Annotated in this window: 50 protein-coding genes, 1 tRNA gene and 1 riboswitch (1 of these 52 cut by a window edge); of the genes, 29 read left to right on the plus strand and 22 right to left on the minus strand. The window is 64.6% G+C overall.

Going from position 1 to position 57,457, the window contains the following annotated elements; all coding sequences use genetic code 11:
• The first annotated feature begins 11 nt into the window (after positions 1-11).
• Positions 12-1,973 (plus strand): propionate catabolism operon regulatory protein PrpR, encoded by a 1,962-nt coding sequence (gene prpR, locus AC07OH_RS11780; protein WP_495300766.1) that lies wholly within the window; start codon positions 12-14, stop codon positions 1,971-1,973.
• A 323-nt stretch (positions 1,974-2,296) separates the two neighbouring features.
• On the opposite strand, the gene AC07OH_RS11785 is transcribed toward prpR, so the two are convergent.
• Together AC07OH_RS11785 and AC07OH_RS11790 are read right to left on the minus strand one after the other, a co-directional pair.
• Positions 2,297-6,796 carry a hypothetical protein gene (locus AC07OH_RS11785; RefSeq protein WP_495300767.1) on the minus strand — a complete coding sequence of 1,500 codons (4,500 nt, stop codon included), beginning with the start codon at positions 6,794-6,796 and terminating at the stop codon, positions 2,297-2,299.
• Positions 6,797-7,004: 208 nt separating this feature from the next.
• Entirely contained in the window at positions 7,005-13,058 is a 6,054-nt protein-coding gene (locus AC07OH_RS11790; protein ID WP_495300768.1) for an ATP-binding protein, read from the minus strand.
• A 346-nt stretch (positions 13,059-13,404) separates the two neighbouring features.
• On the opposite strand from AC07OH_RS11790, the gene AC07OH_RS11795 reads away from it, so the two are divergent.
• From AC07OH_RS11795 to AC07OH_RS11805, 3 genes are all read left to right on the plus strand, one after another.
• Positions 13,405-13,818: a hypothetical protein gene (locus AC07OH_RS11795; RefSeq protein WP_495300769.1), complete on the plus strand. Its 414-nt coding sequence runs from the start codon at positions 13,405-13,407 to the stop codon at positions 13,816-13,818.
• Between the two features lie 42 nt (positions 13,819-13,860).
• Positions 13,861-14,850, plus strand: coding sequence for a DUF932 domain-containing protein (locus tag AC07OH_RS11800; protein WP_495300770.1), 990 nt, complete (start codon positions 13,861-13,863; stop codon positions 14,848-14,850).
• A 106-nt stretch (positions 14,851-14,956) separates the two neighbouring features.
• Positions 14,957-15,673, plus strand: coding sequence for a YqaJ viral recombinase family nuclease (locus AC07OH_RS11805; RefSeq protein ID WP_495300771.1), 717 nt, complete (start codon positions 14,957-14,959; stop codon positions 15,671-15,673).
• A 17-nt stretch (positions 15,674-15,690) separates the two neighbouring features.
• Here the strand turns inward: AC07OH_RS11805 and AC07OH_RS11810 are convergent, their stop codons facing one another.
• Entirely contained in the window at positions 15,691-15,924 is a 234-nt protein-coding gene (locus tag AC07OH_RS11810) for a hypothetical protein (protein ID WP_495300772.1), read from the minus strand.
• Between the two features lie 256 nt (positions 15,925-16,180).
• On the opposite strand from AC07OH_RS11810, the gene AC07OH_RS11815 reads away from it, so the two are divergent.
• The 5 genes from AC07OH_RS11815 (at position 16,181) to AC07OH_RS11835 (ending at position 18,346) form a co-directional block, all read left to right on the plus strand.
• Complete coding sequence (locus tag AC07OH_RS11815) at positions 16,181-16,711, plus strand: hypothetical protein (RefSeq protein WP_495300773.1); 531 nt, start codon at positions 16,181-16,183, stop codon at positions 16,709-16,711.
• Entirely contained in the window at positions 16,708-16,938 is a 231-nt protein-coding gene (locus AC07OH_RS11820) for a hypothetical protein (protein ID WP_495300774.1), read from the plus strand. Before AC07OH_RS11815 ends, AC07OH_RS11820 begins: the two co-directional genes overlap by 4 nt.
• A gap of 140 nt (positions 16,939-17,078) precedes the next feature.
• Positions 17,079-17,837, plus strand: a complete 759-nt coding sequence (locus tag AC07OH_RS11825; RefSeq protein WP_495300775.1) for a DUF7227 family protein — start codon at positions 17,079-17,081, stop codon at positions 17,835-17,837.
• Positions 17,834-18,058 (plus strand): hypothetical protein, encoded by a 225-nt coding sequence (locus AC07OH_RS11830; protein ID WP_495300776.1) that lies wholly within the window; start codon positions 17,834-17,836, stop codon positions 18,056-18,058. The genes AC07OH_RS11825 and AC07OH_RS11830 overlap by 4 nt, the downstream gene beginning before the upstream one ends.
• Before the next feature lie 150 nt (positions 18,059-18,208).
• Complete coding sequence (locus AC07OH_RS11835) at positions 18,209-18,346, plus strand: hypothetical protein (RefSeq protein WP_172438239.1); 138 nt, start codon at positions 18,209-18,211, stop codon at positions 18,344-18,346.
• Between the two features lie 215 nt (positions 18,347-18,561).
• Here the strand turns inward: AC07OH_RS11835 and AC07OH_RS11840 are convergent, their stop codons facing one another.
• Positions 18,562-18,906 carry a helix-turn-helix domain-containing protein gene (locus AC07OH_RS11840; RefSeq protein ID WP_095946890.1) on the minus strand — a complete coding sequence of 115 codons (345 nt, stop codon included), beginning with the start codon at positions 18,904-18,906 and terminating at the stop codon, positions 18,562-18,564.
• Positions 18,907-19,153: 247 nt separating this feature from the next.
• On the opposite strand from AC07OH_RS11840, the gene AC07OH_RS11845 reads away from it, so the two are divergent.
• The 3 genes from AC07OH_RS11845 to AC07OH_RS11855 all read left to right on the plus strand — a co-directional run bounded on the left by AC07OH_RS11845 (position 19,154) and on the right by AC07OH_RS11855 (position 21,066).
• On the plus strand, positions 19,154-19,525 hold the full coding sequence (locus AC07OH_RS11845; protein WP_172438238.1) for a hypothetical protein: 372 nt from the start codon (positions 19,154-19,156) through the stop codon (positions 19,523-19,525).
• Positions 19,526-19,550: 25 nt separating this feature from the next.
• Complete coding sequence (locus AC07OH_RS11850) at positions 19,551-19,961, plus strand: hypothetical protein (protein ID WP_495300777.1); 411 nt, start codon at positions 19,551-19,553, stop codon at positions 19,959-19,961.
• 109 nt (positions 19,962-20,070) lie between these two features.
• A complete protein-coding gene (locus tag AC07OH_RS11855) occupies positions 20,071-21,066 on the plus strand; it encodes a hypothetical protein (protein ID WP_495300778.1) in 996 nt (331 codons plus the stop codon).
• Between the two features lie 202 nt (positions 21,067-21,268).
• Here AC07OH_RS11855 and AC07OH_RS11860 read toward each other — a convergent pair whose 3' ends face one another.
• From AC07OH_RS11860 to AC07OH_RS11930, 15 genes are all read right to left on the minus strand, one after another.
• Positions 21,269-22,483, minus strand: coding sequence for a hypothetical protein (locus tag AC07OH_RS11860; protein ID WP_495300779.1), 1,215 nt, complete (start codon positions 22,481-22,483; stop codon positions 21,269-21,271).
• Positions 22,484-22,497: 14 nt separating this feature from the next.
• Positions 22,498-23,664, minus strand: a complete 1,167-nt coding sequence (locus AC07OH_RS11865) for a hypothetical protein (RefSeq protein WP_495300780.1) — start codon at positions 23,662-23,664, stop codon at positions 22,498-22,500.
• Between the two features lie 321 nt (positions 23,665-23,985).
• Entirely contained in the window at positions 23,986-24,357 is a 372-nt protein-coding gene (locus AC07OH_RS11870) for a helix-turn-helix transcriptional regulator (protein ID WP_495300781.1), read from the minus strand.
• Between the two features lie 812 nt (positions 24,358-25,169).
• A complete protein-coding gene (locus tag AC07OH_RS11875; protein WP_495300782.1) occupies positions 25,170-26,672 on the minus strand; it encodes a tyrosine-type recombinase/integrase in 1,503 nt (500 codons plus the stop codon).
• A 191-nt stretch (positions 26,673-26,863) separates the two neighbouring features.
• A tRNA-Pro gene (locus tag AC07OH_RS11880) sits at positions 26,864-26,940 on the minus strand.
• 26 nt (positions 26,941-26,966) lie between these two features.
• Positions 26,967-27,425 (minus strand): MerR family transcriptional regulator, encoded by a 459-nt coding sequence (locus tag AC07OH_RS11885; RefSeq protein WP_390342847.1) that lies wholly within the window; start codon positions 27,423-27,425, stop codon positions 26,967-26,969.
• Between the two features lie 64 nt (positions 27,426-27,489).
• Positions 27,490-27,864, minus strand: a complete 375-nt coding sequence (locus AC07OH_RS11890; RefSeq protein ID WP_062473498.1) for an integration host factor subunit alpha — start codon at positions 27,862-27,864, stop codon at positions 27,490-27,492.
• Positions 27,865-27,866: 2 nt separating this feature from the next.
• The gene (gene pheT / locus AC07OH_RS11895) at positions 27,867-30,308 is read right to left on the minus strand and encodes a phenylalanine--tRNA ligase subunit beta (protein WP_495300783.1); all 2,442 of its coding nucleotides are present in this window, start codon (positions 30,306-30,308) and stop codon (positions 27,867-27,869) included.
• Between the two features lie 45 nt (positions 30,309-30,353).
• Complete coding sequence (gene pheS / locus AC07OH_RS11900) at positions 30,354-31,430, minus strand: phenylalanine--tRNA ligase subunit alpha (protein WP_056579739.1); 1,077 nt, start codon at positions 31,428-31,430, stop codon at positions 30,354-30,356.
• A 112-nt stretch (positions 31,431-31,542) separates the two neighbouring features.
• Positions 31,543-31,902 carry a 50S ribosomal protein L20 gene (rplT, locus tag AC07OH_RS11905; RefSeq protein WP_007832499.1) on the minus strand — a complete coding sequence of 120 codons (360 nt, stop codon included), beginning with the start codon at positions 31,900-31,902 and terminating at the stop codon, positions 31,543-31,545.
• Positions 31,903-31,926: 24 nt separating this feature from the next.
• Entirely contained in the window at positions 31,927-32,130 is a 204-nt protein-coding gene (gene rpmI, locus AC07OH_RS11910) for a 50S ribosomal protein L35 (protein ID WP_007832497.1), read from the minus strand.
• Between the two features lie 153 nt (positions 32,131-32,283).
• Positions 32,284-32,907 carry a translation initiation factor IF-3 gene (infC, locus tag AC07OH_RS11915; RefSeq protein ID WP_082818065.1) on the minus strand — a complete coding sequence of 208 codons (624 nt, stop codon included), beginning with the start codon at positions 32,905-32,907 and terminating at the stop codon, positions 32,284-32,286.
• A gap of 101 nt (positions 32,908-33,008) precedes the next feature.
• A complete protein-coding gene (thrS, locus tag AC07OH_RS11920; protein ID WP_495300784.1) occupies positions 33,009-34,916 on the minus strand; it encodes a threonine--tRNA ligase in 1,908 nt (635 codons plus the stop codon).
• A gap of 328 nt (positions 34,917-35,244) precedes the next feature.
• A complete protein-coding gene (gene aceA / locus AC07OH_RS11925; RefSeq protein ID WP_099790869.1) occupies positions 35,245-36,576 on the minus strand; it encodes an isocitrate lyase in 1,332 nt (443 codons plus the stop codon).
• A gap of 205 nt (positions 36,577-36,781) precedes the next feature.
• Positions 36,782-37,204, minus strand: coding sequence for a gamma-glutamylcyclotransferase family protein (locus AC07OH_RS11930; RefSeq protein ID WP_495300785.1), 423 nt, complete (start codon positions 37,202-37,204; stop codon positions 36,782-36,784).
• Positions 37,205-37,239: 35 nt separating this feature from the next.
• Between AC07OH_RS11930 and AC07OH_RS11935 the strand changes: the two genes are divergently transcribed.
• Together AC07OH_RS11935 and AC07OH_RS11940 are read left to right on the plus strand one after the other, a co-directional pair.
• On the plus strand, positions 37,240-38,169 hold the full coding sequence (locus tag AC07OH_RS11935) for a DMT family transporter (protein WP_495300786.1): 930 nt from the start codon (positions 37,240-37,242) through the stop codon (positions 38,167-38,169).
• Positions 38,170-38,324: 155 nt separating this feature from the next.
• The gene (locus tag AC07OH_RS11940) at positions 38,325-38,774 is read left to right on the plus strand and encodes an SWIB/MDM2 domain-containing protein (protein WP_153283126.1); all 450 of its coding nucleotides are present in this window, start codon (positions 38,325-38,327) and stop codon (positions 38,772-38,774) included.
• Between the two features lie 40 nt (positions 38,775-38,814).
• Here AC07OH_RS11940 and AC07OH_RS11945 read toward each other — a convergent pair whose 3' ends face one another.
• Positions 38,815-39,594 (minus strand): helix-turn-helix domain-containing protein, encoded by a 780-nt coding sequence (locus tag AC07OH_RS11945; protein ID WP_495300787.1) that lies wholly within the window; start codon positions 39,592-39,594, stop codon positions 38,815-38,817.
• Between the two features lie 94 nt (positions 39,595-39,688).
• Here AC07OH_RS11945 and AC07OH_RS11950 point away from each other — a divergent pair, with 94 nt between their 5' ends.
• On the plus strand, positions 39,689-39,982 hold the full coding sequence (locus tag AC07OH_RS11950; protein ID WP_495300788.1) for a hypothetical protein: 294 nt from the start codon (positions 39,689-39,691) through the stop codon (positions 39,980-39,982).
• Here AC07OH_RS11950 and AC07OH_RS11955 read toward each other — a convergent pair.
• Positions 39,948-41,672, minus strand: coding sequence for a thiamine pyrophosphate-binding protein (locus tag AC07OH_RS11955; protein WP_495300789.1), 1,725 nt, complete (start codon positions 41,670-41,672; stop codon positions 39,948-39,950). The genes AC07OH_RS11950 and AC07OH_RS11955 overlap by 35 nt on opposite strands.
• Before the next feature lie 95 nt (positions 41,673-41,767).
• On the opposite strand from AC07OH_RS11955, the gene AC07OH_RS11960 reads away from it, so the two are divergent.
• From AC07OH_RS11960 to arsC, 14 genes are all read left to right on the plus strand, one after another.
• Positions 41,768-42,424: a TetR/AcrR family transcriptional regulator gene (locus tag AC07OH_RS11960; protein WP_095946946.1), complete on the plus strand. Its 657-nt coding sequence runs from the start codon at positions 41,768-41,770 to the stop codon at positions 42,422-42,424.
• Positions 42,425-42,599: 175 nt separating this feature from the next.
• Complete coding sequence (locus tag AC07OH_RS11965; protein ID WP_495300790.1) at positions 42,600-43,592, plus strand: tripartite tricarboxylate transporter substrate binding protein; 993 nt, start codon at positions 42,600-42,602, stop codon at positions 43,590-43,592.
• 35 nt (positions 43,593-43,627) lie between these two features.
• Positions 43,628-44,401 (plus strand): ABC transporter permease, encoded by a 774-nt coding sequence (locus AC07OH_RS11970; protein WP_495270473.1) that lies wholly within the window; start codon positions 43,628-43,630, stop codon positions 44,399-44,401.
• A 40-nt stretch (positions 44,402-44,441) separates the two neighbouring features.
• On the plus strand, positions 44,442-45,446 hold the full coding sequence (locus AC07OH_RS11975; protein WP_495300791.1) for an ABC transporter substrate-binding protein: 1,005 nt from the start codon (positions 44,442-44,444) through the stop codon (positions 45,444-45,446).
• 44 nt (positions 45,447-45,490) lie between these two features.
• A complete protein-coding gene (locus AC07OH_RS11980; protein WP_495300792.1) occupies positions 45,491-46,270 on the plus strand; it encodes an ABC transporter ATP-binding protein in 780 nt (259 codons plus the stop codon).
• 7 nt (positions 46,271-46,277) lie between these two features.
• The gene (locus tag AC07OH_RS11985) at positions 46,278-47,711 is read left to right on the plus strand and encodes an enolase-like domain-containing protein (protein WP_495300793.1); all 1,434 of its coding nucleotides are present in this window, start codon (positions 46,278-46,280) and stop codon (positions 47,709-47,711) included.
• 31 nt (positions 47,712-47,742) lie between these two features.
• Entirely contained in the window at positions 47,743-48,918 is a 1,176-nt protein-coding gene (locus tag AC07OH_RS11990) for a Gfo/Idh/MocA family protein (RefSeq protein ID WP_369629435.1), read from the plus strand.
• A 13-nt stretch (positions 48,919-48,931) separates the two neighbouring features.
• A complete protein-coding gene (locus tag AC07OH_RS11995; RefSeq protein ID WP_495300794.1) occupies positions 48,932-50,119 on the plus strand; it encodes a dihydrodipicolinate synthase family protein in 1,188 nt (395 codons plus the stop codon).
• A gap of 8 nt (positions 50,120-50,127) precedes the next feature.
• Positions 50,128-51,006 carry a sugar phosphate isomerase/epimerase family protein gene (locus tag AC07OH_RS12000; protein WP_495300977.1) on the plus strand — a complete coding sequence of 293 codons (879 nt, stop codon included), beginning with the start codon at positions 50,128-50,130 and terminating at the stop codon, positions 51,004-51,006.
• A gap of 48 nt (positions 51,007-51,054) precedes the next feature.
• Complete coding sequence (locus tag AC07OH_RS12005) at positions 51,055-52,149, plus strand: DNA glycosylase AlkZ-like family protein (protein WP_495300795.1); 1,095 nt, start codon at positions 51,055-51,057, stop codon at positions 52,147-52,149.
• 314 nt (positions 52,150-52,463) lie between these two features.
• Positions 52,464-54,644 carry a TonB-dependent siderophore receptor gene (locus AC07OH_RS12010; RefSeq protein ID WP_495300796.1) on the plus strand — a complete coding sequence of 727 codons (2,181 nt, stop codon included), beginning with the start codon at positions 52,464-52,466 and terminating at the stop codon, positions 54,642-54,644.
• A gap of 97 nt (positions 54,645-54,741) precedes the next feature.
• Positions 54,742-54,900: riboswitch (FMN riboswitch) on the plus strand.
• Between the two features lie 113 nt (positions 54,901-55,013).
• On the plus strand, positions 55,014-55,526 hold the full coding sequence (locus tag AC07OH_RS12015) for a 6,7-dimethyl-8-ribityllumazine synthase (protein WP_489058692.1): 513 nt from the start codon (positions 55,014-55,016) through the stop codon (positions 55,524-55,526).
• 44 nt (positions 55,527-55,570) lie between these two features.
• The gene (locus AC07OH_RS12020) at positions 55,571-56,254 is read left to right on the plus strand and encodes a glutathione S-transferase family protein (RefSeq protein ID WP_495300797.1); all 684 of its coding nucleotides are present in this window, start codon (positions 55,571-55,573) and stop codon (positions 56,252-56,254) included.
• 24 nt (positions 56,255-56,278) lie between these two features.
• Positions 56,279-56,659 (plus strand): arsenate reductase (glutaredoxin), encoded by a 381-nt coding sequence (arsC, locus tag AC07OH_RS12025; protein ID WP_062473487.1) that lies wholly within the window; start codon positions 56,279-56,281, stop codon positions 56,657-56,659.
• On the opposite strand, the gene queG is transcribed toward arsC, so the two are convergent.
• Positions 56,656-57,457, minus strand: partial view of a tRNA epoxyqueuosine(34) reductase QueG gene (gene queG, locus AC07OH_RS12030; RefSeq protein WP_495300798.1) — the 3' portion only. Its footprint extends 281 nt past the window's final position; only the last 802 of its 1,083 coding nucleotides appear in the window; its start codon lies beyond the right edge, outside the window; the stop codon is at positions 56,656-56,658. The genes arsC and queG overlap by 4 nt on opposite strands.

Below are 57,457 nucleotides of genomic sequence, written 5' to 3' on the forward strand. Positions count from 1 at the left end.
TTCAATGCGACATGTCCAGCGACCGCCCGCCCGCCCATTTCTTTCCGGCCGCCGCACGCAGCGGCGAGCTGCCGCGCCTGTGCTTCCTGAGCTACCGACAGATCCGCGGGTTCGCGATGCCGGTGGTGGCCGAGTACACCGGCCGCGCCGAGATCGAGGTGGTCGACGGCACCTTCGGCGACGCGCTCGCCATCGCACGCGACCGCCTGGAGCGCGGCCTGGTCGATGCCTTCGTGAGCGCGGGCTCGAACGCGAGCATCCTGCGCGCCGGCCTGCAGGCGCCGGTCGCCACCATCCAGCTGAGCGGCTTCGACCTGCTGCAGGCGCTCATCAAGGCGCGGCGCATGTCCAGCCGCGTCGGCGTGGTCATGTACGGCCAGACCATCCCCGAACTCGACGAGGTGAAGGACCTGCTCAACATCGAGGTGATGCAGCACGCCTACCAGACGCCCGACGACGCGCGTCAGCGCTTCGAGCAGCTGCGGCGCGAGGGTTTCGAGGTGATCGTCGGCTCCAGCCTGGTCGTGGAACTCGCGGAGCAGGCCGGCCTGCACGGGCTGCTCGCCTACTCGCTGGGCAGTGTGCGCAAGGGCTTCGAGGACGCGCTCGAACTCGCGCGCGTTGCGCGGCTCGAAGCCGGCCGCTACGAGCAGCTCAACGGCGTGCTGCACAACCTGCAGGAGGCCGTGCTCGCGGTGAACCGCGACAACCGCGTGATCGCGGTCAACCCGCCGATGCAGCAGCTGCTCGGCCCGCCGCACGCGCGGCTCATCGGCCAGTCGCTGGAGGCGATCGAACCCGAGCTGTCGCTGCAACCCACACTCGACAGCGGACAGGTCGAGCGCGCCGTGGTGCAGCGCTTTGCGCAGCGCGACTGGGTGGTCAACCGCACACCGATCCGCGAGCATGGCGAGATCGTCGGCGCCGCCCTCACCCTGTACGACGCACGCACCATCCAGGAAGCCGACACCAGCCTGCGCATCCAGCAGGGCCGGCGCCAGAGCGCGGCGCGTCACCGCTTCGCCAACCTGATCGGCCAGAGCCCGGCTTTCGTGCGCGCCGTGCAGACCGCCCGGCGCTTTGCACGCACCGACCTCACGGTGCTGATCGCCGGCGAGAGCGGTGTCGGCAAGGAGCTGTTCGCGCAATCCATCCACAACGAGAGCGTGCGCGCGGGGCGGCCCTTCGTCGCGGTCAACTGCGCGGCCTTTCCGGAAGCGCTGCTGGAAAGCGAGCTGTTCGGCTACGAGGAAGGCGCCTTCACCGGCTCACGCCGCGGCGGCAAGCGCGGCCTCTTCGAGGCGGCGCACACGGGCACCCTCTTCCTCGACGAGATCGGCGACATGCCGCTGCAGCTGCAGACGCGCCTGCTGCGCGTGCTGCAGGAGCGCGAGATCACGCGGCTCGGCGCGACGGCCGCCATCCCGGTCGATGTGCGGGTGATTGCGGCCACGCACCAGCCACTGAACGACATGATTGCCGAGCGCCGCTTCCGGCAGGACCTGTTCTACCGCCTCAACACGCTGCGCTTGCCGCTGCCGCCCTTGCGCGAGCGGCGCGAAGACATCGCGTCGCTGGCCGAAGCGCAGGTCGACCGATGTCTGCAGCGCCTGGGCGCGCGCCTGGATCCTGTGCGCGCGCTGGCGCCGCTGCTGCCGCGTCTGCGCGCCTACGACTGGCCCGGCAACATCCGCGAGCTGGAAAATCTCGGTGAGCGCATCGCGGTGTTCCTCATGCAGTTCGACCGCATCGACGACGTGCACTACGACGAACTGCGGCACGACCTGCCGGAGCTCTTCGCCGATGCCGTCACCGAGACGGCCGACATCGCTGGATTGGGTGCTGCGCGCGTGGCCGAGGCACTGCAGGCGCACGGCGGCAACCGGCAGGCCGCAGCCCGGCAACTCGGCGTGAGTCGTTCAACACTCTGGCGCTGGATGCGCGAACGCGACGCCGGTGCGCCAGGCACCTGATGTCACGCAATATGAATCCCTGTTTCGCAGCGCTGCCTTTGGCAGCATCTGACTTCCGCTCTGGCCCCGATGCCGCCACACACAGTCATCGCAGATTTCTGCCTCGCAGCGTGAGCCGCCCTTCGTCCTCGCGTCCCGGACGACTGCTCTAAGACAGATCGCCGCCACTGGCACGTTGATCAAGCTCGTCAGGTCCTCAGGTCGAAACGCAGCGTCTGTTCATGTCAATCAAGGCCGGTGCACTACGGGCACCAAGCAGTCGCAGGATGTGTGCGGATCAGCGCCGAATCAACCGGTGGCCGCCCAGTACGGGTAGCGCGGCTTCAGCCCAAAGGCGCCTCTGAGGCCAGCAGCTCCTTCATTTGCTCAACACTCGCCTGCAGCTTGAAGTCCCGCCGAAGGCTCGCCTCCAGTACTCCATTCACGAATCGGTAGGCCATCACGTGCATCACTCTGCCTCCAAAGCCATGCCGTATCGAGTCGGAGCTGTAGACGTTCTTCTCTCCGGCGACAAGCCACACAGCTTCCAAGCCTGCCGTTTCCACTGTCCTCAAAAAAAGCTGCCGGTCGACGACTCCAGCACTGGCACCACGCTCCTTGAGCGACGGATCCATGAATCGAACGATGTCACTCGCATCCACGTACACCGGCCCGCGACCATCCCGAAGCCGGAGCCCCATCGCCGCGAGCAACCAGGACGAGGGCAGATCGAGGCTGAAGCTGTCCAGGATCGAATTGTCCTTTCCGGTCTCTTCCCGCAGCTCTACTCTCACGGTCATGCAAGGCACGTTGATCCTTGACCACGGTTCCCCTCGGAGCCTCGGCGGCCCGGCCCCTGCCTCTCGCCACCCATGCTCTCCGAGGAAGCTGTTGCATGACTTGTCTTCGCGCAAAGTGCTCTCGTCACCCCTGTCCCTAGCGATGAGCTCCTCGACCAGTCGTTGACCGCTTCCTTTCTTTGTCAGAAGGCATGTGATACGCGACCACGCATCAGGGTGGGCTCGGCGATCTCGCCGCGGGATGCTCCAGTGCCTGAACGCGCTGACCACCAGCCAATCCCGCTGATCCAATGGATCCACGACCGCGATGTTCTCAGGGCCGTTGACGAAGCCCGCGGACGGCGAATCCAACCACGCAAGCAGGGCCGCGACAGGAGCGGCCTTCAGGTTCGGCGTCGTGGGCGTCCACCAGGTTGCGGGCGTGTAGGCCCAGTTCGTCTCGTGGGTCTCCTTCACAAGCAGCGACGGATCGATGTCTCTCAGATTCGAGAGCTCGGCCAAGGTGCCCGAGTACGCTCCGATCAAGCCCTCGCCCTCATCCCGAGCCAAGTGATCGGAGATACGCGCGACCGCTTCTCCAAGCGCGATCCGCTGGTACTTCTTGCCGATCCGCTCGACGCGATGGTCCCCCATCCGATCGCGCGTGATTCGTCCACTGCGCTCGAAGGCCGAGAACAGCTCGCTGCTCCATCCGAGGTTATGGGCGCGCCAGCAGACCCAGCGCCGAACGATCGCGGGATCGAGGTCACGCGGTGAGATATCCGTGCTCCCCATCCGCACAGACTCATGCAAGTAGTGTTGCGCCTCGAGCTCGTACACAGATCTCTGCCGCTCGTCCAGCACGGCGGCGAACCCAGCCAACGCCTGCTCGAACGCAGAAAATGCTTGGTCGCGTTGAGTCCGCCGGCGGTCGTCGAACCAGTCCGTGCTCAACCCGATCTCGCCGTGCCTTGCGGCGGCCTCGTGGACGCTGACGTAGGCCCTGAGCTGATCAGCCGTCGCCTCGTCCTCGAAGCGCAGTTCCCAAGACTTGAAGAGCTGCTCAGTCGTCTGCCCCGCCAGCTTCCGTGGTAGGTCGGTCCAGTCATGGATCGCCCGCGGCACGGAATAGCAGCCAAAATCTCCTTGGCGATGAGTCGACGAAACGATGTCGTCGTCATACGAGTGCGGCTCGCCTTCCTTGTAGTGCGACAGCGCCTCGTCCAACACCGCCTCCAGCGGCCACGGTGTGTCGAACGGACCGCGGCACAGGGCGAGATCCACCCCATCAGGCAAGGTCGCAAAGCGGGCTGTGTACTCGAGAATGCCGCGCGCATAGTCTCGGGAAAGCAGGTTCAGTGGTGGTCGTCCCCCCTCGAAGTACTGACTCCAGACCTGCGTGGACAGCACCGCAAGGCCGGATCGGTCCGAGCCCTGAAGCGCGGCGCCATAGCACGCAGCAAGCAGACGCTCGACGACATACGGATCGTCCACTTCCTTGAACCGGGCGAGCAGTTCCGCGGCCACTGCAAGTCGACGAGACAGGATGTGCGCCAGCCCTTTGGTACCCAGATCTCGGACTGCCCGGTTGGATGTGCTCAGGAACCATGCAAGAGTTATCGATGCCAGCAGTAGTCGGTCTCCCTCGATTTCCTCAGGGCGAACCTGCCAGGACCAATCGATAAGCGACTCGATCGCCCCTCCCTCCGAGAGATCGTCCATCGCCAGGAAGACCGACCAGCCGGCATCCCTCTGAGGCATCGGCAGGGCTAGGAGCCGCTCGTGCAGTGCAAGCGCATTGAACTTGTTCTCAGGTTCCGTGGCGATGCCGATCAAGATCTCATACATCGAGATCACGTCGTCTTCTTCGAGCTTGCGTATCCAGGACATCGTGTGTTCAGAGAATCGGCCCTGCTGACGCCACAGCAGACTGTCGAGGAAGAACCGATCGAACCCGCGTTCATCCTCATCAACCTCTTCGACGACGTCCAGTATCTCTAGTCCGCAGCGCTCGGGCAGCTGGATCGCGATGGCCTCCACGACCCCGGAATGCCGCCACCAGTCATCGGCCGAGACGAACTTGCTGAGCGGTTCCTTCTTGAAGGAGGCCAGTGGATGCTCGGGATCAAGGTAGTCGTCAAGCAGGCTCTTGGCCAACAGGTGATCGTTCAAGCGCTCAAACGTGAACCTGACCGTCTCCTCAGGGGCATCGCCACGTGAATCGACAACGTCCAAAGTAAGCACACCTTCAGCCAGCAGGGCGCTGAAGAGGCTACGACTCTCCAGCCCTTGCGAGGGGAGATACCGGTCAAAGAGTTCCATCGCCTCGACCTTCGATACGGCCCCTGCACGCGGCCATTGTGCAGCCATCTGCGTGAACGCCTTGAGCGCAGACAGTGGGATGCTTCGAAGCCGTTCCAGCCCCAGCTTCATCTCGATCTTCGAGGCGATTGCAGAGAGGTAGAAGCCAAAGAGTGCGGAGATGCCCTGCACGCCCTTGGGGATGGCTTTCAGCCTCTCCCGATCCAGGTAGTCGCAGCAAGTTCTCAGGAACAAGGGGTTCTCGAACTCCCTTAGGAGGTTCGGGCTGCTGGTGCGCGAGATGCCGCGCACATCCAGATAAGCCTTTGCCGCGGCACCGGCGTGGCCCGCGAAGCCGTGATGAACGAGCCTGGGCAGTTGCGGTACGGGCAGATGCGCCTCGTAGGTTGAGCGCAGGGTCAAGATCAGCGATACCCGTGGGAAGGCTTCAAAGACCTTCAAGAATCCCGCGAGCCGGTCCCGCCAGAGCTGCAGGCCGTGCCGTTCATTCAATGCATCGATTGCCACTACTGCGCGGCTGTCGGCTGCTTCTGCCGCTGCGTCCAGGGCCCCCAGGAACTCGGCGACGCGACAGTCGCCCAAGTCCAGCTGCTGGAGGATCTGTGGCCAGGGTTCAGAGTCTCCCAGCGTCTGAGTCAGTACGAGCACGAACGGGCAGCCCGATGCAAGTTGCCGGATGCCGAAGTCAGCCAGCAAGTGGGACTTCCCTGCCCCAGCTTCTCCGACGATGAGCAGGCGGCGTTCATTGACAAGAGTCCACGGCATGCGCTCTACCGCGGCTTTGATCGTCTGAAGCGCGTCGTAGAGATCGTAGAGAACTCGCTCGACATGCCGCCGCTCCTGCTCGGGGAGCGACTCCGACGCCGTGAACGCTTGGGTCAGTCCATCGATTGCCTCACCTGCATACCGGCCCCACAGCCCGATCGGAACGTCCTCAATCTGGTCGCGGCGCTGCTCCAAGCCCGCAATGAGCGCGTCCGTTGGAACGCTCACCTTTGCCAGTGCATCCTTCATCGCGGCGTCTGCAGGCGCGCGTTGAACATCTCCGAGATTCTTGCTTAGCCGCTCGCCCCACGCACCGGCTTGGTCAATAAACCCCTTGTCCCGGGCTAGCGCCAGCAACGCCTGCAGGATCGGCAGATCAACGTGACTCTGCGCGGTGTAGCGCTCGCCTAGATTGACCTTTGACACCTCGAATCGATTGGAGAACCAGCCCGCGCCCAATCGCTCCTGGTCGAACCAGTAGCGCGGGCGTCCTGAGTACAACGGCGTATCCCGCATCAGGCGCTCACGGATCTGGCTGGCACCCCATAGATGGATCTGTAGATTCCTGCCAGTCCTGGCCGCCTCCTTGATGCGCTTGTCCCTCCATCGCTCGTAGCGCTGCAAAGGGCTGAGCTTCTTGCCGGTCCGCAGGTCATTCAAGTCAATGGGCAAGCAGACCGTATAGGTATGCAGCCCGAGGTGGGCCGCCAGCGCTCTGCTCAGTGAGTCGTCGAGTTGCTGAAGCTGCCCATCACCGAACGCCGAAAGAAAGTACTTTGCCTGCCACGCAAGCTCTCCGCCGTCAGCCAGCTTGACATAGCACTCGACGCCTTGATCCGCTCCTGCGCCCTTGCGAAGGAAGGTCGCCCTGGATGGTCGCGGCTCCAGGCCGGCGAGCTGACAGCAGAGCTCCTCGAAACCCAGGTTCTGGGATCCGGCGTGCGCGCGGATTCGGGAGAAGTCGATCGATGGCGGCATAGGTCCGTATTTAATCTCTGAAGCCAGGGGCGGCTGCGGTTCCCACTGTGCTTCACCAACACGCTATGCACAGGCGCGAAGCACACTATGCAGCCGCTGCAAGTTTGGTGGGGTCACTGACTGCCGGCTGCCGCGCAGACAAATGACTGATGAGGCCAACAAATAAAGTCCGTCGAAACCGCGAGCGTCTGCCGGCGAGGTGGCTCGACTAGATGGCGTAGCTGTGCCTGGCCGTCTTGCGGCTACTTGCCTCGCCATACCCGCTGTGAGCCACTACCTCTCTGCTCGCGAAGCTGTTGATGGTCGGTTGTCCTCCCGCCGCTTTGTATTGGCTGAGGCCATGCGGTGCAAGGGCCAGATAGCAACCCTCGCCCCAAATGGACTCGTCATCAATGTCCACAGGACCGGCATCGCGCCACCAAACGAGCTTGGCCACAGCAGTACCGCCGGAGTCCATGTAGACGCGGGGATTCGAATCGTGCTGCCGCCAGCGCAGCTGGCGTAGCCAATTTGGGCAGACGGTCAGCAGATACCTTGGCCCATACAAGTCGGTCCCGGAGGAACTTGCGACACGCCTGACCAGCGTAGTCGCTGGAGTCGCGTCGTGCGTCACGTAGGCGCCTCGCCAGACGACGGCGGGCAGCTTTTCGTAGCAGTCATCGAAATCGTCGCTGTCGATCTGCGCCTGGGGAGCGCGGAAGCGGTGTTGGAAAAACTCGGCTTGTCTGGGCTTGAAGACCGTGAATCGACATGCCTCCGTGATCACGACGTCTTCTGGCTGTAGTGACCACGGTGCGACATCCTCGTTGACCTGAGGGGTCCAGGCGCGGCCGGCCTCGCCCCAACTGGCGTCGCGGGCGACTAGCGGTCTAGGAATTGCTTGCGGACGAACCTGTGCCCGCAGCAGCGGGTGCGACGGAAGCGGCGCGTTCAGGATCTCCAGGAATAGCGGCAGGTCGTGGTCTGACAGCAGGCCGGCGCGGCGAACCTCTCCCGCGACGTGACGAAGGGCGACCACCCCAACCGCCATGTGCGGCTTGAGATAGGTGATCTGCATATCCAATGATCGGAGCTCAGCCTCAAGTCGTCTAAGCGCAAGCGCGCCGAAGGCCTCCAGGCCGCCCCACTGCTGGATGAACTCTGCGGCGCGCCGCCTGATGGTCAATTCGTCGACGCCTGCTGTTTGTGCAAGCGCTCTGGCGATTGGCCGCAGCATCTGGGTCCAGCCTGGCGCCGACTCGATCCGCATCGCGCCGGTGCGTGCATCCACCAACGAGTTGTCCAGCACCAGCGAACCATCCAGTTCAAGCTGGTAGAACAGCGGGAGTGCTTCTCGCGTCGCTGAAACAGCTATGCCCCAGCGGTTTGCCAGAAGCAGGGCCGCCTCAGCGATTGCGATATCTCGATGGCCCGCGAGGTGCGCCACGGCATCACCAAGTGGGGATGCCAGTCGATTGTGCGACATGGCCAGCAGAGCGAAGAGGCCTTGCAGCGGTGCGTCGGACTCGCCGGTCAGGAGCCGTCGTACGGTCAGTGTGGCCACTGCCTTGCCGACTGCGACATCCTCGGACAAACGAAGCAAGCAGTCGCGCGCATGACGCTGGGCTTCGACAATCGGCAGACGCAGGCCAAAGTGGACGAGCTCGAAGAGCAGCTCCTCGTCGCTCAAATGCCCTTCCCCAACCTTGAATGGCTTGCCAAGCTGGTGTTCGCGGGTGAACATCATCTGCTCAGCGAGCAACGACCAGACTGCCGGCCAGTCCGGCGACGCACTGACAACGGGAAGAACTTCATCAATCTCCATCAGCAGCGAAACGGTGTTTTCTTCGCCCGCCGTGATGGAATCGAGCAAGCTCTCAAAAGCGGCGCGATGCGCTGCAGCACCGTCCAGGAGCTTGCGCGCCCTGTGATAGCGGAACTTGCCACCGCCCATGAACTGGCTCCAGGCGCTCCAGCGGTCATCCGTGCTTGGGTATTCGTCGACAAGCTTTCGAGCGTGTTCCAGCTCACCGGCATCGATCAGGCGCGCGACCAATGTGAAGCGGCACTTCGTGTCAGTCCGGAGGACCTCCCATTGCTCATACATGGCTCGGACCATGTCCAGGGGCGCAGCTTTCGCCAAATCAACGAACCGAGAAGGCGCGTTGTGGTCCGGCGCTGGGCCCGCTTCAAACATGGCCTGCAGTTGGGTCAGCGTTTCGGCCGAGTCGTACGTAGAAGGCGTGTACGAACGCCTTGGCGCAGGTGCCTCTGCCTTCCAGCGAACCAGAGCCGCTTCGAGTCTGCCGTCGCCGTACCCGTGCTTGAGCGCGGCGGTGCGCAGCCGCTCGAGGAGTGCCGCACGTTCGTGGGCACGGCTGGTGATCTCGATGGGCTCCAAGAGCTCTCCGACAAGCTGAGCAATGGCGCCCGGCCCCGCTGCGTCTGCGACGGCGTCGATGAAGTCACCGACGTGGTACGGATCCCGATAGTGAGGCTCCATGTAGAACGGCAAGCACAGGCCGCACCACACGTCGACGCAGGTCCAAAGCAGGTCTGGCCGGCGCCGCACCAACCCTGTCATCAGCAGGTCGACGCGGTTTGGCCAGGAAATCAGCTTCCAGGTCGCCAGCGTCTGCGCGGTGTCGTATCCGAGCCTGGCATCGACCTGCATGGCCTCATCAATCAGCACCATCGTCAGGCGATGAGCTGCGTTGGCGCCCTCGGTCTCCTTCATCCCGTCGACCTGCCGCATCAGATGCGAAATGCGCTCCGCTCTGCCGGTCGAGTCGGCCTTGTTGGCGAGAACCAAGACGTCGCGCCAGACTCCGTACTGCGGGTCCTTGCGGGCCGCCAGCGCGTAACCGAGGCAGTGTTCAGGCACTGTGGCCAGCAGTTGGCGCGCGCGGTCGGTCTCTCCTATGGCTGCAAAGGCGATGGCCAGCTCTGCCAGCGCATCCACATGCTCGCTGGGCGTATCGCGATGCAACTCGGCAGCCAGCGCCTCGAGCCTCGCTGCTGCGCGCGCTTGGTCACCGTCAAGGCGATAGGTCTCTACGGCAACCTCCCGGCGCAGGTCTTCGGTGCTCTTCTGTGTGGACGATGCGATCGCTTCATCGACTTCTCGCAGCACGGCCCGGTATTCGCTCTCGCCGCAGGAAGCCGCGATCTGCAGCAGCGCGCGCGCCAGCAAGGGCACGGCCGTCAGGACTTGACTGGTTCGGTAGTAGTCGCTGCCGCCACGAGGCGTCAGTCGCAGGGCGTAGCCCAGAGCGTTGCGCGTGACCGCCTGAACGCCGCCCGCCGAGATTGACAGGTTCGCGGCGACCCGGCCCCGCAGAATGCCGGTCTTGGTCGCATGCTTCTGCAGCGGCCGCAACATTTCATGCTTTGAGTCGATCGCAGGAGGCAATTCCCTGCCGAGCATGGTGCACAGCTGCGCATGCTCCATCACTGCAGTCGCCAGGGCGCCGGGGCCTGTGTAGCTCACCTCGTCATCGCCCATTGAGATCATCGGCGCGGCAAGCTTGTCGAACAGGGTGGCGGCGAGGTCTGTGCGTCCGGCCTTAGCCGCAGTGAGCGCGATGGCACGCCGCCAGCCGTTTGGCAATGCCTCGAAATCCGGCTGCTGCGCTGCCTCATCGAACAGCTGCATGGCGCGCTCTGTGTCGCCAGCGTTCCGGAATGCCAGCCCGGCGTGCACAAGCAGCGCGGCAAGCTCCTTGCGATCGATGCCGAGCTGGTTGCACACGTCCTCGGCCTCGGTGCCGGGGCGTCCTTCAAGCACGGCGCGCGCTACTTCCAGGCGCAGGTGGACGTCCGGGGGCGCTTCGGATTCGTCTGGCGGATGCCCGGGGATCTTCTCCAGTCCATCGGTAACAAGGCGCTCAATTGCTTGCTGGATTTGCTCGAAATCCCGGAAGTTGTAGACGCGCTTTGCCCACTCTTGGAACTCGTGAAGGTTGTGGTCTCTCCCGTGGTGCTGGAACCGGCTGGTGTGCAGCTGCGACAGCGGCTCGAGATGTTCGAACAGTTCCTTCGACAGGTCGAAATCGCCCCGTAGCAGCAAGGCGTCAACGACTTCGTAGCCGCGCTTGGGGAACTCCTGCACGAAGGAGACTGCGGCGTCGATGTCTCCGATCGCGAGCATCGCAGAGGGCAGTCGATCGGCATATTCCAGCGCGTTGGTGCGCCGAGACACTTCGTCGCGGCACAGGAGCAGACGCGTCAGCATGGTCCCGTCCAGGGTAGGACGCGCAGCGAGCAACGACAGTCGAATGTCGTCCTGAATATCCGTGCCAGAGCGTCCTCGGGCCAACTGTTCGCGGAATCGCGCAGGCGTCGCCAGCGCCAGCACGTCATCGGCATCACCAGCACGTGCCCGGTAGCGCAGTTCCAGCCAGCGCTGGGGCGAGCTGTCCGGCGCGTTCTGCGCCAGCTTGGCCAGCTCGCGGTAGACGCGCTGGGAGTAGTCAGTCTCTACGCTGCCAAGCCGCACCCTTGGCTTGGCGATGACGAAGAGCCGGAAGCTGTTGTGAAAAACGCGCCAGCCTTGCGTTGAGTCCAGCAACAGGTGACGGGCGACGGCTAGCGCCCGCTCAATCGCACGTTCGTCCAGGATGGTGGCAAGCAGTGGGAGCGCGATTGGCGCTTCAGCGCGCGCGATGTAGCCGAGAACGTCGGTTGCGTCGCGGTCGTTGGCAATCTCTCGCCAAGCGGCCTCATAGACGCTCTCGATGTCGCCGTCGAACTCCATGCCGCCGGCGAGGACATGAGCGCGCCTAACGCCATCGGCCCTTAGAAGCGCCTGAATCAGGTATCGGCTCGCCAGCGGGTGCCCGTGGCTCAACTCATGCAGTCGTACGCGCGGGATGTCCGGATCGAGTCCGAGCACGTCAGCCATCCGGGCGACGGCATCTTGGTCAAGCGGCTTCATCGTCACTTGCCGGCCGGGTTTCGCGGCCTGATCCTGCACGGCAGGCTTCAGGTGCGCGAGATCCAGACGCTGCGTGCCCAGCACAAACATGACGCCCGCGGGGAGCGCTTCTGGGAGGGGGAGTTCCGACAGCAGTGACTGCGCAGGCCGCTCTTCTCGCGGGATGTGGTCCAGGCCATCAACCACAATGAGCGTACGAATCTTTTCTTTGGCATAGCGCTCGCCCGCTTGGGAAATCAGCGCACCGAACTGTTCGCGGCGCTCATGCAGCGAGTTATCTCGAAGGCGGATGCCATGCAGCCCGCTGCTGCGCAGCTGGGCGCTGATGTCATCCAGGAAGGTTTCGGCTTCTCCCCGACCAACGCCTTGGGCAACCCCTGGCACGAACGCCAGGTAGCGCACTAGGCAGAGGGCTGGCTCCGCAGCGAGCGCCATCTGCAGCAGCGTCGACTTTCCTGAGCCTGGCGGGCCAATCAGCGCGACATAGCCCATTTCAATGCCGCGAACGGTCTTCAGCAGTTCAGTCTCGGTATCTCGGTTGCGCTGGACATAAGTGCCGAGCGGAAACCTGTGCACGTAGCGCGTCTTGGCCGGATCCGGCCAGCCCAGCTCCGCAAGCAGCTCATCACGCGTCCATCGGTCCTTGTCTCGACCGTCGGCAACGAGATTAGGCAGCAGGCTGGCAATCTCGGACGCCAGGCGCGACTGCTCGGCGCTGAGTTTGTGTAGCTGCACAAAGTCAGCGGCAGCGCCATGCAGTATGCGCAGGGCATGCAGAAACCTCTCAAACTCGACCTCGTTTAGACCAGATGCAGCCAGCAGTCGATCGATCAGGTTGCACCAGCCGGCCGCGCGCCACTCTGCCAACGTGCGGGCGGGAAAGCGCCCGAACTGGTCAATGAACTCGGCGCTGTAGGCAGGCGTGGAGTCACCAGGCTTGTCGGTGGTCGACGGGTAGTCCGTCGTCACAAAGCGAATTTCGACTCGCGCGTCAGGATTGTCCTTGGAGAGAATCTGCCAGGCATTGATGAGCGGCTTCAGCAGGCCGTCCGCTCCCGTGAGGAGCGTCGTCACGGTGAAGGGCGCCGGGAACTTCGAAGTCTTGAATTGGTGGCCGACTACCAGCCCATCGAAGCCCAGAACTAGATCGTCGGCGATGCCAGCCTTGCGGTCGGCCAATCCCACCCACTGCATTTCCCCGCGCTCGAGTTCGCTGTAAATGGCCGCTCCGGCCTTCCCGTACTGAGCGACATAGCCGCGAACGGCACGGCGCTCACCCTCGGCTGGTGGTGGAGCAACGGTTTTCTTGGCAGGCTCGTTAGTCGTTGCGGCGCTTCTGCTAGACATGCGGGCGACGTGTGTTCGTATGTTTATTGGTGCCGTAAAGTACCGAGGGTAATCGAGGAACCGACCATTCAATGACCGGAGTTCGTGAAAGCTGCCCTTAGGACGCCGGCGCGGGAATGACTCAGATCAGTCTGAAGCAGGCGTAGCTTCAGCTCACCAACGCAAGCCGCCGCGGCGATTGCAGAATTTTTCAGCCCCATATGACTACACCGGATAGACAGTAGAAAGTCCGTCCGCCTCCAACAAAGCCCAGCCCGGTCTCCGCCGCGCTGGGCTTTGTGCCGTCTGGCTCTGCCAGACGTGTGTTCCGTCCTTTCCGGGAATGCCGCTGTGCATCCCTAACCCCATGGATCACGACTTCACATCCACCACTTTCGAAGATGAACCCTTTCCCGACCATGAGCCCCTCACACGGTCACCCAACTTCGCCTGCCCCGCCTGCCAGTCGCGACGCACCATTCCCCGCGACACCGGCAAGAAGGCTGGTGCGGCCATCGGCACCGTAGCAGGCGCTGCCGGCGGCATCTCCGGAGCGCTGTCCGGCGTCATCACAGGCGCCGAGATCGGCATGGCGATGGCTGCAACCGCAACAGCTAGCACGCCGCTTGGCATCGTCGCCGGCGCGATCCTCGGCGGCCTGAGTGGAGCCATCGCCGGCTGCACTGTCGGTGCGGCACTGGGCGAAGCCGTTGATGACGCGATCTTGCGCAACCGCCGCTGCCTTGCTTGCGGCCATACCTTCTCGGCCCCGCGCCGCTGACCACTCTTCTCACCCCCCTCTTCTCCGTTAGGAAACCTCCCTATGGCACATCTCATCGAAACAATGGCCTACGCCGGCGACACGCCTTGGCACCGCTTGGGCCATCGCCTCCAACCCAAGCAGCCCCTCGAGGTCTGGGCCCAGCAAGCCGGCATGGACTGGAGCATCCAGGAAACCCCAGTGCGCTTCATGACCCAACCTGAAGGCGATGCCCTGCAGGCCCTGGAATCGTTCGCCGAGCAGAAGGTGCTCTACCGCAGCGACTCGCGTGCACCGCTGTCGGTCGTCAGCAGCCGCTACCAAGTCGTGCAGCCCCGCGAAGTTCTCGAGTTCTACCGCGACCTCACCGATCTCGGCGGCTACGAGATGGAAACGGCCGGCGTCCTCAAAGGTGGTCGCAAGGTCTGGGCGCTCGCGCGTACCGGCAAGCAGGCCGTGCTCAAGGGCAGCGACACCGTCAACGGCTACCTGCTGCTGGCGACCTCCTGCGATGGCACGCTGGCCACCAGCGTCACACCGACGACCGTGCGAGTCGTATGCAACAACACTCTGGCCATCGCGCTGGATAGCACCAGCAACGTCATCCGCGTTCCTCACAGCACCAGCTTCGATGCCAATGCCGTCAAGCGCCAACTCGGCATTGCCATCGGGCAGTGGGACGACTTCATGTACCGTATGAAGGCACTGGCCGGTCGCAAGGTCAAGAGCAAGGAGGCCGAGACCTACATCCAGCATGTGCTCTACGGGCCGATCAAGTCCGACGAAGTCTCCGCGCCCGGTGCCGACACCCAGCCCATGCCGGGCGCCTGGGCTACCCGCAAGGTCCTGGAGCTGTACGAGGGCAAGGGCCGCGGCGCCGAACTCGCTGCTGCGCGGGGCACGGCCTGGGGCCTGCTCAGCGCAATGACCGAGTTCGTCGACCACGAGCGCCGGGCCCGCAGCCGCGAGTACCGCCTGGACAGTGCCTGGTTCGGCCATGGCGCCACATTGAAGCAGCGAGCTCTCGCACACGCGCTGGAGCTCGCGAGGTGAACCTCAAAGCGACCGCCCCACTCCCTACCCCCTTCGAAGCCCCGCCTCTGTATCCAGAGGACGGGGCTTTTTGCTGGCGGTGGATCCCAACCCTTCAAGGAAAACCATGATGAATTTGAACCCAGACACGCGCGGCGCTCTGCGCTCCTCGACAGCTCGCGGGCCCTCGCGCGCCCCGGCATTGCAACTGGTCCAGAACACCCGCTTGCATGCCCCCGTGCCTGAGCGCTGGTCGAACATGTACGAGGGCGGCCTCGGAAGCTTGGATGCCGCTGCAGCCGTAGGCCGCGATCCCTTCAAGTCTCCCGTCCGGCTCTGGATGGAGAAGACCGAACGCCACGACCTGCTGCAGCCGCGACCAGAGGCTGCGCCGACGCCCGAAGGTGCTGTCTACTGGAGCCGGCTGCTCGAGCCCATCGTGGCAGCGCACTACACGCTGCGTACGGGGCGGCATGTGCGGCGCACCAGCACCTTGCTGCGGCACCCGCAGCACCCCTGGATGTTCGCCCATCCCGGCCGCGAAGTCGTCGGCGACCCCGACGTTCAGCTTCTGGAGTGTCAATGCGTCGGCATGGACGCGGCTGCGCACTGGGACGCGGGCCTGCCCGCCTACGTCCGGATCCAACTGCTGCACCAACTGGCAGTGACCGGGGCTCAGGCCATCGATGCCGTGGCCCTGATCTGCGGACAGGACCTGCGCATCTATCGCGTCGCACGCGACGAAGTCGAGATCTCTCGGCTCATCGACGCCGAACGTGAGTTCTGGAGTTGCGTGGAGCTTGATCAGGCCCCACCCGATCAAGGTGGGAAGGTCGTGTCCTGATCTTCAAGTCCTGGCAGTCAACCGACTCGCCAGAACCGCCACCACCGGCGCTGCGTGGCTGCCCGCAGCTCCAATGGACGCAAGTCCAAGGTGTCGTAGTTCGTGAGTGGTGTACCAGCACGCCGGCGCATCTCGCGCTCGTACTCGTGGGCAATGCCACGCGCGTGCAGATCTCCCTGCAGTGCCTTCATGCGCCACTCGCTCGCCAGGGCTCCCAGCTCCTCGTCGGTCAGCACCTCCTTGGTCCTCATGCGGGGAATTGTGCCGTCCGCGCGCCCCTTGGATAGCGACACGCGCGACAACCCGTCCCGGAATGACCAGCGGTCATGTCCGGAATTTCCCCTACTCACCCCAGCAGCTCGCCTTGCGCGGGCTTTTTTTACGTCTGTCTCATGCCAAACAACACTTCTCTCTCCAAAGTGGGCGCGCCTGTCGCGCGCGTCCGTTCATTCCGCCGGCCTTGTGCCGGCATCGCCATGCGCCGCCCATCCACCTGGAGCGACTGACATGGGCAGCATCGTCTACCGGGCCCCCAAGGACCAGGCCGTCCATGACGAACTGCAGAACGTGGCGGCCTTTGCCGCGGTGCTCGCCCATCGCGCGATCGGCAATCGCCTATGGTTCCTGGCGCAGAACCGTCAGGGTGAACGCATTGGGCGGATCTGGATCGGCCTGACCCTCATCGATTGCAGGAATGGCCAGGCAGTCGTCAAGAACATGGACGAGAGCTGCGGTCCGTACTACTTCGACTGTCCCTTGGCCTTTCTTGATCGAGCGGATCCGCCGGTCGGGCCCTACGCAGGCCCATGGCGCGAGAAGGTACGTGCGTTCCATGCGAACCGAGCCGCCAAGCGAGCAGCCATCCGCGCGGGCCTGCGCGTCTCGTACGACGGCCGCACCTACGAGCTGCGGCACTGCCTGGGTCGCCGCGGCTGGGAGGTGCAACGTGACGATGGCCTGATCTTTCGGATGAAGGCCAGACAGCTCCAGCAGGCAACGATGCTGCCGGCGGCGACACCGCAGGAGGCATCGGCATGAAGCAGGACCGACCCCAGACCAACGTCGAGTTCGTCGTCGACTTGATGGAGTTCAGCGCACATGGGGCGTTGATCCAGGCCTTCGTTCTGCAGGCACTGACCCAGTTCGCAGAAAAGGTGGCTGCCACCGATCCCGAAGCGCTGAATACCGGCCTGGTCAGCGGTCAGGCCTGGCATGGCTGTGCTCTCGAGGTGCAGCGAAAGCTCAAGCAGCGCTTCGACGACTAAGCCCGACAGGGTTTCTCAGGGCGATCGAAGCCCATCCACCTCCGCGCGCCGCGCCCCCTCAGAGCCCTCGGGGGCTGGGAAGGGGACGGCTGCGCGCCCCGTGCTCGCGACGACAGCACCTACCCCGAAAGGAGAACACCTTGCTCACCACGAGCTCATGCGGTGGCTCGCCGCTGCGCACTGCGTCGGCAACATTTCCGCAACCATCGTCAGAACCCTTCACCTATCACTTCACCCGTATCAGCCGCAACGCCAAGACCGGCGCCATGGCGGTCACGACCACGAGCGCGAACTCATGTCCACCGGATTGCGGGTTTCGGCGCAACGGCTGCTATGCGGAGAGCGGGCCGCTAGCGCTGCATTGGCGCGCCGTGTCTGCCGGCACCCGAGGCAGCACCTTCGACGAACTGCTGCAAGACATCGCCACACTGCGGCGCCGAGCCCTGTGGAGACACAACCAAGCAGGCGACCTGACGCCCTGCTCACCTGGAACGATTGACGCTCGCCTGCTCACAAGGCTGGCGATGGCGAACCGGGGGCGACGCGGCTTCACGTACACGCACTACCGGCCGACGCAGGCGAACCAGGCCGCCATTCGCAGCGCCAACGAGCTCGGGTTCACGGTGAACCTCAGCGCTCAGACATTGGCGCAGGCCGATGCCTATGCGTCGCTCGGCGTAGCGCCTGTGGCGGTGGTCTTGCCTGTGGGCGCCACGAAGCCGGCCAGGACATCCGAAGGTCGGCTGGTCATCGTGTGCCCTGCCAGTGTCGGCAACACCGACTGCCTGAACTGCGGCATCTGCCAGCAGCGTGATCGTGCGGCCATCGTGGGCTTCCCGGCCCACGGGGCCGGCGCCCGGCGCGTGCAGGCGATTTTCTTCGAGGGGAAGCCCTCATGAGAAAACTGTCGGATGAGGCTGCCGCGTCGGGCCCGACCTGCCAGAGCGAGGCGCTCGCGCTTGACGAGGCGTTTCTTCAGCGGGTGGATCGCGTGATGCTGCAGCGAAAGCAAACCGATCCGTTTCGACGGGAAGCGGCCTGGCGCGCAACCGAAGAGGAAGTGCGGGTGAAACGACTTCAGCAGCAGCGCGAGGCTCCTGTCCGAAGCGAGCCGCGCTGAATGGAAATCCGCTCACCGCAGGGGCTCCTCTCGCTCCCACGGCCTTCTCGCGACGGCACAAGCCCCGGCCCCTAAAGGGGCCGGGGCTTGTTCTTTGGGAGGCTCAAGAACCTGAACTACCAACCATGAAGAAAGAGAAAGGACATCGCCATGGGCATTTTCTACGGGCCGATCGAGTACTTGAGGGCCTTCGCCCTAGTGCTAGCGACCGGGATCCTCTTCGGCTTCGGGCTGGGGTGGCATTTCTGCAGCTACCTGCGCAGGGATTCTCTGCACGCCTTTGACTGAGGCCGATGGACTCCTGACAAATCAGCACATCGCCACCAAGTTGGCCGGTTCGACGGCTTCACCCCATTTCCGCAGGGGGTTAGCGACGGCCCGCCCCATGCGGATTGAAGGGGTGGGCAACACAAGAGTTCAAGCCCCAACCTCGGAGAATTGGTCCGGCCATTGACCCCTCGGGCAGGCCCGCAGCACAGCGGTGCCAAAACAATAGGAGGCCTCTACTTGGGGGCAGCCAAGTCCTGAATCGAGCGCAGCGCCTGTTTGCGCATGCGCACTCCGAGAGTGTGATAGAGCCGTAAAAGCTCCGCTTCGTCGTCATCGACCGCCCAGAAATACGACAACGGCACGCCCAGCGCTTGAGCCAAGTGCGTGGACATCAAGACATCCGGTGTGTGTTTGCCGCGTTCGTACTGGTTGATTCTCGCGCTGGCGGAAAACTCGTCCACCCCGGCGGCCACGCCCAGCCCTTCTTGCGAGAAATTGCTACGCAAGCGTGCGGCCTTGAGCCGCCTGGCGAACAACGGCAACGCGGGATCAATCTGAGCATGGCTTGCACGCGGCATCCTCAGATAGTCTGAGTTTCTACTTGTTCTTATACTAAGGAATCCTTAGCATTTGAAAACACAAACCCTACGGGAGAAACACCTTCGCGATGCAACCGCGAAGAACCATCACATCACGACAGATGCCCCCTCACCGATCGCAAGACATTCAAAAGTGCGCCCTTCCACCGATTCACTGAGGAGCAATGCACATCGCCCTTGTGGGCATTGAGGCAACCAAATCCCTCTCCCTTTCAGCCCCCTAACCATGAATATCCATTTCACCAAGAACAACCAAACCCGCTTCGTCAAGCACGGCTTCTCGTGGCAGTTGGGTCTTTTCGGCCCCATTGCCTTCCTGATGCGCGGCCAGTGGCCCCTGGCGCTGGCGTGCTCAGTCTTTCTGGTTGCCGGTTTTTGCCTCGTTACCGCCTTCCTGATCCTGGTGTTCGATGCGCCGGACGGGATAGTCGACCTGCTGAGCATCGTCATTCCCTGCGCGTTGGTGGGTCACTTTGGCAATCGCATCTCGGCGCGCAGCTACGTGAAGAATGGTTGGGCGCCTGTCGCGGACTTTCCGCCTGACTGGAATATCCCGCAGTTGATCGCGCCAAAGGCGGCCGAAACCAAACTCGGCTGAGCTTCCGACCTACTTGGAGCCCGCCATGAAAGCCGCACTCGGCACCATCCTCGCGGCGCTCACCGCGATCACTTTGATGCCCTTGGCTTTGGCCAAGGGCATCGACCCACTCATCAACCCCGACGCGGTGAAGCACCAGATCGATCGTTCGGCCATGGAGATCCAGATCCAGGGCTGGAGCCGCGATCTCAAGTACCCGGTCTACCCGATCCGGGTGCAAGCAGGTGGCAACGGCGTGTACTACACGACGACCGAACGGGTGAAGTCGCACAAGGAGTTCGACTTTGACGAGTTGCGCTGTGAGATCGGCGATGCCGATCGCGCAGTGCTGAAGACGCCTGACTATGCCTGTGCCGATGGCGTGTGCATGACAAGAGAAGGCGCTGTGCTCGGTACCGACCCGCGCCGGCCTCTCAACCCAAGACACCGCTGCTAGGCGCTCACTGCGCAGGAACAACGGCGAGGACGGACGGAACAGCGGCGAAGTACATCCGCCACCCCATATCAATCACCCCCACAACCATTTTTTACAGAAGAGCTTCCAAATGACTCCCCTCAATGCCATCAAATTGATCGGCCTCGGGTTCCTCCTGGCTGCGCTGACGGCCTGCGGTGACAGCAAGATTTCCGCCGTCAAGGACACGCGCTTGCACGGGGACGAATTCACTGTCGGCGAAACGCTGGGCAAGATCAAGGAATGCAAGAGCAGCGACTGGACCAGCGAAGTCGTGAACAACGCCACGATGGTCACCCACACCTGCGCGATCAAGCTGGACGAGAGCATCTTCACAGCATCGAAGGAAAAGGCGCTGCGTGATCTGGATGACGCCATTCGGATCAATTCGGAAAATCACCGAGCCAATGTGTCCAAGATCCAGGGGCGCCGCGAACATGCGCTGGCCGACGATGGAGGCGAAGTCGCGAAATTGAACGAGAAGCTGGAATCGATCGAAAAAGAAGATGCGAAACTGGATGAGCCGTTCGTCTTTGTGAGACGCTTCCTCGCCGATACGGAAGAAATGGCGAGGCCGCGATGGGAGGCTGAAAAGGCTCGACACCGCGCAGAGTACGCAGCGGCAAAGGAGCGCATCTTGCGCGACATCACGCAAGCTAAGAGCAGCCAGCAAGCGCGCCGTGAAGAAAGCATCCGGGTGCTTGAAGCAACTCAGCCCTGGCTTCCCAAGTATGCCGAAGCACTTGAGCAAACCAAGTCTACGGTAAGCAAGGAGATCGACGCCGCTCACGAAAAGAATCACACCGCAGAGGTCAGGACGGTTTTTCGATATCGAGAAGGTCTTGATGCAGAGCTGATCGACTCCTCACTTTTCGTCGATGGGAAGAAAAGGAGCTCGACAATTCCTGTCTATCTGCTCGATCCAAAGCGCATGCAGGAGTACATCAACCACACGTCGAAGGACGGCTTCGGAATGGGAGTACGAGAGATGTTCGATCGGCTCTTCCCGATCGAGAGTGATCGCACGATCGGCAGCGATTTCGACGGCTATGGCTACAAGTACAAGGAAGCAAAGCCGGGGGCATAGGGAGGCGGCACAAGCGCGCTCTGCACGGAGCCTCTACGGCAGGGATCACACAAAGGAGGATGGAGAGGCCGACGGGCCTCTCCTTCTTTCTTCTTTTTTTTGCTGCGTGCTACGGGGTCTTGCCGCCTCTACTCGGCCGTGTCCGTCGCCCTACTTCCCTCTGGGCAGCTGCGCCCCCTCACACGCGGCCGTTCTTCTTCAATCAACCCCGACTGCGGCCAGGCGAGCCACGAGCTTTCGTCTCGTGCGACGTTTCGCCAATCACTAGGCCAGCCGGTCCGTTCACCGCACGGACTTCGACGATCGCGCTAGGACGGGCCAGATAGATTGCGGCCTTCCCCAATTGATCAGCCGATGTCGCGCAGCCACGGTACAGATGCCCCGTCGCGCGGTACTGAAACCTCGGCATAGCATTGACGTCCCGCACGTAGCCATTGCCCGTCTGCTCGCGCCAGATTTCCACCAAGGCCTGATCCATTTGCATGAGCTCCTGCGCACTTGGGCCGTCGAAGACAAGGACGACGTGGGCCTGATGCCCCCCGCCATCGCCACGGTCGATCAAACGCGCGTCGCCCACGATCGCATCCCCATACATTTGCTTCGCGCTGCGCACGAAGATGCCGCTGGCCTCGTGCATGTGACGAAACAACGCCTCCCTGTCGACCACGTCACTCGGAGGAAGCTCGAGTTCGTAACGCTTGATGTCACAGGTGGGATGGCGTTTGGCGATCTTGGCGAAATAGGCCTTGGCCTTGCACCACTTCACCGAGTGCTGCTCATCGCGTCGCTGCATGGCACGACCAGCGCTCGCACTGCCGCCGCGTGAGCGAACCATGTCCCCCATCCCATTGGCCATCGACGCAAATTGAAGGCTTCCCTGGAAGAGCCAGATCTGGGGGTTGTCAAAGTTCAGCTCTGACAGACCGACGCTCACAAAGGCGTCAAGCATCGTTTCGATCCGCGGTGCAAAGACCAGGTCACAGCGGTCGCGCGTCGCGAAAAGCGACAGCGCCGGCACGATCCGGATCAGTTCATGCCCCATCTTCGTGGGCTCGCAGGCTCTGACTGTCTGCTTGAAGAAGATCATCCGGCTCGCCGATCTGATGCACTCGTGAGCGAGCCTGTCGATTGCCAGCAAGCTATCCCCCGCCCACTCACCCCAGAGAAGATCCTCTTGATCGAAAGGAAGTGCCGCCGCAGGCGCCCCGCGTTGCGACGAAGCCATGCGTTGCCACGAAGCCGAGGTCGTTTGTCGAGCCATTGCAGGCTTTCTGGTCAAGCGCTCATGCAAGGCAAGACGGATGGCCTGTTGCGAGCGATTACTGGGGACATAGCGTGGCCCCTCGAGCTGATAGATCGGCTGCTGCGCAGCCAGGGCGGAGGGTGCCCCTCCCGGCGGAAAGTAGAAGTTCTGCATGTCGGTAGGCCTCATCAGAAGTTCACGTACTGCGACTGCGCTTGCGCGTATGTGATCGCGATCGGCATGGGGCTGAAGCTCGATCTGGGGCGAGCCGGCTTAATCGTTGCTTCCTCAGGGTAGTTGCCAAACTTGCCGTGGGCCTTGATCCTTACTCCTAGATCGAATCTTGCGTGAGCCTCCGCCAGTGTCAGGTAGCTCTCGATGTACCGCAGGCCGATGATCACCTGGGGGTGATCCAGACGCACCAGCCCGAGAACCGGATAGCGATACTCGCTCCGCCGCGCGTTGCAGTTGTGGATTGAGCCCAACGACTTCGTGATGGCGCTCCATTTCAGACCGATTTCACCCACCAACCGGACGTGGTCCTTGTTGCCGCGAGGCTTGAGGACGACCAGGTAATGCTGGTGGAATGACTTCTCGGGACCATATTCGAACGCCCAGGCACAGAGAAGCAGGTCCTCACCGAACCTATCCTTGATCCAGCGATGAAAGGGCTTGCGGCACTCCCGGTACTCGCCGAGGTGCCCGATTCGCGGCGGATCGCCAAGTTTGGAGGGCGTCGCCCCCTCTTCGCGATAACCCGTGTCGAAGCGCAGAACGACCACCTCGGTGTGCTCTTCGGAGATCCATTGCAGGATCCCAGCGAGCTCGTCAAAGTTGTCGAGCGCAGAACGGCGAAACCTCTCGTTGGCCGACTTGATGACCGAACGTCTGAAGTATTTCTTGAGCGTCGAAGCATAGCGATTCGCAGAATTCACTGCTACACGAGCAGAATCAAGAGCACCTACTTTGAAAAATCCTCCAATCAAATTAATTTGCGCCCGCAGAAGCGCAAGGAGCTTCAGAAATCCGCGAACAATCGGTGAGAACTTATGGATCGGCCAGTCTGCACGAAGCTGCGTGAAATCACTTCGCACGATTCTGAGCAATAGATCTCCAAGTTTGGTGCAGTGCACCACTCCTTTTCCTTTGGATGTTTTTTCCAAATAAAACAGAGGCTTGCTGGAGCGAATCAACTGCGAGGCCATCTCGTGAATGCTGTAGAGAAGACGGATGCCAGTGTCACTGCGACCTGCGTATTCGACAGGTTCCCGGAAGAGATTTTTGAAGCTCAACTCCTTGAGCTTGGGGATGGCTTTGCGCGCTTGAATGCGCGCCATGCAGGAAGAGGTTTTCATTTGAAATTAACTGAATGCCTAAGGTCAATGACCTCAGACATGGTTTTTGCAATAGTAATAGGAGGGGTATGGCGCAGCGTCGCTCATGGGGCTGAGAAGCACTGCATCGGAAGCACGAAAATGCCGCATCCTTCAGGGAAAACGCAACGCAATCTCGGTCGTACTTTTAACTCTGGCCGAATGAAAAGTCCTCGCGACTTCGTAGAAAGACACTTGCAGCTGTCGCCCCGAACACGCGCGCGACCTGGATCACGCCGTCGGATGGAATGCTGAAGGTTGACGTGCGAACGCCGCGAGGACATGGCGAAAAGTAACCCTAGCTCATTGAATCGCCCGGCTGGCATCAATGCGAGACTGAAGCCAGAACTCCATCTCACTCAAGACAAAACAGATCGAGCGCCTTCCTATACGAACTGGCTTGGGGAAAAATTTGTCGCAGGTTGGGCTTTTCTCATCCATTGCGGCATACACCCATGACCGACTTTTAGATATTTTTTTGACCAGCTGCTTCATCGAAATGAAAACAATCTCCACGGGAGGATTTTTCTTCACCTCCCCTTTGTCGCCAAAATATCCGTGATTCAATAGATTCAATTGCATCAATCCTGAACCATTATTCTCCGCAAACCATTTTCCCAAATATTCATTTTTTCCATTAATCATAAAATTCCTCAAGGCGACAGATGTTTTCAACACCTGTCTAGGTTCAACAAAATCGAAGGATTTAGCGGACTACGCCCGACCTTCGTGACGCAAACGCGTCGGCACGTCACTGCGTAAGTGACGGAAGTTGAACCCCTCCAAAGGGGGTTAAATGAGCACTAGCGAGAAAGATGCGTCAACGCGCAGTTCTCAGCTATGCAGTCGACTCGCATGTTGGAGTCGGATGGTCTTCTTTGCCAAACCGCCAGAAAAGGCAGGGCATGACCATCGTTGTAGCCGGAAGGCCTGATGTCCTTCCTGTCCTCCGAAAGCAGCACATGTGCTGGTTTCGAGTGACCGGCTAAGCCCTAGCGCAGCCGATGCATCGTTGCGCATCCCGCCTCTAGGCCGACTCACTTAGAGCCGGGTATCCCCGCGCGCCATATCGCCGAAAGGGCAATGAGTGACGAGCCGTGTCCACCAGAAAGAAGTTGACTTTTCTTTCGCCAAGATCAACGCGATGTTGGTCTCAGGGACTTGGCTACGGGCTAAAAAATCCCCCAGGGCAGACAAAGGCAAGGCTAGGGTCGCCTTCGAGCTTTGTCCGCAGTTGGCACAGTGGCACCGTCTGGCCCTGGGCGGCGGAGTGTATATGAAATCGTCCCAGATGTTGCAACGGCGTTCAGAACGTCGAACCCGAGGGAATTTCTCGAGAGGCCTTCAGGCGGGCTGAGCTTCGAGTTCGATGCCGCGAGCCTCGTCCGTGACGGGCGTGAGAGACGGCATAAATGCGGCCTGAGCCGCCAAAGACAGAAAACGTCGACTCTTGTACTGCAGCGCAGTAGCCGTGTGAGGTCCCCGGCTTACCGCTTTGCCGCGGAGTGTGTCATCGCTGCAACCGCGTCAGCCGCGAGCTCCGCCATGCTTTGCTTGCCTTCCCGCTTCTTCTTCGACTGAGCGCGGCGCTCCGTGTCGTTCAGCAACGTCCTTGGCGCAGGAAGGATTTCTTGGGCTTCGAGCCTCCCTTCACGCAAAACGTTTGGCGTGTCGAATGGATCTGCCGCATGGAGAAAGTTGCGCACCAGACTAGCCATGCTCTCGCCCTTTTTCGCCTCTCTGACCTGCTGTACAGACGGTTCGACGATCGCGCGATTCTGTTCGCACAACGCATCAAGGTAGTCGGCCCATCGCTGCATCATCTGCTTGCGCTGGTTGACGTACTGCGTGCGGTTGTACGCACGTCCGTTGGCATCCTTTACGGCATGCGCCAATTGGGCTTCGATCACCAAGGGATCGATCTCCAAAACCTCAGCTAGCAATGTTCGCGCGGTCGCCCGAAAGCCGTGAACGGTCTGCACAGTAGGTCCGTAGCCCAACGTCAAAAGCGCGGCACGCAGGGTGTTGTCCGAGATGGGCCTGTCATGGCTGCGCTCGCCCGGGAAGACCAGCGTGCTATGGCCGGTGAGGGGGTACAGCTTGCGCAGCAGTTCCACAGCTTGCGTGGGTAGCGGGACGAGATGAGGATCCCCATTTTCCTTGCCTTCGATACGTCGCTTCATCCGCACCGCTGGCACCGTCCACAGCGCGTTGTCCAGGTCGATCTCCGCCCAGGCTGCGCCTCGCAGTTCATTGGGACGCTGGAAGAGCATTGGCGCCAACTGCAACGCGGTGCGCACAATAGGCCCGCCCTGATAGCTCCTGATGACGCGAATCAGTTCGCCCAGTTTGGTCGGATCCGTGATGGCAGCAAAGTGCCGCTTCTTGTGAGGGGTCAGCGCGCCCTTGAGGTCGGCCGTAATGTCGCGCGGCGCGCGCGCTGTCGCCACGGCGTAGCGCCACACCGCGCGCGCCGTCATAAGCACCCGGCCAGCCACATCGAGAGCTCCACGCTCCTCGACGCGACGCAGTGCGGCCAACAATTCAATGGGTTCGATTTCGCTGATGCGACGAGCGGCGAAATGTGGAAACAGGTCTTTTTCCAGATTGCGCTTCTCGCGGATTGCGTAGTGACTGCTCCAGCGCGCATGATGTTTCTCATACCACTCAAGCGCCGTCTCTTGGAAGGTGTCGCCACTGCTCACGGCGGCCTTGAGCTTGACGATCTGTCTTGCCTGAATGGGATTGATCCCCGCCGCCTTCTGGGCCTTGGCAGCATCGCGAGCCTTGCGCGCTGCTGCCAGCCCGACGTCGGGATAGGCGCCCAACGCAAACTTCTTCTCGACGCCCTCAATCCGAAACTTCCAAAACCACCGGCGTGAGCCTGCAGCAGAAACTTCTAGATAGAGACCGCCCGAATCAGCGTATCTCGCCTGTTTTCGATCAGGAGGACAGGTGGCATTGCGACACGCGGCATCGGTCAATGGCATGGCTACGTCGAGGGGGCTGGGGGTACAAAACTGCCAACTTAGAGGTTCGTGGAGTTTGAACCCCCACCTGTACCCCCACTTAGCGCTGGCTGTCACTGGATTTCAGTGTACGACCGTGGACAACCATTACCCAGCTCACCAATGAAAAAGGGCGTCCGGTGGATGAAACCGGACGCCCTTGGACGTTTTGTTGGTCGGTGTGAAAGGATTCGAACCTTCGACCCCTTGCACCCCATGCAAGTGCGCTACCAGGCTGCGCCACACACCGAAGCTCTCGATTATAGCGGGCTAAATTCAGTGTCCGACAGTCAGCAGCTCACGAATTTCAAAGAGTTCGCGGCGAAGGTGCAACAACTGCGACAGGTCGACGGTCTGCGTGGCCGCTACAGCCCCCGGTTCGTCCTGCACGGCGGCGTCGAATTCTTCCTGGCCGATCTCGATGGCCTCCAGGCCTTCGAGCGGTACTTCGCCTGCCTTGCGGCGGTCGCGCTCGCCTTGCGTGAGTTCCTGCAGCTTGTTGCGCGCACCGCTGATGGTGAAGCCCTGGTCGTAGAGCAGGTCGCGAATGCGGCGGATCATCAGCACCTCGTGGTGCTGGTAGTAGCGACGGTTACCGCGCCGCTTCATCGGGCGAAGCTGCGTGAACTCCTGCTCCCAATAGCGCAGCACGTGCGGCTTCACGCCGCAGAGTTCGCCGACCTCACCGATGGTGAAGTAGCGTTTGACGGGAATCGGCGGGAGCGTTTTCTCCATTGAAATCAAGACTGTGCGCGGGAAACCTCATAGATTACTCTACGCGGCCACACAGCACCAAGCACTATTCCGCGCCCAGGCTCCACTCGACTTCGGAAGTGCCGCCCTGCGGCTCGATGCTGCCCTGGATCTGCTCCTTGAGCTTGGCACTCGCATGGAAGGTGGCCACGCGGCGCTCGCCGATCGGAATGGCTTCGCCGGTGCGCGGGTTGCGCCCCGGGCGCGGTGCCTTCACGCGGATCTGGAAGTTGCCGAAGCCCGAGATCTTCACATCCGTGCCCTCGATCAGGCTGCTGGCAACGAGCTCGAAGAACGCCTCCACCATGTCCTTCGACTCACGCTTGTTCAGGCCGATCTGCTCGAACAGCAGGTCGGCCAGGTGCGCCTTGGTGAGCGCCGGCGTTTCGAGGGCTTCGAGCGTGAATTCGGCGGCGTTCATCTTCATCCTCTCAAGCGGCCGCCCAGGGTGGCGCCCAGTTGTTCGACGATTGCACGGACAGCGGGTTCGACCTGCTCGTCCGTCAGCGTGGCGGCATCGCTCTGGAAGGTCAGGCGCACGGCCATGCTCTTCTCGCCCGGTGCCAGCGCACCCGGCGCTGCCACGGCGCCTTCGCGCAACGGCTGCGGACGGTAGATGTCGAACAGCGTCGCATCGCGCAGCAGGCCCGAGACGGACGCGCCCGCGCGGATGGCCTGCATCAGCGCGTCGTGCGACACCGCTTCAGCCACGACCACCGCGATGTCGCGTTCGACGGCTTGGTGCTTGGGTACCGGCTGTGCCACGGGCACGGGCCGCGCCGTGACGGCGTCGAGGTCGAGTTCGAACAGCACAGGCGCCTGGGTGAAGTCCCACTTCTGGCGCCAACGCGGATGCAGTTCGCCGATGAAACCGATGGCCTGGCCGTCCAGCAGCACGCGGGCCGAACGGCCGGGGTGCAGCGCCGGATGCTCGGCCGCTTCGAAGGTCGGCACGCGCGGGGCGAGCAGCGCTTCGACGTCGCCCTTGACGTCGTAGAAGTCGGCGCGCTGCGGCTTGCCGTCCCAGCGCGATGCCTCGGCATCGCCCCAGGCCAGGCCTGCCACGCGCATGGGCTGATTCACACCGCGCACGGTGCTGTCGGTGGTGACGACGCTGTCGTCGCGCAGGAACACGCGGCCCAGCTCGAACACGCGCACGCGCGGCGCCTTGCGGTCGAGGTTGAACTTGAGCACCTGCAGCAGCGAACCGAGCAGCGACGAGCGCATCACGCTCATCTGGCTGGCGATGGGGTTCAGCAGCTTGACCGGGTTGGCGTTGCCCGCCAGGTCCTGCTCCCAGTGCGCTTCGACAAAGCTGAAGTTGATGGTTTCCTGGTAACCCAGTGCTGCAACGCTGCGGCGCACCGCGAAGCGGCTGCGCTGCGCTTCGGGGCGCACGCGGGCGGTGATGGGCGCGAGCGGCGCGGTCGTCGGCAGGTTGTTGAAGCCGATCAGGCGCGCCACTTCTTCGATCAGGTCTTCCTCGATCAGCAGGTCGAAGCGGTGCGGCGGCGGCGTGACGGTCAGCGTGCCTTCGCCTTCGCTGATCGCGAAACCGAGGCGGTGGAGCGCATCGGCGCATTGCGCCTGTGTCAGCGGCATGCCGATGACGCGCGCAGCGCGGGCCACGCGCAGCGTGACGGGCGCGGCTTCGGGCAGGCGCAGCGTCTGGTCGTCCATCTTGCCGGCTTCGCCGCCGCAGATCTCGACGACCAGTTGCGTGATGCGCTCGATGATCTGCACGGTGCGGCTCGGGTCGACGCCGCGCTCGTAGCGGTGGCCGGCGTCGGTCGAGAAGTTGAAGCGGCGCGAACGGCCTTGCACGGCCTCGGGCCACCAGAACGCGGCCTCGACGTAGATGTTGCGCGTATCGTCGGTCACCGAGGTGGCGTCGCCGCCCATGATGCCGGCGAGCGATTCGACTTCGCGGTCGTCGGCGATGACGCCGACCTTCTCGTCGACGGTGATCGTCGTGCCGTTGAGCAACTTGAGCTGTTCGCCCGCCTTGCCCCAGCGCACCGTGAGGCCACCGTGGATCTTGTCGAGGTCGAAGATGTGGCTGGGCTGGCCGTACTCGAACATCACGTAGTTCGAGATGTCGACCAGCGGCGTCACGCTGCGCTGGCCGCAGCGCGCGAGACGCTCGACCATCCAGGCCGGCGTCGCGACCTTGGTGTTCACGCCGCGCACGATGCGGCCAGAGAAACGACCGCACAGGTCAGGCGCCTCGACCTTGACCGGCAGCACGTCGGAGAACGACGTGGCCACGGGGGCGATGGCCGGCGTCTTCAGCGGTGCGCCGGTGAGCGCGGCGAGTTCGCGCGCGACGCCGTACACGCTGAGGCCGTGCGCCAGGTTGGGCGTGAGCTTGAGCGTGAGCAGCGCGTCGTCGAGCTTGAGCACGTCGCGCACGTCGGCGCCGAGAGGCGCGTCGGCGTCGAGTTCGAGTAGGCCACCGTGGTCTTCGCTCAGCTTCAGTTCACGCGCCGAGCACAGCATGCCCTGGCTCTCGACGCCGCGCAGCTTGCCCAGCTTGATGAGGAAGGGTTTGCCGTCTTCACCCGGCGGCAGTTCGGCGCCGACGAGGGCGCACGGCACCTTGATGCCGACGCGCGCATTGGGCGCGCCGCACACGATGTTGAGCAAGGCGCCCTGCCCCACGTCGACCTGGCACACGCGCAGGCGGTCGGCATTCGGGTGCTGCTCGGCTTCCTTGATTTCGCCGACCACGATGCGCGTGAAAGGCGGCGCCACCGGACGGCGCTCTTCGACCTCGAAGCCGCCCATGGTGAGCGTTTCGGCCAGTGCGGCGCTGTCGAGGGGCGGATTGCAGAACTCGCGCAGCCAGGATTCCGGGAATTGCATCTCTTCGATCTCGATCTGGTTTTTCTATCTGTGGAAAGGACGTGCTTACTGGAACTGCGAGAGAAAACGCAGGTCGCCGTCGAAGAAGAGGCGCAGGTCGTTCACGCCATAGCGCAGCATGGTGAGCCGGTCGGGGCCCATGCCGAAGGCAAAGCCGATGTAGCGCTCGGGGTCGAGGCCCATGTTGCGCACGACGTTCGGGTGCACCTGGCCCGAGCCGGCGACTTCGAGCCAGCGGCCAGCCAACGGGCCGCTCGCGAACTGGATGTCGATCTCGGCGCTCGGTTCGGTGAACGGGAAGAAGCTCGGGCGGAAGCGCAGCACGAGGTCGTCGCGCTCGAAGAAGGTGCGGCAGAAGTCGGTGAAGACAACCTTCAGGTCCTTGAAGCTCACGTTCTCGCCGAGCCACAGGCCTTCGCACTGGTGGAACATGGGCGAGTGGGTGGCGTCGCTGTCGACGCGGTAGGTGCGACCCGGCGCGATCACGCGGATCTCGGGCGCCTTCACGGTGCCGGTGGTGTCGGCCGCAGCAGCGGCGAACTCGGCCGCGTACTTCTTGGTGTGCTGGTGGGCGTAGCGCACCTGCATCGGGCTGGTGTGCGGACGCAGGTTGTACGGGATGCCGTCGTCGCCCTTGAGGTCGACGTAGAAGGTGTCCTGCATCGAACGCGCCGGATGGTTCGGCGGGTTGTTGAGCGAGGTGAAGCTGTGCCAGTCGCTCTCGATCTCGGGGCCGTCGGCGACGTCGAAGCCCATGCTCGAGAAGATCTCTTCGATGCGCTCCAGCGTGCGGCTCACGGGGTGCAGTCCGCCGCCGGCGCGGTGGCGGCCGGGCAGGCTCACGTCGAGCGCTTCGGCGCGCAGCTGCAGCGAGAGTTCTTCGTCGGCGAGTTGCTGGCGGCGATCGGTCAGTGCGGCCTCGATGGCCTGCTTGCCGACGTTGATCGCGGCGCCGCGGGACTTCTTCTCTTCGACACTCAGCGCGGCCATGCCCTTCATCAGCTCGGTGATGCGGCCCGACTTGCCAAGGAACTGGGCCTTGGCGTTTTCGAGCTCTGCGGGCGTTTTCGCTTCGGCGAAGGCGGCGCGTGCGGTGTCGACCAGGGAGTCCAACTCGTTCATAGCAACAAAAATCTTCGAGGGGAAATAAAAAAGAGCTGGAGCCTTTTCAAGCGCCAGCCCTTGAGCCGTGGGCGCAAGAAGCCGTCCGGAGACGGCAACCTGCTGTGCAAAATCAAGCAGCCAGCTTGGCCTTGACCTGCTCCACGATGCCGGCAAAAGCGGCCTTGTCGTGCACGGCGATGTCCGCAAGCATCTTGCGGTCGATCTCGATACCGGCCTTGCGGATGCCGTTGGCGAACTGGCTGTAGGTCAGGCCCAGTTCACGCGAGGCGGCGTTGATACGCGCGATCCACAGCTGACGGAACACGCGCTTCTTGGTACGACGGTCACGGTAGGCGTATTGCCCAGCCTTCATCACCGCCTGTTTGGCGACGCGGAAGACATTACCGCGGCGACCGCGAAAACCCTTGGCGAGTGCGAGAACTTTTTTGTGGCGGGCGCGAGCCGTTACACCACGTTTGACGCGAGGCATGTGTTTACTCCTTGTTCGTCTGAATTAAATGCCACGGCCGGGCAGCATGGCGGCGACAGAAACCATGTTGGTTTCATGCACTGCGACTGCACCACGCAGGTGACGCTTGTTCTTGGTGGTCTTCTTCGTCAAGATGTGACGCTTGAAGGCTTGACCGCGCTTGACGGTGCCACCGGGACGAACGCGGAAACGTTTTTTCGCGCTGCTCTTGGTCTTCATTTTGGGCATGTAAATGCTCCTTTAGTTTGTGCTCGTGAGGCGCCGCGGATACTCCACGGACTTGTTGGCCCCGAGACACTTCTTTATCTCGCCCCCGCCTGCACTTCTTTCGAAATGCGGGCCAGGGCGAAATCCCTTCAAAACCCGTCTACTGCAAATGCCTCAGGCGGTTGCCGTGGGCGCTGCTGCCGGCGCAGCATCTGCTGCCGGCTTCGGCGCCGCGCCGCCAACCTTCTTGCGACCCGGAGCGATCATCATGATCATCTGACGGCCTTCCAGCTTCGGGAACTGCTCGACCATGATCGTGTCGCCCAGCTCGTCGCGAATGCGCTGCAAGAGCGCCAGACCGAGCTCCTGGTGCGTGATCTCGCGGCCACGGAAGCGCAGCGTGATCTTGCATTTGTCGCCCTCTTCAAGAAAGCGCCTGATGTTGCGCATCTTGATGTTGTAGTCGCCATCGTCGGTACCGGGCCGGAACTTGATTTCCTTGACCTCGATGACCTTCTGCTTCGACTTCGCCTCGGCTGCCTTCTTCTGCTCGTGGTACTTGAACTTTCCGTACTCGATCAGGCGGCACACGGGCGGATTGGCCGCAGCAACGACCTCCACCAGATCCACGTCAGCCTCACCCGCAAGGCGCAAGGCTTCGGAAAGGCTCATGACACCCAATGGCTCGTTTTCCGGGCCGACCAGGCGGACTTCCGGGGCCATGATTTCCCGGTTCAGGCGGTGTTGGCGTTCCTCGCGGTGGCGGCGGTCGCGAAATGCAGTAGCGATGGTCAGAATCCTTCAAAGTTTGCTACAAAATCTGTAGCGATCGCCGCTCAGTCTTCGCGGACAGGCGGCACGAGATGGCAGAGAAACATATGGGGTGTTTCAGAGACAAATCAACGCTTGTCAGCAACGTCCTGGACGAGCCGTTGCGTGAACGATTCGAGGGACATTGCACCGAGGTCTTGATTGCCCCGGGCGCGCACTGCGACGGCACCTGCTTCCTTTTCCTTGTCACCCACGACGAGGATGTAAGGGAGCTTTTGCAACGAATGCTTCCGTATTTTATACGTAATCTTTTCGTTGTGCAGATCCAGCTGAACTCTAAGCCCTTGATTTTGCAGCGTTTTCGCAACTTGCGCAGCGTAGTCGGCCTGTCCTTCGCTGATATTGAGCACCGCCACCTGCACCGGAGCGAGCCACGCGGGCATGGCGCCGGAGTGGTGTTCGATGAGCATGCCGATGAAGCGCTCGAGGCTGCCAACGATGGCGCGGTGCAGCATCACCGGGTGGGCGCGACCGCTCGATTCCGTGACGTACTCGCCGCCCAGGCGCTCGGCCGTGTTGAAGTCGACCTGCATCGTGCCGCACTGCCAGTGGCGGCCGATGGCGTCGCGCAGCGTGTACTCGATCTTCGGGCCGTAGAAGGCGCCGTCACCGGGCGAGATGACGAAGTCCACGCCCGAGCGGCGCAGCGATTCCATCACCGCGTGCTCGGCCTTGTCCCACAGCTCGTCGGAGCCGACACGGTTCTCGGGCCGCGTCGCGACCTTGTAGAGGATGTCCGTGAAGCCGAAGTCGGCATAGACCTTCTGCAGCTGCGCCGTGTAGGCGATGCATTCGTCGAGGATCTGGTCTTCCGTGCAGAAGATGTGGCCGTCGTCCTGCGTGAAGCCGCGCACGCGCATGATGCCGTGCAGGGCGCCGCTGGGTTCGTTGCGGTGGCACTGGCCGAACTCGCCGTAGCGCAGCGGCAGGTCGCGGTAGCTGCGCAAGTCGCTCTTGAAGATCAGCACATGGCCCGGGCAGTTCATCGGCTTGAGCGCGTATTCGCGCTTCTCCGACTCCGTCGTGAACATGTTGTCGCGATAGTTCTGCCAGTGGCCCGTCTTCTCCCACAGGCTCTTGTCCAGGATCTGCGGCCCCTTCACTTCCCAGTAGCCCGTGTCGCGGTAGATGCCGCGCATGTACTGCTCGACCTGCTGCCAGACCGCCCAGCCCTTGGGGTGCCAGAACACCACGCCCGGCGCCACTTCGTCGATGTGGAACAGGTCGAGCTCCTTGCCCAGCTTGCGGTGGTCGCGCTTCTCGGCTTCCTCGATGCGCTGGATGTACTGGTCGAGCTGCTTCTTGTCGGCCCAGGCCGTGCCGTAGATGCGCTGCAGCTGCTCGTTCTTGGCGTCGCCGCGCCAGTAGGCGCCGGCCAGCTTCGTGAGCTTGAAGACCTTCAGGAAACGCGTGTTCGGCACGTGCGGGCCGCGGCACATGTCGACGTATTCCTGGTGGTAGTACAGGCCCATGGCCTGTTCGTCGGGCATGTCTTCGACGAGACGCAGCTTGTAGTCCTCGCCGCGCGACTTGAAGACCTCGATGACTTCCGCACGCGGCGTCATCTTCTTGATCACGTCGTAGTCCTGCGCGATCAGCTCGCGCATGCGCGCCTCGATGGCGGCCATGTCTTCGGGCGTGAACGGCCGCTCGAACGAGATGTCGTAGTAGAAGCCTTCGTCGATCACGGGCCCGATCACCATCTTGGCCGTCGGGTACAGCTGCTTCACCGCGTGGCCGACCAGGTGGGCCGTCGAGTGGCGGATGATCTCCAGGCCCTCGTCGTCCTTGGGCGTGATGATCTGCAGCTTGGCGTCATGGTCGATGACGTCGCTGGCGTCGACGAGCTTGCCGTCGATCTTGCCGGCCACCGTCATCTTGGCGAGACCGGGACCGATGGACTGGGCCACTTCGGCCACCGAAACCGGGCCGGGGAACTCGCGGCGCGAGTTGTCGGGGAGCGTGATCTGGATCATGTGAAAACCTCGGGGAGAAAAACAAAAAAGCGCGGTGGATGCCGCGCTTTGCTTGGTTGGTGCGCTGGAAAAACCAGCGAGCGCGGGGCTACCGGCCCTTTCCTTCGAAGAAGAAAAAGCCGCTGAATCCTTGCGGGGTAGTTCGCGGTGTCATAACCAAGGTGCCTTTCTCGCTCTTGTTGAGTGCAGAGGGGGCGATTCTAGCCGCTGCCTGCTCAGGCTGTGGAAGCCGCTCTTTCGAGTCTGAACCCACGAAAAAGCCCGGCGCAGGGCCGGGCTCGGGGGTGACAGCGCAGCGCGCCGTCACTCAGCGATCAGCGAAGGCAGCTCAGTGGAACTGCTCTTCTTCCGTCGAACCGGTCAGCGCCTTCACGCTGGACGAGCCGCCCTGGATCACGGTGGTCACGTCGTCGAAGTAGCCGGCGCCGACTTCCTGCTGGTGCGACACGAAGGTGTAGCCCTTGTCGCGTGCGGCGAACTCGGGTTCCTGCACCATGTTCACGTAGTGCTTCATGCCTTCGCCGCGGGCGTAGGCGTGGGCGAACTGGAAGGTGTTGAACCAGTTGATGTGGATGCCGGCCAGCGTGATGAACTGGTACTTGTAGCCCAGCGCCGAGAGGTCTTCCTGGAACGAGGCGATCTGCTTGTCGTCCAGGTTCTTCTTCCAGTTGAACGACGGCGAGCAGTTGTACGACAGCAGCTTGCCGGGGCAGGCAGCGTGCACGGCTTGCGCGAATTCACGGGCGAAGCCGATGTCCGGCACGCCGGTTTCGCACCACACCAGGTCGGCATACGGTGCGTAGGCGACGCCGCGGCTGATGGCTTGCTCCAGGCCGTTCTTGACGCGGTAGAAGCCTTCTTGCGTGCGCTCGCCCGTCAGGAAAGGCTTGTCGTTGGCGTCGTGGTCCGACGTGATCAGGTTCGCGGCTTCCGCGTCGGTGCGCGCCAGAACGATGGTCGACACGCCCATGACGTCGGCAGCGAAGCGTGCCGAGATCAGCTTCTCGCAGGCTTCCTGCGTCGGCACGAGCACCTTGCCGCCCATGTGACCGCACTTCTTGACGGCAGCCAGCTGGTCTTCGAAGTGCACGCCGGCAGCGCCCGACGCGATCATGTTCTTCATCAGCTCGAAAGCGTTCAGCACGCCGCCGAAGCCGGCTTCCGCGTCGGCCACGACCGGCAGGAAGTAGTCGATGAACTCCTTGTCGCCCGGGTTGATGCCGCGGCCCCACTGGATTTCGTCAGCGCGCTTGAAGGTGTTGTTGATGCGACGGACCATCGTCGGCACCGAGTCGTAGGCGTACAGCGACTGGTCGGGGTACATCGTTTCCGAGGTGTTGCCGTCGGCGGCGACTTGCCAGCCCGACAGGTACACGGCTTCGAGGCCAGCCTTGGCTTGCTGCATGGCCTGGCCAGCGGAGATCGCGCCGAAGGCGTTCACGTAGCCCTTCTTGGCGCCGCCGTTGATCTTGTCCCAGAGCTTTTCAGCGCCGCGCTTAGCCAGCGTGTGCTCGATGGGGAGCGAACCGCGCAGGCGAACCACGTCAGCCGCGCTGTAGCCGCGCTTCACGCCCTTCCAGCGCGGGTTGGTGGCCCAGTCCTTTTCGAGGGCGGCAATTTGCTGTTCGCGGCTCAGTTGTTCGTTCAGGGTCTGGGGCATGGTCACTCCGTGAGGTTGATTGAAGGTTGGCGTTGCGGCCGTGGGGTTACTGTAATCCGATTGCGGACTCTTATGTCTTATAGAAGACATATTTTTGAATCAACAAAATCAACAACTTACGGAGATATTTCTCAATGAGAAATTATTTTTCTCATATTGAGAAAAAATATTGCGGCGCAGCAGTTCGAGTTTTCGCGATGCGGAATCACTCTTTCGGTTGTGAAAACGAACGCGCTTCCGATGCGATGTCCGCCGCATGCGCGATCCAGTCGCCGCTGTCGATCACGCGTCGGCCCGCGATGCGCGTCGGATGGATCTCGTAGACCAGGCAGTCGATCGATTGCGTGCCAACCGCCACGCGCACATTGCGCCGGATGTACTCGCCCGAATCGTCGTCGGCTACTTCTTCGAGCCGGTCGAGTTCGCGCTCGACCTCCGGTGCGATGCGATAGACCTCGCCCTTCACGTACCCTGCGCCGCCGAGCACCACGCCCGGGTACGCGCCCAGGTCGTACAGCGTGCCGGCGATGACGGCCTCGCCGACGAACACCGGCGCCGGCCGGTAGCGCGCGATGTCGTTGCGCCCGCCGCGCCGCAGCGTGCCGTAGACAAGAACGTGGGGCATCATCGAATCCATCCGATCAACAACCAGCGCCCAGTCTATTGAACCCCGCCGCTTCCACTTCCGGCCGCCTCGTGGCCTACGGCTGCCTGGCCTTGAGCATGTCGCTCGTCGGCATCTACGTCGCCCTCTCCAAGCCGCTGGTGGCAGCCTTCCCGGTGCTGCTGCTGGCCTGGTTGCGCTTCGGCATCGCGGCGCTCGCCATGCCGCATTGGCTCCAGCCCGCGCCCGACGAGCCGCCCATGAGCGCACGCACGCGCGGGCTCGTCTTCCTCGAGTCCTTCCTCGGCAACTTCCTGTTCTCGATCTGCATGCTGTTCGGCGTGAGCCTCACGAGCGCCGTGTCGGCGGGCGTGATCATGGCGTCGATCCCCGCCGTGGTCGCGGTGGCGAGCTGGCTCTTCCTGCGCGAGCGCATCACGGCGCGCATCGGGCTGGCCATCGGCTGCGCCGCGCTCGGCATCGGCCTGCTCGCGTTCACGCCGACGCATGCGCCACCCGCCACTGGCAGTGCGATGGGCGCACCGTCGATGCCCTGGCTCGGCAACCTGCTCGTGTTCTGCGCGGTGCTCTGCGAGGCCGCCTACGCGGTGATCGGCAAGTCGCTCACCGGCAAGCTGGGGCCCAAGCGCATCGCCTCGCTCATCAACCTCTGGGGCTTCGTGCTGTCGATGCCCTTCGGCATCTGGTTCGCGCTGCAGTTCGACTTCACCGCCGTGCGCTTCGGCACCTGGGCACTGCTCGTGGCCTACGCACTGGCCGCCAGCATCTGGACCGTGTGGCTGTGGATGACCGGACTTCGCCACGTACCAGCGGCACAAGCGGGTGTCTTCACTGTGCTGCTGCCCGTCAGCGCGGCCCTCGTGGGCGTGCTCGTGCTCGGGGAAAACCTCACTTCGCCGCAGCTGCTTGCGTTCGCGATCGCCCTCGTGGGCGTGGTGCTGGCGACGTGGCCGGGGCGACGAACGTGAACAACGTCCCTTCTCCCCTCTGAAAAAACAACAGCTCCCAATGAAAAAAGCGCTTTTTCCCTTGGAAACGCGTTTTTTCTCATTTAGCATCCGCATTGCCACTGGAGACGCAAGTTTTTCATTGGTGAACGTTCAACCAAAAAAGGAAATCAACCATGGCAACTGCAAAGAAGGCTCCGGCCAAGAAAGCTCCGGCAAAGAAGGCCGCTCCCGCAAAGAAGGCTGCGGCTCCTGCAAAGAAGGCCGCTCCGGCCAAGAAGGCAGCGGCGCCCGCCAAGAAGGCTGCGGCTCCTGCAAAGAAGGCTGCACCGGCGAAGAAGGCTGCTCCTGCAAAGAAGGCTGCTCCCGCCAAGAAGCGCACCCCCAACGCTGCGTTCATGAAGGCCCTGACCCCCAGCCCGGCTCTGGCCGCTGTGGTCGGTTCGACGCCTCTGCCGCGCACCGCTGTGGTGAGCAAGCTGTGGGACTACATCAAGAAGAACAACCTGCAAGACAAGGCCAACAAGCGCAACATCAACGCCGACGCCAAGCTGAAGGAAATCTTCGGCAAGGCCCAGGTTTCGATGTTCGAACTGGCTGCGCTGATTGGCAAGCACGTCAAGTAAGCGTTCGGGGGCCTCGTGCTCCTGAGTCAAAAAGCCCGCGTCATGCGGGCTTTTTTTTCGCCTGCAGCAAGCCCTCGCCCGCCTCGAAGAAACGCGCGGGCGTGCAGCCGAAGTGCTTGCGGAAGGCCTCGATGAAGGCACTCACCGAGCTGTAGCCGACCGTCAGCGCCACGGCCGTCACCGACTCACCCAGACTCAGCAACTCCACCGCCTTCAGCAAGCGCGCCTGCTGGCGCCACTGCGCGAAGCTCCATCCGGTCTCTGCAGCGAAGCGGCGCGTGAGCGTGCGGCGGGCCATTCCGATGCGATCGGCCCAGTCGTCGATGCCGTCGGCCAACGCCGGATCGCTCGCCAGCGCGCTCGCCATCGCCACCAGCCGCGGGTCCTGCGGCATGGGCAGGTGCAGCGACTCGCGCCCGCCGGCCGCCAGCTCGTCGATCAGCACGCCCACCAGTCGCGTGCGACGGGGCTCCAGCAGCGCATCGGATGCCTCCAACGACATCAGCCGCGCCACCAGCCCCCGCACCAGCGGCATGCCGGCAAAGACGTGCGGCCCCTCCGGCAGCGCCGCCGCAGCCGACGCATCGATGTGCAGGCTCCACCCCGACGTGGCACCGAAGCTCTGTGCGGCATGGGCGCAGCGCGGTGCAATCCAGCCGATCCATCCCGGCGGCTGCACCCAGCGGCCCGCAGGCGTCTCGATGACCTGCAGGCCTTCACGCAGCGCGAACAGCTGGCCAGTCTCGTGCGCGTGGCAGCCCGTGACGCGCGGTGCCTCGTGCGCGTAGCGCCAGAGCGTGGCAGGCGATTCAGCTGCCACGACTGGCCCGCAGGCGGTATCGATTGGCCCCGCGCCGCAAGCCGGGGACCGCCCCGCTGCCTAGCATCGAAGGCATCTCCACCAAGGAATCCCCATGAAAGCGCAAGACATCATTCCCGACGGCCAAGACTTCACCGTCATCGACGGCCACACCGTGCGCAAGGGCTCGGTCGGCGCCTTCCTCGCCAATGCGCGCGTGCTCGAAGACCCGACCGCCACGGCCGACGAACGCCGCCTCGCCCGCGACGATCTCGCGGCGCTGATCCCCACGCTCGACGCGCTCGGCCTGTTCGACGTCTTCGAACTGCGCTCGCCCGCGCTGCGCGACGAGGTGGCCCGCCATCGCGTGACGCTCAGCCCTGCGCCTGCTGCTTCGCCGCCCGCGTGATCGACGCCAGCGTGCCGCGCGTGGTGATCACTTCGGGATCGAGCGGGATCTCGATCAGCGTGCCCGTGTCGGCCGCCAGCGCACGCAGCAGCGCGGCCTCGAACTGCGCCGTCTCGGTGACGCGCTCGGCCGCGTAGCCATAGGCGCGCGCCAGCCCGCAGAAGTCCGGGTTGCGCAGCGCGGTGCCGCTGGTGCGCTCGGGGTACTCGCGCTCCTGGTGCATGCGGATCGTGCCGAACATGCCGTTGTTGAGCAGCACGACGATGCTCTTGCCGCCGTGCTGCGAGGCCGTTGCCAGCTCCTGCCCGTTCATCAAGAAGTCGCCGTCGCCCGCGATGGTGAAGGCCACGCGCCCGGTGGCGATGCTCGCGGCAATGCCCGCCGGCACGCCGTAGCCCATCGCCCCGCTGGTGGGTGCCAGTTGCGTCTTGGCGCCCTTGGCGAGTCCGTGGTAGCGGAAGTAGCGGTGCACCCAGCTCGCGAAGTTGCCGGCGCCGTTGGTGATGGCCGCATCCGCCGGCAGGTGCTTCTGCAGCAGCGCCACCACGGCGGCCATGTCGACCGCGCCGCGCGGCGTCTCGGCCGGCATGCCGGCGAGCGCCTGCGGCTGCAGCCAGGCTTCGTAGTCCGCGTGCAGCTGCTGCGTCCAGGCTTCCCACGGCAGCGAGGGCGGCGCGCTCAGCACCTCGAGGCTGCGCGCCGCGGCGCTCATGCCGGCGTTGATCGCCAGGTCGGCCTGGTAGACGCGGTTCAGCTCCTCGGCGCTCGCATGGATGTGCACCAGCGTCTGCTTCGCCTTCGGCGCTTCGAGCAGCGTGTAGCCGCCGGTCGTCATCTCGCCCAGGCGCGGGCCGATGGCCAGGACCAGGTCGGCATCCTTCACGTGCTGCGCGAGCTTCGGGTTGATGGCAATGCCCACGTCGCCCGCGTACTGCGGGTGGTGGTTGTCGAAGGTGTCCTGGAAGCGGAAAGCGTTCGCCACCGGCAGGCGCCAGTTCTCGGCGAAGCGCTGCAGCGCCTGCGCGGCCTGCGGCGTCCAGCCGCCACCGCCGGCGATCAACAGCGGGCGCTGCGACTTCAGCAGCAGCTCGCGCAACGTGCGCAGCGCGCCCGGGTCGCTCCACGGCTGAACCGCCTCCACGCGCGCCAGCGGCCGTGCCGCCGTTTCGGTGCGCAGCATGTCCTCGGGCAGCACCAGCACCACCGGGCCCGGCCGGCCGTTCATTGCGGTGGCGAAGGCGCGCGCGATGTACTCGGGAATGCGGTCGGCGTCGTCGATGCGCTCCACGCGCTTGGCGAACCCCTTGGTGCTCGGCCCGAAGAAGCTGGCGTAGTCCACTTCCTGGAAGGCCTCGCGGTCGCGGAAGTCGCTGCCGACGTCGCCCACGAACAGCACCATCGGCGTCGAGTCCTGGAACGCGTTGTGCACGCCGATCGAGGCATTGGTCGCGCCCGGCCCGCGCGTCACGAAGCACACGCCCGGGCGCCCGGTGAGCTTGCCGTGCGCCTCGGCCATGAAGGCCGCGCCGCCCTCCTGCCGGTTCACCACGAAACGCGCGCGCTCGCGGTACGCATGGAAGCCGTCGAGCACCGCCAGGAAGCTCTCGCCCGGCACGCCGAAGGCGAGTTGCATGCCTTGTTCGATCAGGCACTCGACGATCAGATGGCCCGCGGGTTGTGATGTACTCATGGAAAGTTCGAACCTCAGTTGCAAATGTCTCCGGCGATTATGTGTGCCTGCCTTCCACGCCTTGTCTTAATTCCCCAATTGGTTAAATTCGCGTCATGAAGGCCCCCAAGGACTCTTTGCCCGAAACGCTCGAGCCGCGCTCGCGCGACGCCGACCGCTCGCAGCTGGCCATCCTCGCGTCGGCGCGCGACGAGTTCGCCGCACGCGGACTGGCCGGTGCGCGCATGGACAGCATCGCCGAGCGCGCGGGCCTGAACAAGCGCCTCATCTACTACTACTTCGGCAGCAAGGACGACCTGTTCCTGGCCGTGCTGGAGCGCGTGTACGCCGACATCCGCGCCGCCGAGCAGCGCCTGCACCTGGACGAGATCGAGCCCGTCGAGGCGATCCGCCAGCTGGTGTCCTTCACCTGGCACTACTACCTGGAGCACCCCGAGTTCATCACGCTGCTCAACAGCGAGAACCTGCACGGCGCCGCGCACCTGAAGCGCTCCGACCGCATCCAGGAGATGAACTCGCCGCTGGTGCAACTGCTCGACACCGTGCTGGAGCGCGGCAAGAAAGACAACCTCTTTCGCGCCGGCGTCGACCCGGTGCAGCTGTACATCTCGATCGCCTCGCTGTGCTACTTCTACCTCTCGAACAACCACACGCTGTCGGCCATCTTCGGGCGTGACCTGCGTGCTCCCAAGGCGATGGCGCAACGCCTCTCGCACATGACCGACCTCGTGCTGGGCTACGTCCTGCACTGACCTGGCCGGCCGGCGCGCGCCCCGCAGCGGGCCGCGCCACCCTCTTCCTCGCTCTCCGGGTATTCACTAGGCAGCCGCCGTTGACGCTGCGGCGCAGCCGTTCCTAAAATCGGTAATTCACTCATTGGTGAATTGATCGATACAAGCATGCGGCCCGACCGCGCGGAGACACCCCTTGAAGCCCTTTGCCAGCACTGCACGCACCACCGTCCTTGCCTCGCTGACCTGCATCGCCGCCCTGCTGCCGGGCCTGTCGGCAGCGCAGAACGGCTACCCCACCAAGCCGATCCGCGTGATCGTTCCGTTCGCCGCCGGCAGCACGACGGACATCATTGCCCGCGCCATCGCCGACAAGATGAGCCTCAGCATGGGCCAGACGCTGGTCATCGACAACCGCGGCGGCGCCAGCGGCACCATCGGCCAGCAGGCGGTGGCCACGGCCGCGCCCGACGGCTACACGGTGATGATCCATTCGTCGTCGCACACGGTGAGCCCCTCCACCTTCGCCAAGCTGCCCTTCGACACGCTGCACGACTTCGCGGGCGTCACGCCGATCTCGTCGCTGCCCAACGCGCTGGTCATCTCGCCGCACAAGAACATCAAGACCCTGCCGCAGCTGTTGGCCGCCGCGCGCGCCAAGCCCGGCAGCATGAACTTCGCCTCGGCCGGCCAGGGCAGCGCCACGCACCTGAACGCCGAGAAGTTCAAGATGGCCGCGAAGATCGATGCGACCAACATCCCCTTCAAGGGATCGGGCGAGGCCGTCACCGAGGTGCTCTCGGGCCGCGTCGACTACTACTTCTCGCCCATCGCGCCCGTCATCGGTCAGATCAAGGACGGCCAGCTGCTCGCACTGGCCGTGGGTTCGCCCAAGCGCGCCGCCGCCCTGCCCGATGTGCCCACCACCACCGAGGCCGGCGTGCCCGGCTCCGAGTTCAACTTCTGGATCGGCATGATGGCGCCCGCCAAGACGCCGCGCGACGTCGTCAACCGCCTGCACGACGAAGTGGTCAAGGCGCTGGCCACGCCCGAGGTGAAGGAGCGCTTCCTCAAGCTGGGCGCCGACGCCTGGACGCTCAAGCCCGAGCAGTTCGACGCCTACATCAAGGACGAGATCGCGAGCAATGCGCAGCTCGTGAAGGCCGCGGGCCTGTCGGTCCAGCCGTAGTCCGAACCCAGAGGCTCCCCGTCGTCGCCGCCACCATGTTCCGCAAGCTCCTGCTCTCCCCGGCCCTGCGCCCGTTCTTCCTGATCCTGTTGCTGCTGGTGCTGTGGGACCTGGTGATCCGCCTCTTCAAGATTCCGGCCTACCTCATTCCCCCGCCGTGGGAGGTGGTGAAGCAGCTCGTGGCCGAGTGGCCGCGCCTGCTGGCCGAAAGCTGGAAGACCACGCTCGCCACGCTGGGCGGCTTCGGCCTCACGATCGTCATCGGCATTCCGATCGCGATGGTCATCGCCTACTCGCGGCTGGTCGAGTCGTACGTGTACCCGCTGCTGGTGTTCTCGCAGAGCATCCCCAAGGTGGCGATCGCGCCGCTGTTCGTGGTGTGGTTCGGCTTCGGCATCTTTCCGAAGGTGATCAGCGCCTTCCTGCTGGGCTTCTTCCCGGTGGTGGTGTCCACGGTGATGGGCTTCAAGTCGGTCGAGCCCGACATGCTCGACCTGGCCCGCTCGATGGGCGCGAGCCGCCTGCAGACCTTCTTCAAGATCAGCCTGCCGCAGGCCCTGCCCGCGATCTTCAGCGGCCTGAAGGTGTCGGTCACACTGGCCGTGGTGGGCGCGGTGGTCGGCGAGTTCGTCGGATCGAACTCGGGCATCGGCTACGTGCTGCAGGTGGCCAACGGCAACTTCGACCTGCCCTTGATGTTCGCTGCGCTGGTGGTGCTGTCGAGCATCGGCGTCATTCTTTTCGTCGCCGTCGACCTCGTCGAGCGCGTGATGATTCCGTGGCATGCCTCCCAGCGCCACGCGCACTGAGTTCCTTCGCCATACCCAGAAAACTCCCGGAGACAACGCCATGAAGAAACTGCTTCCCTCGCTGCTTGCCGCAGCCGCACTCGCCACCTTCACCATCGCCCCCGCCCACGCGCAGGGCGACAAGCCGAAGGACAAGGTCACGCTGATGCTCAACTGGTACCTGTACAGCGAGCACGCGACCTTCTTCCTCGGCAAGGACAAGGGCTTCTACGCCGAGGAGGGCATCGACCTGGACATCCAGGAAGGCCGCGGCTCCGCCGTCACCGCGCAGGCGGTGGCCGCCAAGTCGGCGACCTTCGGCTACATCGACATCACCACGATGATCAAGGCGGCTGCCAAGGGCGCGCCGCTCAAGTCGACCGGCGTGCTGTTCCAGGTGAGCCCGATGTCGGTCATGGGCTTCACCGAGAAGAACATCAAGACGCCCAAGGACATCGTCGGCAAGACCGTGGCCGTGACGCCGGGCGATTCGATGTCGCAGATGTGGCCGCTGTTCCTCAAGGTCAACAACATCAAGCCCGAGCAGGTGAAGATCGTCTCGGGCGACGCGCAGACCAAGCTCAATGCCGTGACCAACGGCCAGGCCGACCTGCTGCTGGGCTACGTGATGGACCAGGCCATCAAGCTGCAGGACGCCACCGGCAAGCCCGTGACGCCGATCCGCTTTGCCGACTCGGGCGTGAACCAGATCAGCTCCGGGATCATCACCAACAAGAACCTGCTGACCGAGAACCCCGACCTCGTGAAGCGCTTCATGCGCGCCTCCACCAAGGCCGCCGAAGCCGCCGAGAAGAGCCCCGAGGCGGCCGTGGACGCGATGCTCAAGGCCAACCCGAAGGCCGGCGTGCGCGACACGCTCATCGTCGGCATGAAGCAGAGCGTGGCGCTGTACCACACGAAGGACACGGCCAACCAGCGGCCGTTCCGCGTGGCGATGAAGAACGTGAATGACTCGCTCGACCTGCTGGTGCAGTACGGCGGCATGGATGCGTCCACGCGCGGCAAGCCGGAAGACTACGTGACCCTCGACTTCCTGCCGAACTGATTCCCTGCCCTGCGCGCTCGCAGTTGCCCTCTCTCACGCATTCCATGTCCCAAGTCAAACTGATCGAAGCGCGCGGCGTCTCGAAGACCTACCAGAGCAAGGACGGCCCGGTCGAATCGCTCAAGCCCCTGGACTTCGCCATCCGGGAAGGCGAGTTCGTCTCGGTCGTCGGCCCTTCGGGCTGCGGCAAGAGCACGCTGCTCAAGATGGTCGCGGGCCTGCTGCCGATCAGCGGCGGCGAACTCACGCTGGCCGGCAAGCCCATCAAGGGCCCGCAGAAGGACGTGGGCATCGTGTTCCAGAGCGCCGTGCTGCTGCCCTGGCGCAGCGTGGAAGACAACATCCTGCTGCAGGCCGAGATGCGCCACCTGCCCAAGGCCGCTTCGCAGGCCCGGGCGCGCGAGCTCATGGACATGGCGGGCCTCAAGGGCTTCGAAGGCAAGTACCCGTGGCAGCTGTCGGGCGGCATGCAGCAACGTGCCTCGATCTGCCGCGCGCTGCTGCACGACCCGTCGGTGCTGCTGATGGACGAGCCCTTCGGCGCGCTCGACGCGATGACGCGCGAGAAGATGAACCTGGAGCTCCAGCGCATCTGGATGGCCTCGAAAAAGACCGTGATGCTGATCACCCACAGCATCCCCGAAGCCATCTTTTTGTCGGACCGCGTGATCGTGATGAGCGAGCGCCCCGGCTCGATCGCCGCCGTGTACGACATCGAACTGCCGCGCCCGCGCACGCTGGACATCATGGCCTCGGCCGAATTCGGCGCCTACACCAAGCAGGTGCGCGCGCATTTCTTCTCGCAGGGCATCCTGGACCACTGAGGCGACCATGACCGACGCGCCCCGTTTCCACATCGAGGAGATCCGCTTCGCCGAGCGCGACGTGGCCCTGCGCCTGCCGTTCCGCTTCGGTGCCGCCACCGTCACCGCCTGCCCGCAGGTGTACGTGCGGGCACGCCTCCGCTTCGCCGACGGCCGCACCGCCGAGGGCTGCGCGGCCGAGATGATGATTCCCAAGTGGTTCGACAAGAACCCCGCCCTGAACAACGAGCAGAACTTCGAGCAGCTGCGCTTTGCGCTGCGCGATGCGCGCGACGCCTACCTCGGCGAAGACGATGCGCAGACCGCCTGGACGCACTTCGCCTCGAACTACGCCGCGCTGCAGGCCCGCGCGAAGGCCAAGGGCTTGCAGGCGCTGGTGGCGAGCTACGGCCCCGCGTTGATCGACCGCGCGGTGATGGACGCGCTGTGCCTGCACGCTGGCACCAGCTTCGCCAGCGCCATGAGCGGCAACCTGTGCGGCATCGACATCGCCGGCAGCGGCCTGGCCGACGATCTCGCGGGCTTCGACATGCCGGCCTTCCTGGCCAGCCGGTCGCCGCGCGCCAGCATCGCCGCGCGCCACACCGTCGGCCTGGCCGATGCCATCGGCGACGGCGATGCGCGGCCCGACGCGCCCGCCGACGGCCTGCCCACCACGCTCACCGCGGCAGTGAAACGCTACGGCCTCACCCACTTCAAGCTCAAGCTCTGCGGCCACACCGCGCAGGACATCGACCGCCTCCAGCGCATCGCCCGCGTGATCGACGGCTGCGCGCAGCTCGTCACGCTCGACGGCAACGAGCAGTACGCCGATGCCGACGACTTCGCCGTCTTTCTCGACCGCGTGCTCTCCACGCCCGTGCTGTGGAAGCTCGCACAGAAGACTGCCTTCGTCGAACAGCCGATCCGCCGTGATGCCGCCCTGGAACGCGACGTGTCGGCGCTCGGCAAGCGCATTGCGCTGCTCGTCGACGAATCCGACGGCACGCTCGACGCCTTCGTGCAGGCGCGCGCGCTCGGCTACACCGGCGTGTCGAGCAAGAGCTGCAAGGGCTTCTACAAGTCGGTGGTCAACGCGGCGCGCTGCGCGCGCTGGAACGCAGCACAAGACAAGCCGCGCCATTTCCTCTCCGGCGAAGACCTGACCATGCAGGCCGGCATCGGCGTGCAGCAAGACCTGGCGCTCGTCGGCTGGCTCGGCCTGTCGCACGTCGAGCGCAACGGTCACCACTACGTCAACGGCCTCGCCGCCGTGCCCGAGGCCGAGCAGCAGGCGCTGTCGCAGCTGCACCCCGGCCTCTACGAAACCAGCGATGGCGCCACGCGCCTCGCCCTGCGCGACGGACAGCTCGATCTGTCCTCGCTCGCCACCGCGCCCGGCTTTGCCACCGGCAAACCCGGCGCCGGCATCTCGTGGGACGCCATGCGTTCCGTCTACTGAAGCCCCCTCTCGCACCCCAAGGAAGAAAACGATGGCCACCCAACGTCTCGGAATCATCATGCACGGCGTCACCGGACGCATGGGCATGAACCAGCACCTGATCCGCTCCATCTGCGCCATCCGCGCCCAGGGCGGCGTGACGCTGTCGAACGGCGACAAGGTCATGCCCGACCCGATCCTCATCGGCCGCAACGCCGAGAAGATGGAGGCACTCGCCAAGGCCCACAACATCCCGCGCTGGGGCACCGACCTCGACCAGGCGCTCGCGAACAAGGACGACACCGTCTTCTTCGACGCCGGCACCACGCAGATGCGCCCCACGCTGCTGGCCAAGGCCATCCGCGCCGGCAAGCACGTGTACTGCGAGAAGCCGATCGCCACCAACCTCAACGAAGCCGTCGAGATCGCCCGCCTGGCCGACGAAGCCGGCAAGGCCACGGGCCTGAAGCACGGCGCGGTGCAGGACAAGCTCTTCCTGCCCGGCCTGCGCAAGCTCGACATGCTGCGCCGCGCGGGCTTCTTCGGCCGCATGCTCAGCGTGCGCCTGGAGTTCGGCTACTGGGTGTTCGAGGGCGACCTGCAGCCCATCCAGCGCCCGAGCTGGAACTACCGCAAGGAAGACGGCGGCGGCATGATCCTGGACATGATGTGCCACTGGCGCTACGTGCTGGACAACCTGTTCGGCGAGGTGAAGTCGGTGTCGTGCATCGGCGCCACGCACATTCCCACGCGCTGGGACGAGGCCGGCAAGCCCTACGAGGCCACCGCCGACGACGCGGCCTACGCCACCTGCGAACTCACGGGCCACAACGGCGAGCCGGTGATCGCGCAGCTCAACATGAGCTGGGCCACGCGCGTGCGCCGCGACGACCTCGTGACCTTCCACGTCGACGGCACCGACGGCTCGGCCGTGGCGGGCCTGTCGAGCTGCCGCGCCCAGTCGCGCGTGGCCACGCCGCGCCCGGTGTGGAACCCCGACGAGAAGCAGACGATGAACTTCTTCGACCAGTGGCAGGAAATTCCGGACTCGCAGGTCTACGACAACGGCTTCAAGATCCAGTGGGAACACTTCATCCGCCACGTGGTGGAAGACGCGCCCTACAAGTGGACGCTGCCCGAAGGCGCCAAGGGCGTGCAGCTGGTCGAGGCCGCGCTCGCCTCGTGGCAGGAGCGCCGCTGGATCGACGTGCCCACGCTGAAGGTCTGAGGAAGAACAAGCCATGGCACTGTCGCTGACTCTCCCCACCGCGAGCGGCGCGCTCGCGCCCTACGCCCTGCGCGGCACCGCGCCGGTGAAGCCCGATGCGGGCGTCAAATTCAACCGCATCGCCTACTCGGCCGCGCACGTCGTGGCCGACCCGCTCGCGGCTGTCGACCCATGGCTGCAATGCGCGGTCGACTGGGACACCACCATCGCCTACCGCCGCCACCTGTTCTCGCTGGGCCTGGGCGTGGCCGAGGCGATGGACACCGCGCAGCGCGGCATGGGCCTCGACTGGCCCACGTCGCTCGAACTGATCCGCCGCTCGCTCGATGCAGCGAAGGACGTGCCCGGCGCGCTCGTCGCCTCGGGCTGCGGCACCGACCACCTGACCATCGACGACGTGAAGAGCGTCGACGGCGTGATCCGCGGCTACGAGGAGCAGATGGCCGCCATCGAGGCGCTCGGCGGCAAGCTGATCGTGATGGCCAGCCGCGCGCTGGCCCGCGTGGCCAAGAGCCCTGCCGACTACGAGCGCGTGTACGACCGCATCCTGCGCCAGGCGAAGCAGCCCGTGGTGCTGCACTGGCTGGGCGACATGTTCGACCCGGCGCTGGCGGGCTACTGGGGCACGAAGGATGTCGATGCGGCGATGGACACCGCCGTCGGCATCATCGCGGCGCACCCGGACAAGGTCGACGGCATCAAGATTTCGCTGCTCGACAAGGACAAGGAGATCGCGATGCGCCGCCGCCTGCCGAAGGGTGTGCGCATGTACACGGGTGACGACTTCAACTACGCCGAGCTGATCGCCGGCGACGGCTTCGGCAGCGAGCCGACGCACGGCAAGAGCGATGCGCTGCTGGGCATCTTCGACGCCATCGCGCCCGCCGCGAGTGCCGCGCTGGGCGCACTGGCGCAAGGCAACAGCGAGAGGTTCCACGCGATCCTCGGCCCCACGGTGCCGCTGTCGCGCCACATCTTCGCGGCACCCACACGCTTCTACAAGACGGGCGTGGTGTTCATGGCCTGGCTCAACGGCCACCAGAAGCACTTCACCATGGTGGGCGGGCAGCAGAGCACGCGTTCGCTGCAGCACTTCGCTGAACTCTTCCGTCTCGCGGATGCGGCCAACCTGCTGGAGCAGCCCGAGCTTGCGGTGCGGCGCATGAAGACGTTGCTGGCCTTGCACGGCGTGGAAGGCTGATGGCGACCATGCGCGATTTCTCGCAGAACCACGACTGGCTGTCGATCAACACGGCGACCATCCGCAAGCAGTCGGGCGCCGAGGTGCCGCTGGACCGCCTCATCGACCAGTGCGCCGAACGCGGCATCCGCGCCATCAGCCCGTGGCGCGACCAGGTCGCGGCCGTCGGGCTCGACAAGGTGGCCAGGCAGTTGAAGGCGCACGGCATCGGCCTCTCGGGCTACTGCCGGGGCGGCTTCTTTCCCGCGCCCGATGCGGCCGGCCTGAAGGCCGCGCTCGACGACAACCGCCGCGCCATCGACGAGGCCAAGACGCTCGACGCGCCCTGCCTCGTGCTGGTCGTCGGCGCCCTGCCCGGCGCGCTCGACGGCAAGGCGGCGTACAAGGACATCAGCCGCGCGCGCAGCGAGGTGCGCGACGGCATCGCCGCCTCGCTCGAATACGCCCGCGAGGTCGGCATGCCGCTGGCCATCGAGCCCCTGCACCCGATGCAGGCGGCCGACCGCGCCTGCATCAACACGCTCGAACACGCGCTCGACCTGTGCGACGAACTCGATGCGGGCAAGACCGGCCTGCTCGGCGTGGCGCTCGACATCTATCACGTGTGGTGGGACCCGAAGCTGCAGCAGCAGATCGCCCGCGCCGGTCGCGAACGGCTGCTGGCGTACCACGTCTGCGACTGGCTCACGCCGACGCGCGACCTGCTCTCCGATCGCGGGATGATGGGTGATGGCGTGGTTGAGCTGAAGAAGATCCGCGGCTGGGTCGAGGATGCAGGCTTTGCGGGTTTCAGCGAGGTCGAGATCTTTTCGAACCTGGACTGGTGGCAGCGCCCCGGCACCGAGACGCTCGACGTCTGCATCGAGCGACACCGCAGCGCGGTCTGATCGATCCGGCCGAAGCGAAAGGCAGCCGCTTGTGCTGCAATTCGCCCCATGGCTGACCCCACCCTCGACGACCTGCGCCGCTACGCCGTCGCGCGCACCCTCTTCACGCCGACGACGCTCCCCGCCGCCATCCGCAAGCTCGGCTTCGTGCAGGCCGACCCGATCCGCGCGCCGGCGCGGGCGCAAGACCTCACGCTGCGCCACCGCGTGAAGGACTACCGCGCGGGCGATCTCGAAAGCCGCTACGCGCGGCTCGCGATCGAGGAAGACTGCCTCGTCAACTACGGCTTCCTGCCGCGCGAACACCTGGCGCTGATGCATCCGCGCGAGGCCAAGACAGCCTGGGACGCCGACACGCGCCGCAAGGCCGCCGACGTGCTGGCCTATGTGCGCGAGCACGGGCCGGTGCATCCGCGCCAGGTCGAGCAGCACTTCGCGCATGGCCGCATCCAGAACTACTGGGGCGGCTCCAGCAACGCCACCACGCACCTGCTCGACGGCATGCACTACCGCGGCCTGCTGCGCGTGGTGCGGCGCGACAGCGGCACGCGGGTCTACGAAGCGGTGAGCCATCCGCCCGCCGACGACAGCCCCGCCGGTCGCGCGCAGCGTGCGGCGGCGCTCATCGAACTGGTGGTGCGCAAGTACGCGCCGCTGCCGGCCACGAGCCTGACCTACCTCGTGCGCCTGCTCGGCTACGGCGCGCCGCACCTGGCCGCGCAAACGCAAGCGGCGCTGCGGCTGGCGCGCGAGGAGCTGGCCAGTTGCCGCATCGACGGCACCATCTGGTACTGGCCTGGCGACGAGAACCCCGCCTCGCGCCGCCATGCGCCCGACGACGCGGTGCGCCTGCTCGCGCCCTTCGACCCGGTGGTATGGGACCGCCGCCGCTTCGAGCTGCTGTGGGGCTGGACGTACAAGTTCGAGGCCTACACGCCCGCGCCCAAACGGCAGTTCGGCTACTACGCGCTGCCGATGCTGTGGCACGACCGCGTGATCGGCTGGGCCAACGTGAGTGCGCCCGAAGGCCGGCTGCAGCCGGCCTTCGGCTACGCCGACGCGAAGAAGCCGCACGGCGCGCCCTTCCGCGCGGGCCTCGACGAAGAACTGCACCGCATGACGCAGTTCCTCGCAGGCCGCTGACGCTGCCTTTTATAATCGCCCGCCTCAGCCAGCCGCCCGCGCCCGCCGCGAGCCCGCCAGCCGTCTTCGAAGGAACGAAGACGCAGCAGCCCGAGCGATGACGCCCTCCGTCGTCGCACCCGGCCACTGCCCCCACGACGCCCTAGACACACAACATCAGCCGGATGCGCGCTCCTTTCGGAACGCGCCACGGCACGCGCTCGTTCGTATCCGTTTTTTTCGATCACACCCGAGAAGCCATGGCGCGCACGACCGCGCCGCAGCCACTCCCCCGCCCTAGACACGTCCGAAGCAGGACACAGGAGAAGCTGCACATGACACTCAAGAATCGCTGCCCCGGAACGCCGCTCGCGCGGCGGGGCTATGCCACGCTCGCGGTCACCGCCGTGGCGCTCGCCGCCAGCGCACATGCCCACGCGCAAGAAGCCGCTGCTGCCGAAACGCGGCAGGCGCTGCCCACCGTCACCGTCTCGGGCGATGCCGGCGAGACCGCCACCGGCCCCGTGACGGGCTTCGTCGCCAGGCGCGGCAGCACCGCCACCAAGACCGACACGCCGCTGATCGAAACGCCGCAGGCCATCTCGGTCGTCACGCGCGACCAGATCGAAGCCCAGGGCGCGCTCACCCTGCGCGAGACCACCAACTACACGGCCGGCGTGGTGTCGAGCTACTTCGACAGCCGCGTGGATTCGTTCAAGGCCCGCGGCGGCGACGCCGTGCAGTACCTCGACGGCCTGCAACGCACCTACGGCACCTACAACGCCAGCCGGCCCGACCCGTACATGCTCGAACGCGTGGAGCTGCTGCGCGGCCCCTCGTCGGTGCTGTACGGCCAGGGCGGCATCGGCGGCGTGCTCAACCTCGTGTCGAAGCGCCCGCAGGCCGAAACGCAGCGCGAGGTGCAGCTGCAGCTGGGCAACAACGCGCGCAAGCAGATCGCGGCCGATTTCACCGGCTCGCTCGATCCCGAGAGCAAGTGGATGTACCGCCTCGTGGCCGTGAACCGCGACAGCGGCACGCAGGTCGACCACGTGTCGGACGACCGCATCGCGATCGCGCCCTCGCTGACCTGGCGCCCGAACGCCGACACCTCGCTCACGCTGCAGGCGTCCTACCAGAAGGACAAGAGCGGCTCGATGATCGGCTTCTTCCCGTGGCAGGGCACGCTGCTGCCCTCGCTGTACGGCCGCATCCCGACCTCGACCTTCACCGGCGAGCCGGGCTTCGACCGCTTCGACACGCGCAGCACCTCGCTGGGCTACCTGTTCAGCCATCGCCTCAACGACACCTGGACGGTGCGCCAGAACCTGCGTTCGACCGAGAGCAAGGTCTGGTACAACACCTCGTACACCAGCTTCGCGGCCAACCGCCTCACGGGCCGTCCGGCGCGCCCGGTGTTCAACGCCGACCAGCGCACCATCGAGCGCGACCTGAGCAGCGACATCAACGGCGGCAAGATGCTGCTGCTCGACAACCAGGCCGAGGCGCACTTCAGGACCGGCGAGGTCGAGCACACGCTGCTGCTGGGCGCCGACTTCCAGCGCAACACCACCTCCAAGCTCTCGGGCCGCGGCCGTGCGGGCGCGCTCGACGTGTACGCACCGGTGTACGGCAACTACACGGCACCGACCAGCTACACGCGCGCGCCCGAAGTGGTGCAGAAGCAGGCCGGCCTGTACGTGCAGGACCAGGTCAAGTACGGCCGCTGGATCGGCCTGCTGGGCCTGCGCCATGACAAGGCCACCACCGACACCGAAGGCCGCCCCGCCGCGGCGGCCGACGACAAGGCCACCACCAAGCGCGCCGGCCTGGTCTACCTGGCCGACGGCGGCTGGGCACCGTACCTGAGCTATGCCGAATCGTTCCTGCCGCTGGGCGGCGTCGACACGTCGAACAACCCCTTCAAGCCCCAGCGCGGCAAGCAATGGGAAGCCGGCGTGAAGTGGGAGCCTGCGGGCCAGCGCACCTCGTTCCTGGCGGCCGTGTACGACCTGCGCGACACCAACCGCAAGACCACCGACCCGACCAACCCGCTCAACAGCGTGCAGCTCGGCGAAGTGCACGTGAAGGGGCTGGAGCTCGAATACAAGGGCAGCATCGCGCGCGACTGGGACTGGACCACTTCATACGCCTACACCGACGCACGCGTGTCGAAGAGCAACGGCGCCGACCTGGGCAAGCGCATCTCGGGCGTGCCCAAGCACACGGCCTCGGCCTGGGTGACCAAGCGCTTCTCGATCGGCGGCCTGCACGGCTTCTCGGCCGGCGGCGGCGTGCGCTACATGGGCAAGTCGTACGACGGCATGGACAACAACCCCGTGCCCGCGGTCACGCTGTTCGACGCGATGTTCGCGTGGGACAACGGACCGCTGCGCCTGGCGCTCAACGTGGCCAACCTGACCGACAAGGTGCAGATCACCACCTGCCTGGCACGCGGCGACTGCTTCTACGGCCAGCGCCGTACCCTGACCGCGAGCGCGACGTACCGCTTCTGAAGCAAATCCCCGCGCGCTCGAAGGTCTGGCGCGCGGGCGACAACCGGCCCGGCGGCGTGCTTCTAGAATCGCGCCGTCGTCCGGTTCGCCGGACGGCAAGCGTTCTCAGGGCGGGGTGCAATTCCCCACCGGCGGTGATGGCAACGAAAGTTGCACAAGCCCGCGAGCGCCTCGGGCCTGCCACAGGTTCGGGGGTCAGCAGATTTCGGTGCGATTCCGAAGCCGACGGTCACAGTCCGGATGAAAGAGAGCGCGAAATGCGGGCATGCCCGCGCGCCTTGCTTTGCTCTTAGTGGGCACACCGGCGCGCGAGCGGGCCTGTGGTTTCGTGCGCCCTGATTCAGGAAACCTGCTTTCAAGAGGCACACCATGAGTCAGATCAACGACCTTCCCCTTTCTGCCGTCACCGCGTCGGGTTCGCCGCGCGGCCAGCGCATCGCATTCGTCGAGGCGCAATGGCATTCCGACATCGTCCACCAGGCACGCGACGCCTTTCTCGAAGAGATGGCGCGGCTCGGCGTGGCGCGCGAGCGCATCGACATCTTCGATGTGCCCGGCGCCTTCGAGATTCCGCTGCACGCCAAGCGCCTGGCCAACTCGGGCAAGTACGCGGCCATCATCGGCTGCGCGCTGGTGGTGGACGGCGGCATCTACCGCCACGAGTTCGTCGCCAACACCGTCGTCAGCACGCTGATGTCGCTGCAGCTGGAAACCGACGTGCCGATCTTCTCGGCCGTGCTCACGCCGCACCACTTCCACGAGCACGTGGAGCACCGCAAGTACTTCCACCGCCACTTCGCGATCAAGGGCACGGAAGTGGCCGAGGCCTGCTTCAAGACGCTCGAGGCGCTGGACAAGGTCGACGCGCTGCTGGCCGCCTGACCCCGTAGTTGGCAAGCGGCGAGCGCCTGCAGTACCCTGCGCGGATGGCCTCTCCATCCGCCTCCAGCGACCGCTACACCCTCTACGGCGCGCCCGGTTCGGGCGCCACGCCGATCCACGCCGCGCTGACGCTGATCGGCGCGCAGGTCGAGACCGTCGACATGTCCCCGTGGGAGGGCGAGTCCGAACGCGAGCGCGTGGCGGGCATCAACCCGATGCGGCAGGTGCCCGCGCTCGTGCTGCCTTCGGGCGAGGTGATGACCGAGAGCGCGGCCATCCTGATCTGGCTCGGCGACCGCTATCCGGACGCCGGGCTCTGCCCCGCGCCCGACGATCCGCTGCGCACACGCTACCTGCGCTGGATGGTCTATCTGCCGGCGGCCATCTATTCGATGTTCTGGGTGCGCGACGACCCGCAGCGCCTCGTGCCCGACCCCGCCGCACAGGCCGCGATGCTCGAACGTTCGGCCGAGCGCATCGCGCATTGCTGGCACCTCATGGACACGCAGATCGACGAGCCCGCGCCCTACCTGCTCGGTGACCGACTGAGCATGCTCGACCTGTACGTGACCGTGATGTCGCGCTGGACGCCGGGCCGCCGACGCTTCTACCGCGTGGCGCCACGCATGACCCCGGTGGTGCGGCGCGTGGATGCCGAGCCTCGGCTCGCGGAATTCTGGGCAGCACGCTTTCCCTTCTCGCTGGACCCGAGCGCGCCGGGCGGCTGAACTCAGTTTTCTATCATCGACCCCATGACCGCACGCACACCGACCACCGCCTACCCGATGACGATCTACCACAAGCCCAACTGCAGCACGTCGCGCAACGTGCTGGGCTTGATCCGCGAAAGCGGCGTGGAGCCCGAGATCGTCCTGTACCTGGAAACGCCGCCCTCGAAGAAGAAGCTGCGCGAACTGGCGAAGGCCATGGGCCTGACGGCACGCGACCTGCTGCGCACGAAGGAAGCGCCTTACGAAGAGCTGAAGCTGGCGGACGAGAAACTGACGGACGACCAGCTGTTCGACGCGATCGTGGAGCACCCGATCCTGCTGCAGCGCCCCATCGTCGTGTCGCCGCGCGGCACGCTCATGTGCCGCCCTTGGGAACGCGTGCGCGAGATTCTTCCCGCTTAAATCGGTTGATCTTCGGGCTGCTGCGCCAGCCCCCAAGCGACATGCTCGCGCACCAGCTCGCTCGGATGTCCGGCGCGCGTGGCCAGCGCTTCCTTCGCGCCGACCTCGCCTGAGCGCACCGCATTGCCCAGCGCCACCGCGATGTTGCGCAGCCAGCGCTCGTGGCCGATGCGGCGGATCGGGCTGCCTTCGGTGCGGCGCAAGAAGTCGTCCTCGCTCCATGCGAACAGCTCGGCCAGCGTGCGGCCCGTGAGCCCCTCGCGCGCGTCGAAGTCGGGCAGCGTGCTCTTCTTCGCGAACTTGTTCCAGGGGCAGATCAGCTGGCAGTCGTCGCAGCCGTAGATGCGGTTGGCCATCAGCGGGCGCAGCGCCACCGGAATGGCGCCGGCGTGCTCGATCGTCAGGTACGAGATGCAGCGGCGCGCATCGAGCCGCTGCGGCGCGACGATGGCGCGCGTCGGGCACACGTCGATGCAGGCGCTGCAGCTGCCGCAGTGCGCGCTGACGGGTTCGCTCGGCGGCAGCGCCATGTCGACGTAGATTTCGCCCAGGAAGAACATCGAGCCCGCGTCGCGGTCGAGCACCAGCGTGTGCTTGCCGCGCCAGCCCTGGCCGCTGCGCGAGGCCAGCTCGGCCTCGAGCACCGGCGCCGAATCGGTGAAGGCGCGGTGGCCGAAGGGGCCGACCTCTTCGGCGATCTTCTCGGCGAGTTTGGCCAGGCGGTTGCGCAGCACCTTGTGATAGTCGCGGCCCCGCGCGTACAGCGACACGATGGCCTCGCCAGGCCGGCGCAGCCGG

The organism is Variovorax sp. GW821-FHT10C12, assembly GCF_059415405.1.

Bases quoted from the DNA above. Each gene is read 5' to 3' on its own strand.
- AC07OH_RS11990 (WP_369629435.1), top strand. From the start codon at position 47,743: ATGGCCACCCAACGTCTCGGAATCATCATGCACGGCGTCACCGGACGC.
- AC07OH_RS11950 (WP_495300788.1), top strand. From the start codon at position 39,689: ATGAAAGCGCAAGACATCATTCCCGACGGCCAAGACTTCACCGTCATC.
- aceA (WP_099790869.1), bottom strand. From the start codon at position 36,576: ATGCCCCAGACCCTGAACGAACAACTGAGCCGCGAACAGCAAATTGCC.
- AC07OH_RS12010 (WP_495300796.1), top strand. From the start codon at position 52,464: ATGACACTCAAGAATCGCTGCCCCGGAACGCCGCTCGCGCGGCGGGGC.
- AC07OH_RS11930 (WP_495300785.1), bottom strand. From the start codon at position 37,204: ATGATGCCCCACGTTCTTGTCTACGGCACGCTGCGGCGCGGCGGGCGC.
- AC07OH_RS11795 (WP_495300769.1), top strand. From the start codon at position 13,405: ATGGATCACGACTTCACATCCACCACTTTCGAAGATGAACCCTTTCCC.
- AC07OH_RS11955 (WP_495300789.1), bottom strand. From the start codon at position 41,672: ATGAGTACATCACAACCCGCGGGCCATCTGATCGTCGAGTGCCTGATC.
- AC07OH_RS11970 (WP_495270473.1), top strand. From the start codon at position 43,628: ATGTTCCGCAAGCTCCTGCTCTCCCCGGCCCTGCGCCCGTTCTTCCTG.
- AC07OH_RS12015 (WP_489058692.1), top strand. From the start codon at position 55,014: ATGAGTCAGATCAACGACCTTCCCCTTTCTGCCGTCACCGCGTCGGGT.
- AC07OH_RS11785 (WP_495300767.1), bottom strand. From the start codon at position 6,796: ATGCCGCCATCGATCGACTTCTCCCGAATCCGCGCGCACGCCGGATCC.
- AC07OH_RS11875 (WP_495300782.1), bottom strand. From the start codon at position 26,672: ATGCCATTGACCGATGCCGCGTGTCGCAATGCCACCTGTCCTCCTGAT.
- AC07OH_RS11865 (WP_495300780.1), bottom strand. From the start codon at position 23,664: ATGAAAACCTCTTCCTGCATGGCGCGCATTCAAGCGCGCAAAGCCATC.
- AC07OH_RS11940 (WP_153283126.1), top strand. From the start codon at position 38,325: ATGGCAACTGCAAAGAAGGCTCCGGCCAAGAAAGCTCCGGCAAAGAAG.
- rplT (WP_007832499.1), bottom strand. From the start codon at position 31,902: ATGCCTCGCGTCAAACGTGGTGTAACGGCTCGCGCCCGCCACAAAAAA.
- AC07OH_RS11860 (WP_495300779.1), bottom strand. From the start codon at position 22,483: ATGCAGAACTTCTACTTTCCGCCGGGAGGGGCACCCTCCGCCCTGGCT.
- AC07OH_RS11890 (WP_062473498.1), bottom strand. From the start codon at position 27,864: ATGAACGCCGCCGAATTCACGCTCGAAGCCCTCGAAACGCCGGCGCTC.
- AC07OH_RS11855 (WP_495300778.1), top strand. From the start codon at position 20,071: ATGACTCCCCTCAATGCCATCAAATTGATCGGCCTCGGGTTCCTCCTG.
- AC07OH_RS11835 (WP_172438239.1), top strand. From the start codon at position 18,209: ATGGGCATTTTCTACGGGCCGATCGAGTACTTGAGGGCCTTCGCCCTA.
- AC07OH_RS11805 (WP_495300771.1), top strand. From the start codon at position 14,957: ATGATGAATTTGAACCCAGACACGCGCGGCGCTCTGCGCTCCTCGACA.
- pheT (WP_495300783.1), bottom strand. From the start codon at position 30,308: ATGCAATTCCCGGAATCCTGGCTGCGCGAGTTCTGCAATCCGCCCCTC.
- AC07OH_RS11995 (WP_495300794.1), top strand. From the start codon at position 48,932: ATGGCACTGTCGCTGACTCTCCCCACCGCGAGCGGCGCGCTCGCGCCC.
- AC07OH_RS11800 (WP_495300770.1), top strand. From the start codon at position 13,861: ATGGCACATCTCATCGAAACAATGGCCTACGCCGGCGACACGCCTTGG.
- AC07OH_RS11885 (WP_390342847.1), bottom strand. From the start codon at position 27,425: ATGGAGAAAACGCTCCCGCCGATTCCCGTCAAACGCTACTTCACCATC.
- AC07OH_RS11985 (WP_495300793.1), top strand. From the start codon at position 46,278: ATGACCGACGCGCCCCGTTTCCACATCGAGGAGATCCGCTTCGCCGAG.
- AC07OH_RS12020 (WP_495300797.1), top strand. From the start codon at position 55,571: ATGGCCTCTCCATCCGCCTCCAGCGACCGCTACACCCTCTACGGCGCG.
- prpR (WP_495300766.1), top strand. From the start codon at position 12: ATGTCCAGCGACCGCCCGCCCGCCCATTTCTTTCCGGCCGCCGCACGC.
- rpmI (WP_007832497.1), bottom strand. From the start codon at position 32,130: ATGCCCAAAATGAAGACCAAGAGCAGCGCGAAAAAACGTTTCCGCGTT.
- AC07OH_RS11815 (WP_495300773.1), top strand. From the start codon at position 16,181: ATGGGCAGCATCGTCTACCGGGCCCCCAAGGACCAGGCCGTCCATGAC.
- AC07OH_RS11790 (WP_495300768.1), bottom strand. From the start codon at position 13,058: ATGTCTAGCAGAAGCGCCGCAACGACTAACGAGCCTGCCAAGAAAACC.
- AC07OH_RS11830 (WP_495300776.1), top strand. From the start codon at position 17,834: ATGAGAAAACTGTCGGATGAGGCTGCCGCGTCGGGCCCGACCTGCCAG.
- arsC (WP_062473487.1), top strand. From the start codon at position 56,279: ATGACCGCACGCACACCGACCACCGCCTACCCGATGACGATCTACCAC.
- AC07OH_RS11820 (WP_495300774.1), top strand. From the start codon at position 16,708: ATGAAGCAGGACCGACCCCAGACCAACGTCGAGTTCGTCGTCGACTTG.
- AC07OH_RS11810 (WP_495300772.1), bottom strand. From the start codon at position 15,924: ATGAGGACCAAGGAGGTGCTGACCGACGAGGAGCTGGGAGCCCTGGCG.
- AC07OH_RS11980 (WP_495300792.1), top strand. From the start codon at position 45,491: ATGTCCCAAGTCAAACTGATCGAAGCGCGCGGCGTCTCGAAGACCTAC.
- pheS (WP_056579739.1), bottom strand. From the start codon at position 31,430: ATGAACGAGTTGGACTCCCTGGTCGACACCGCACGCGCCGCCTTCGCC.
- AC07OH_RS12000 (WP_495300977.1), top strand. From the start codon at position 50,128: ATGCGCGATTTCTCGCAGAACCACGACTGGCTGTCGATCAACACGGCG.
- AC07OH_RS11960 (WP_095946946.1), top strand. From the start codon at position 41,768: ATGAAGGCCCCCAAGGACTCTTTGCCCGAAACGCTCGAGCCGCGCTCG.
- AC07OH_RS12005 (WP_495300795.1), top strand. From the start codon at position 51,055: ATGGCTGACCCCACCCTCGACGACCTGCGCCGCTACGCCGTCGCGCGC.
- AC07OH_RS11850 (WP_495300777.1), top strand. From the start codon at position 19,551: ATGAAAGCCGCACTCGGCACCATCCTCGCGGCGCTCACCGCGATCACT.
- thrS (WP_495300784.1), bottom strand. From the start codon at position 34,916: ATGATCCAGATCACGCTCCCCGACAACTCGCGCCGCGAGTTCCCCGGC.
- AC07OH_RS11845 (WP_172438238.1), top strand. From the start codon at position 19,154: ATGAATATCCATTTCACCAAGAACAACCAAACCCGCTTCGTCAAGCAC.
- AC07OH_RS11840 (WP_095946890.1), bottom strand. From the start codon at position 18,906: ATGCCGCGTGCAAGCCATGCTCAGATTGATCCCGCGTTGCCGTTGTTC.
- AC07OH_RS11975 (WP_495300791.1), top strand. From the start codon at position 44,442: ATGAAGAAACTGCTTCCCTCGCTGCTTGCCGCAGCCGCACTCGCCACC.